Source organism: Streptomyces sp. NBC_01618 (assembly GCF_045209435.1).
Lineage (GTDB): Bacteria > Actinomycetota > Actinomycetes > Streptomycetales > Streptomycetaceae > Streptomyces.
Genome location: NZ_CP109297.1, coordinates 4,294,866 through 4,349,715, shown reverse-complemented (window position 1 = coordinate 4,349,715; position 54,850 = coordinate 4,294,866). Strand labels below are relative to the sequence as shown.

Here is a 54,850-nt window from a genome sequence, read left to right as displayed (position 1 = left end):
GCCTAGGATCCCGCCCATGGATATCGACCCCGGCTACACCTGCTCCTGCTGCGGCGAACACCACGGGGAACTACCGATGGGGTATTCGACCACGGCACCCGACGTCTGGGACGCGAGCCTGGAGAACGATCCCGACAGCATGCTCTCCTCGGACCAGTGCATCGTCAGACACGAGCACTACTTCATCAAGGGCCTGATCGAGATACCCGTCCTCGGCAGCGAGGAGCCGTTCTCCTGGGGTGTCTGGGTCTCGCTCAGCCGGGAGAACTTCGGGCGGGCCCTCGACGTGTGGGAGACGCCCGGCCGGGAGTCCGAGCAGCCGTACTTCGACTGGCTGAGCACCGAGTTGGGGCTGTACTCGCCCCGCACGACCAACCTCAAGACGAACGCCCACACCCGCCCGATCGGCCTGCGTCCCCGGATCGAGCTGGAGCCCACCGACCATCCCCTCGCCGTGGAACAGCGCACCGGCATCACGCTCGACCGGGTGCGCGAGATCGCCGAAGCGGTGGTGCACGCCGACGACGTCCCCGCCTGAGCGGCCCCGCGCCCGGCGGGCGGTCGAGGCCGCGCACCGCTCCGGCCGCTACTGCGCGCCGAGTCCCGACCGCAGTTGCACGAAGGCGAGTTCGGCCGCCTCGACGGCGCCGTCGTACACCTGGTCCGCGCTCTCCCCCGCTTCGATCCGCCGCCAGTTCTCCAGGGCCAGGATGCGCAGTACGGCGATGATCTGGCCCGCGGCCAGCCTGTCCCGCACCCTGTCGCCCAGCGCGCGGGCGAGCGCCGCCTCCGAGCGGCCCTGGTAGGTGTACATGCGGGCGACCAGGGACGGCGTCCCGTACAGCATCCGCTGATACGCCAGCACCTCCGGCACGTCGCAGAGCCCGGTCACCGGGTCGCGTCGCTCCAGGCCGTCCAGGTAGTTGCGGCGCAGGGCGTCCAGGGGGGACTCGTCGGCCGCGCGGGCGGTGACCACGCGGGCGGACTCGTCCTCGTGGTCGGCGAACCGGTGCAGGGCCAGGTCCTCCTTGGCCGGGAAGTACCGGAACAGCGTCGGCTTGGAAATGTCCGCGGCGGCCGCCACCTCCGCCACCGAGACCTTGTCGAAGCCCCGCTCCACGAACATCGCGATCGCGGCATCGGAGATCGCCTGGTACGTCAGCTGCTTCTTCCGCTCACGCAGGCTCATCGGCGCATGCGGCGCGGGGGCCGCGGGGGCCGCGGGCTCAGCCGTCGCGGGCGGCTCGGGTGTCTCTCCGCTCATGACCATGAAGCGTACGCCTTGACCTCAACCGGACTTGACGTCCGACAGCGGTCGCACGGGCGCCGGGCAGGCCGGACGCCGACAGCCGGACGCGCCGGGTGGACGAGCCGCCGGGTCATCGCCTCGCCGCCCCTTCCCCTCAGTCCCGCGCCCGGGCCTCCACCAGGGACTCGATCCCAAGGCGGGAAGCCCAACTGCGCCTGCGCGGGAGCCCTGATCCTGGCCCTGCCCGTCGTCCCCACCGACGACTGGCGTCCGGTGGTGTGACCCGCTGTCGGCGGCAGGCCGGGGCAGCTCTCAGAACACGTCCGGGCACCAAGCCCGCCGCGCCGCCCGGAACATTCCCTCCGCCAGCGCCACCGCGCCCGGCGTGCGTTCCTCGATGCGGCCCAGGTCCGCCAGCCGGACCGGCGATTCGTCGCCCAGGTAGAGCGTCCCCAACTCCCTTACGTCCAGGGCGAGATCGGCTTCCGCCGAGGTGGGGGTGCAGCTCGCGCCGGACGGGGAGGCGTCCAGGCGGTAGCGGCCGGTGGTCAGGCCCGTGGTGTCGTGGACGTCCAGGGTCAGGGCGCCGGGTACCGCGTACGTACGGGCCTCCAGGGCGCGTACGACGTCCAGGACGCGCACCCACAGCCAGTCCGCGTGGGTCACGGTGCGGGCCGCGCGCGGGTCCGGGAGCAGGAGGGGCAGCAGGTCGTCGGGGGCGCGGTAGCCGGTGCGGACCGTGGTGATCCAGTCGATCGAGCAGACGAAATGCCACAGCGCGCGTTCCGCGGCCGGGGTGACGGCGATCTGCCCGAGCACCGTGGCCCGGTTCAGCGGCTGCTTGGCATCGCCCCAGTTGTCGTCGGCGCGGTAGACGATCAGACCGTCCGTCTCACCGGCCGCGTTGCTGTAGACCGCGTAGAACGGTTCCTTCCAGGCCTCGGGACCGGACGGGACCTCGCCGGTGTTCACTTCCCACCAGCGGGCGTCGCGGTCGATCACACCGTGCTGCCGGGCACGCAGCCGGTCGTGGAGGGCCGGGCCCAGCTTGCGTACGTCGGCGCCGCTCACCAGGTCGATCCGGCCGCCGTCCTGCGCGGAGGGGCCCGACCAGCGCGGGTCGAGGCCCGCCCTCGGTACGTCGATCTCCCACTCGGTGGTCCACGTCGCCGGACCGAAGCCGTACCGCCCGTAGATCGGGTACTCGGCGGCGATCAGGGTGGCGACCACGTCGCCGCGCTCCTTCGCCGCCGCCAGGTCCGTGGCCATCATCCGGCTGAGCAGTCCGCGACGGCGGTGCGTGGGCGACACCGTGACGTTGGAGATCGCGTCGGCCGGCACCACGGCGCCGCCGACGGCCGTGAGCTCCTGCGCGAACGAACGGAACGTGGCCACGCACCGCCCGCCGTCGAACGCGCCCTGCGTGCGGGCGAGGTCCGTGTGCGGGAGCCGCCGTTCGGCCTCTTGTTCCGTTCCGGTCGGCGCGTGCAGAAAGCCGGTGTGCTTGGCGCGCAGCCAGTCGGGGAACTCGGAAGCGGTGATCGTACGGACGTCAGGAGCCATGTGAGCCACGCTAGGCACCCAACTCACCGATTGTCGCCCGGTTTTCCGGGACCGCGGAACCCGGTCAGAACGCCGCCCTGATCTCGCCGACCTCACCGCCGCCGCCCAGCAGCGGCGTGCGGCCGATCCGGGAGACCACCGGCGCGTCGATGCCGAGCAGGCTCAGCGACCGGGCCAGTACCGGGCCGAGCGCCCGCGTCGCACCGTCGTCGATCTTGAAGGCCAGGGCCCGGCCGTCCGCCAGCGCCACCGCCTGCACCGCCTCCGCGCCCATCTTGGAGAGCGTGCCCGGCACCTCCCGCATCAGCCAGGTGTCGGGGCGGCGCGTTCCCGCCACGTACTCGGGGTGGGCCCGCATCGCGTCGCCGACCCGGCGCTCCGCCGTCCCCGGCTCGGCCAGCACGAACGTGCGGAAGGCCCGCGCCAGACCCACCAGGCTGACCGCCATCAGCGGCGCCCCGCACCCGTCCGTGCCGACCGCCGCGACCGGCTCGCCGGCCGCCTCCTCGACCACCTGGTGGACCAGCCGCTGGAGCGGGTGCGACGGGTCGAGGTAGGACGCCCGGTCCCAGCCGTTCAGCGCGCACGCCGCGAGCATCGCCGCGTGCTTGCCGGAGCAGTTCATGGTGATCCGCTCCCGGGCGTGGCCGGCGGCGAGATACGTCTCCGCCTCCGCCGGGTCCAGCGGCAGATCGGGCGGAGTCTGCAGATCGTCGGGGGTCAGTCCGTGCTCGGCGAGCATCCGGCGTACGAGTTCGAGATGGAAGTCCTCGCCGGAGTGGCTCGCGGCGGCCAGTGCCAGCCGCTCTCCGGACAGGTCGAGCCCGGCCCGCAGCACGGCCGCGGCCTGCATGGGCTTGTTGGACGAACGGGGGAAGACCGGCGCCGTCGGGTCACCCAGGACCCGTTCCACGCTGCCGTCGGCGGCCAGGAGGACCAGCGAGCCCCGGTGCCGGCCCTCCACGAAGCCGGACCGTACGACCTCCGCCAGGACGGGGTGGGCGGGGGATATGGCGGAGGGGGCGGCGGATGCGGCGCTGGAGGTCATGGTGGCCTTCCGGGGACGGGCGGAACCCGCCCCCGGAAGGATCGCTTCAGGTGAGCAGGTCGTCTACTTGTGCTTCACCGTCACGGTACCTGCGGGCGATCTCCGCACTGCAATCGTCAGCGGTGCGTTGCAGCTGGTGACGGCGGCGGGAGACCTGCTGCTCGTAGCCGACCAGGCGCCCCATCGCGATGTGCAGCTCGTCGTCCGTACGGGCATCGAGGTCGGAGAGTTCGACCTCGGCGAGCGTCTCGGCCGCCAGCCGGCGGTACTCGTCGCTGCGCGGTGTGGTGAGCGTGACATGCCGGGCGGAGGAGCGGTGCTGGGACGGGGTGTCGGCGAGGATCTCCGAGAGCCGGTCCACCACCGGTGTCTCCGGATCCCGTCTGCGGGCCAGCTCGGCCCGCAGGATGTCGATCCGGCCCTGGATCAGCCGCCGCACATAGCTGAGGTCGGCCTCGTCGCGCTGCGAGTCGCGGCGCAGGGTGCGCAGCTCCGGCAGGCGCAGCCCGCCCAGCTCCGGCGGCGGTCCCGCGGACGCGCCGTCCAGGTATCCGTGACCGGTTCGCTGGACGGGTGGGCGCAAGGTGCTGGTGCTGGTGCTGGTACCGGCACTCGTACTGATGCTGGTACTGGTGCTGGTGCCGGTACTGGTGCTGGTGCCGGTACTGGTGCTGGTGCCGGTACTCGTACTCGTACTGGTGCCGGAACGCGTGACCGGCACGGCGCCGGGGGACTGCCCGGTTCCATGGGTACTCATGCTGGTGTCCATCCCCTCGACCGGTGTGTCGGCACACCGCCTTCCCAGCATGGTGCCACTCCAGTAGGGCATATGTGGATGCTCTGTACCCGTTCAGCCCAAGACAGGTTGGCCAGGATAGGTTGGTCCATATGCGTGCAGTGGTACAGAGGGTGGACGGTGCGAGCGTCACGGTGACCGACGGCACGGGCGCGTCGGGCGGGCCCGAGGTCGTCGGCGAAATCGTCGGTGAAGGGCTGTGTGTGCTGGTCGGGGTCACCCACGGGGACACCCCGGAGAAGGCGGCGCAGCTCGCCCGCAAGCTCTGGTCGGTTCGCATTCTGGAGGGCGAGAAGTCCTGCTCCGACGTGAATGCGCCGCTTCTGGTGATTTCCCAGTTCACCCTCTACGGGGATGCCCGGAAGGGGCGCAGGCCCACCTGGAACGCCGCGGCGCCCGGCGAGGTCGCCGAACCGCTGGTCGACGAGGTGGTGGCGCAGCTGAGGGCGCTGGGCGCGCAGGTGGAGACCGGTCGGTTCGGGGCGGACATGCGGGTCTCACTCACGAACCACGGCCCGTTCACCGTCATCGTCGAGGTCTGAACCGGCTGCACGGCCCGACCGCGGACAATGGTCGGGCCGGTGCAGTCGGTGCGTCGGTGCGTCGGTGCGTCGGTACGGACGCCTCGGACGCCTCGGGCGCCGCAGACGGTCGCGCGTAGAGAATCTGCGTACGGTTACGGCTCCACGACCGTCTCCTGGGCGGCGGCCGTGTCCCCCGCGAGCAGCTCCGCGTCCACCGCCACGTTCCGCTTGACCAGGGCCAGCGCGATCGGTCCCAGCTCGTGGTGGCGGGCGGACGTCGTGATGAAGCCCAGCTGCCGGCCCTCGGCGCCGTCCGCGGCGAGCCGTACGGGGGTGCCGTGTCCGGGCAGCACGACCTCGCTGCCGTCGAGGTGCAGGAAGACCAGCCGCCGCGGCGGCTTGCCCAGGTTCTGCACCCGGGCCACGGTCTCCTGGCCCCGGTAGCAGCCCTTCTGGAGATGGACGGCGGTGCCGATCCAGCCCAGCTCGTGCGGGATGGTGCGGTGGTCGGTCTCGAAACCGAGGCGCGGGCGGTGCGCCTCGACGCGCAGCGCCTCGTACGCGAGGATGCCGGCCACCGGTCCGTGTGCGGCCGCGTACGCCTCCAGGTCGGCGCGGGGCAGGAACAGGTCCCGGCCGTACGCCGTCTCCCGTACCGTCACCCCGTCGGGGACCTCCGCGATGGAGCCGGCCGGCAGATACACGACGGCGAAGTCCTCGGTGCGGTCGGCGACTTCGACCCGGTAGAAGAACTTCATGGACTCCAGGTAGGCGACGAGGTCGCCCTGCGTGCCCGGTTCGGCGTGCATCCACACGGTCTCGCCGTCGTCGACGAGATAGAGGGCGTGCTCGATGTGTCCGTGCGAGGTGAGGATCAGGGCCTCGGTGGCCTGCCCCGGGGCGAGTTCGCTGACGTGTTGGGTGAGCAGCAGATGCAGCCAGGCCAACCGGTCGCTGCCGGTGACGGTGACGACGGCGCGGTGCGAGAGGTCGACGAGGCCGGAGCCGTCGGCGAGGGCGCGCTGCTCGCGGAACAGGTCACCGTAGTGCGCGGCGACGCCTTCGTCGCGGCCTTCGGCGGGAACCGCGCCGGGCAGGGACAGCAGAGGGCTCTTCATGCGACCAGCGTACGACGCGATTTACGGAGCGGGCCGGGCCGGTCGGACCGACTGGCTCTTGCGGCGCCGCCCCCGGTTGCCGGTCTGTCCGGCCCTGACCCCGGACAGGCCCTACGCCTTGGGTCCGGCCGCGTCGGCCGTGCGTGCCGCGTCGGCCGTGCGTGCCGCGTCGGCCGTGCGTGCCGCGTCGGCCGTCCGTACCACGTCGCCGGACGCCGCCTTCGCCGTGCAGTCGGCGCAGCGACCGAAGATCGCGAAGTGCTTCATGTCCGTCTCGAACCCGAAGCTGTCCCGCAGCTTCGCGGTGAACTCGGCGACGACCCCGACATCGGCCTCGATGACGTTCGTGCAGTCGCGGCAGACCAGGTGGATGTGGTGGTGGCGGTCGGCCAGGTGGTACGTCGGCGCCCCGTGCCCCAGATGGGCGTGGCTGACCAGCTCCAGCTCCTCCAGGAGTTCGAGCGTCCGGTAGACGGTGGAGATGTTCACGCCGGACGCGGTCCTGCGCACCTCCGCGAGGATGTCGTCGGGCGTCGCGTGTTCCAGCGTGTCGACGGCTTCCAGGACAAGCTGCCGCTGCGGCGTCAGCCGATAGCCGCGCTGCCGGAGATCGGTCTTCCAGTCGGTGCTCACCACAGGCCCAGTGTAGGACCGGGTGAACACCTGGCTACAGCTTTGCCCGGGAGGAATCCGTGAACTGCTCCGGCGTGGACCCGGGCCCGGAGGGCTTCTTGACCGGCTTCTTGACCGGCTTCTTGAACTACTTGAAGAAGGCGATGCCGTCGTCCGGGAGGTCGCCGAGGCTCTTCGCCATCGCCTCGACCTCTTCCGGGGTGACGACCTTCTTCAGGTGCGCCGACATGTACGGGCGCAGCTCCACCTCGGGGGTGGCCTTCTCGCCGACCCACATCAGGTCGCTCTTCACATAGCCGTAGAGCCGCTTGCCACCGCTGTACGGGCCGGAGGCCGCGGTGCGCGCCACCGCGTCGGTGACCAGGTCGATCTGCGGCTTCTGGTCGGCCAGCTCCCCGTACCAGATCTCGATGACGCCCTGGTCGCGGACCATGACGACCTCGACCTTGCGGTCCTTGTCGATGCGCCAGAAGCCCGACTCGGACTCCAGCGGCTTGACCTTCTTGCCCTCGGAGTCGAGCACCCAGGTGTGCGAGGTGTACTCCAGGAAGTCCCGGCCGTCGTGACTGAAGGAGACTTCCTGGCCGAAGTTGCACTGCTCGGCGCCCGGGAAGTCCGAGACACCCGCGCCCGCCCAGTTGCCGAGGAGGAAGGCCAGCGGGACGAGGTCCGGGTGGAGGTCGGACGGGATCTCGATCATGAGTGGCTCAGACGATCTGTGAGGGGGGTGGGGGCGGGGAAGGTCAGCGCTGACCCTGGTAGAGCTTCTTCACGGTCAGACCGGCGAAGGCGAGAACACCGACGCAGACCAGCACCAGCAGGGCGGAGAAAAATGCCTCAAGCACGGGAACTCCTTGGAACGAGCGGTAGGCCAGCAGTACGGGGCCGGGCCCCAGCCTAATGGGTTGGGGCCCGGCCCGTCGGTTCGGGGCTTGCGTGGGGGCCGCCGGGGGACGGGTCAGCCCAGCAGCTGGTTCTGCAGGATCAGCGTCTGGTGGAACGGAACGCTCTCCGTCCCCTCCTTGCCCTTGCCGGCGCCGTTCCGGCCTTCGTCGAAGTCCGGAACGATGCGGTTGCCCACCTGACGATTACAGTTCGGCATATGTCGAAGAAGCTCGTGATCAAGGTGACTGCCGGTGCCGACTCAGCCGAGCGCTGTTCGCAGGCGTTCACGGTGGCCGCGGTCGCCGTCGCCAGTGGCGTGGAGGTCTCCCTCTGGCTGACCGGGGAATCCTCCTGGTTCGCTCTGCCGGGCCGCGCCGCGGAGTTCGAACTGCCACATGCCGCGCCGCTGCCGGATCTGATCGAGTCGATCCAGGCGGGCGGGCAGATCACCCTCTGCACGCAGTGCGCGGCCCGGCGCGACATCACCGAGCAGGACGTCCTGGAGGGCGTACGGATCGCGGGCGCCCAGGTCTTCGTCAGCGAGATCATGGCCGAGGGCGTCCAGGCCCTCGTCTACTGACGCGCCACGCGCATCACGGGCACGCGCCCCCGCCCCGCCCCCATTAGTGCCGTTTCTTGCCGTCGAGTTCGTCCCACCACTCGTCGGACTTCGGGTCGCCGGACGGATCGTCCCACCAGCGGTCCTCCGGGCCCCGGCGGTTCGCGATCATGGCCGCGACGGGCGGGATGACCATGGCGACGAGACACATCGCTATCGCGGCGGGCATCGACCACAGCCGGACGAATGCCCAGGCCGATACGAAGAGGACGATGCAGCCGCCCATCATCAGGAAATAGCCGCGACGGCGTCGGGCGTACATGACTCAAGCGTAGGCCCGTTACGCGCCCACGCGAATGGCACGAAGGGCCGTACCCCGCTTCAGAGCGTCCAACCCCTGGGGTACGGCCCTTCGGCCGGTGAGGTGTCGGGGGCCCGCCGGGCCGGTCGGCCGGGCGGGCTCCCGCGTACGTACTAGACGGCGATGGCGACCTCGGAGAGGCCACCGGTCTGCGCCACGACCGTGCGGTCGGCGCTGCCGCCCGGGACGAGGGCGCGGACCGTCCACGTGCCCTCGGCCGCGTAGAAGCGGAACTGTCCGGTCGCCGAGGTCGGGACCTCCGCGGTGAACTCGCCGGTCGAGTCCAGCAGGCGCACGTAGCCGGTGACGGGCTCGCCGTCGCGGGTCACGCTGCCCTGGATGGTGGTCTCACCGGGCTTGATGGTCGAAGCGTCGGGGCCGCCGGCCTTTGCTCCACACATGGTGTTCTGTCCTTCTCGGTCGGGGGGCGTCCTGGTCCGGGTGGCACCCGGTCCGGGTCGTGCGGAGTTGCTTGGTGGTTACTTGTTGGCGCCGAGCTCGATCGGCACACCCACGAGGGAGCCGTACTCGGTCCACGAACCGTCGTAGTTCTTGACGTTCTCCTGGCCGAGCAGCTCGTGCAGCACGAACCAGGTGAGCGCGGAGCGCTCGCCGATGCGGCAGTACGCGATGGTGTCCTTCGCGAGGTCGACCTGCTCGTCCTCGTAGAGGGCCTTGAGCTCGTCGTCCGACTTGAAGGTGCCGTCGTCGTTGGCGTTCTTCGACCACGGGATGTTGCGGGCGGTCGGCACGTGGCCGGGGCGCTGGGACTGCTCCTGCGGGAGGTGCGCCGGGGCGAGCAGCTTGCCGCTGAACTCGTCGGGCGACCGCACGTCGACCAGGTTCAGGCTGCCGATCGCCTTCACGACTTCGTCGCGGTAGGCACGGATCGACTCGTCCTGCGGCTGGGCCTTGTACGCGGTGGCCGGGCGGGACGGGACCTGGTCGCCGTCGACCAGGTCGCGGGAATCGAGCTCCCACTTCTTGCGGCCACCGTCGAGCAGGCGGACGTCCTGGTGACCGTAGAGCTTGAAGTACCAGAACGCGTAGGACGCGAACCAGTTGTTGTTGCCGCCGTACAGGACGACCGTGGTGTCGTTGCCGATGCCCTTCTCGGACAGCAGCTTCTCGAAGCCCGCCTGGTCGATGAAGTCCCGGCGGACCGGGTCCTGGAGGTCCTTGGTCCAGTCGATCCGGATCGCGTTCTTGATGTGGTTCTTCTCGTACGCGGAAGTGTCCTCGTCGACCTCGACGATGGCGACCTTGGGGTCCTCGATGTGGGCCTCGACCCAGTCGGCGTCTACCAGGACGTCACTGCGGCTCATTCTGTTCTCCTCCGGGGCAGTCTGCGGCGAGATGGTGCGAGACGGCGCGTGATGCGGATGCGTGATGCGGATGTACGGCGGCGCAGGGTGCGGCGCACGTGCGACATGCGATCGGGATGGGCCCTGAATCGGATCGAAGGGCCGGGGGAATGCGGGTGCCGAAGGCTCCCGCTCAGACAGTGCGACAGAGCATGGCGGCGACGCGGCACAGGTCCACTGCCCGCCGCTTCGTGAGATCCGCCCGTCCCCACTGCGGGAGACCGCCTATAGAGCACTGCATGGGACCGATCGTAGGGAGGTACGGGCGGACATGTCACCGTCGTGTCGCATCCTGAGACTCGATCGTCCGCAATACGAGACATTGACTGGGCGGCGTCGCCTCCCGCGCGGCTTCCCTGCCGTCCGCACCCGTCAGCCATCTGCGGATCGGACACGGCCGTCTCAATATGTGGCCCGAAGTGCCCTACGAGGTCGAGGTCGAGGTCGAGGTCGAGGGCACTGCCCGGGCCCGGTGGAACCTAGTAATCGAGCTGTACGTCCGTGCCCGTCACCGAGATCTCCAGGCCGTCGGCGGTCGGCTGGATCTTCTGCAGCTTCAGGCCGCTGGGCAGGCCGCCGACCTCCCGCTCGAAGTCGGTCTTCCCGCGCACCAGGCCCTCCAGCCCGGGGATGCCCTCGCCCGGCACCTTGTCGGCGTGCACCTTGAGGATGTGGCCGTCGACGAGGCTGACGGTGGAGAGCACACTGCGCGACAGGGGGCGGCCGAGGATGTCGACCGTGCCGGTCACCTTCACCTTGCCGTTGCCGCCGTACTCGACGACGATGCCGTCGCCGGCGGCCTTGGTCAGGTCCTCGTACGAGATGACGGCGGTGCCGGTGGCGCGGGCGGCGGTGGCGCCGGAGTAGCCGTCGGCCAGCTTCACCTCGTGCAGCGCGGCGTTCATCCTGCTGATCCGGATCCGGCGGCCGTTGGCGTCGGTCTCGATGCCGGTGATCTCGACGTCGACCTCGTCGAACCGCGAACCGGCGAGCTGGGTCAGGAACGGAAATCCCTTGATGGAGACGTCCGTGGAACCGATCGTGGCGCCGGTGACGTGGACCCGGCCCTCGGCCTCCGACTCGGCGAAATACACCGCCACCCGGTCGACGACGACGAAGATCCCGCCCAGAACCACCACTATGACCAGCAGTATTCGCAGTGCACGCATGCCTGCTCTTTCCCCCACCCTGCATCCGGCCGAACCCCGGTACCCGTGCGTCCGGTACGGCTGCACGGCGCACCCGGGGTGATCGACGAGCGGACGCCTCCCTTCGGTTCCCGTCCGGTTCCGAAGGGCGCGGCGGCGGTGCGTGCTACGAGATCGCGCGGCCGAGCAGATAGACGGCGGGGGCGGCGGCGGTGAGCGGCAGTGCCACACCGGCCGTCATGTGGACGAACCGCGACGGGTAGTCGTAACTCGCCACCCGCAGCCCGATCAGCGCGCAACCGCCCGCCGCGAGGCCGAGCAGCGCACCCTTCGTACCGAAATCGGTGAACGCCCCCGCCGCGGCACCGGCGCCCACGGCGGCGAGCAGCGCCACCACGACCGAGGCCGGTCCGGGCAGCGGCAGCGCGCGGACGAGGACGGCGACCGCGACGGCCACCCCGCCCACCGTCACGGCGTCCGGGACCGCCGCGAGGTGTCCGGCGGCCAGGACCGAGAGCGCGGCCGAGGCGACGGTGGCCATCAGCCCCTGCATCCGCTCGTCGGCGCTCGCGTGGCTGCGTAGTTGGAGGACCACGGTGAGCAGCACCCAGATGCCGAGGGTGCCGATGATGGCGGCCGGTCCGTTCTCGCGGCCCGCGGCGAGCAGCGCGATGTCGGCGACGAGGCCACCGGCGAACGCGAGCGCGATGCCCTGCCGGGCCGGCCACATGCCGTTGAGCCGGAACCACCCGGCCGCGGTCACGGCCTGGAGCAGTACCAGCGGTACGACCAGGACGTACGGCCCGATCGCGGCTCCGAGGGCGAGGAGCAGCCCGAGTCCCGCGGTGATGGCGGCGGGCTGCATACCCGGCGCGATGATCGGCGAGCGGCCCTCGGCGCGGGCGCGCTGGGCATCGGTGATCCGGCTGTTGCCCAGGGTGGTGGGGGCGCTGTATCCGGCGGTGCCGAGCGCGGACGCGGTGGCGGCGGGCGGCCGGTCCGCGGGTGCGTCCGCCCGGACCGGCTCGGCCGGGACCTCGGGAGGAAGCGGGTAGGAGCCGGCGACGCGCTGCGGATGCACGGGCGGCAGATAGGCGGTCTCGGCGGCAGCCGGAACGGGCTGCTGCACAGGCTGTGCGGGCTGTGCGGGCTGTGCGGGCTGTGCGGGCTGTGCGTGCTGTGCGGGGCGAGCGTGCTGTGCGTGCTGTGCGTGCTGGATGGCCGGCTGGTACTGGGTGTCCCAGGTCTGGCCCTCCCAGGTCTGCGCGACACCGGGATCCTGCGGGGCCTGCGCCGCGGGTGCGCCCGACTCCGGCAGGTGGCCGGTCGGCCATGAGGACACGGGGCCGGTCGGCTGGGGGCCTCCGTACGACGCCTGCTGACCGTACGACTGGCCGCCGTGGGCCGGGCCGCCGTACGACTGGTCCCCGTGCGACTGCGTGGCATGGGTCCGGTCGCCGTACCCCTGCTGACCGTAGGGCTGCTGTCCGTGGGGCTGCTGCTGTCCGTGGGGCTGCTGCTGTCCGTGGGGCTGCTGCTGTCCGTGGGGCTGCTGCTGTCCGTGGGGCTGCTGACCGTGGGGCTGCTGACCGTACCCCTGCTCCCCGTACGGCTGCTCTCCGTACGGCTGCTGACCGTACGGCTGCGAGGGCTGCGGCTCCTGGCCGGGCTCGTACCCGTGGCCGTGGCCCGGGTCCTGTCCGTACGGATGCTGTTGATCGTTGCTGCTCATGTGCTGCGGTTCACCCTCCTGCGAACGGCGGGAGCACCTCGACCGTGCCGCCCTCGGCGAGACGTACGGTCTCATGACTGCGGGTCCCCACGGGGTCACCGTCGACGAGGAACGAGCACCGTTGCAGCACTCGGGTGAGCTCGCCGGGGTGCCGTTCGCGCACCGCGTCGAGCGCCTCGGCGAGCGTCGCAGCGGTGTACGGCTCCTCCGCGGTCCCGGCGGCGGCCTTCGCGGCGGCCCAGTAGCGGATCGTTCCGGCAGACATGGCGGAGCTCCTCTCGTCTCGCATCAGCTGTCCATCATGAATCACCGCATGAATCACCGCGCCGCCACCCAGTCGCCGATGCGGGTGAGCAGGCTCTCGTCCGCGGCGTTCTCGGCATGGCCCATGCCGTGCTCCAGCCACAGCTCGGCGCCGTCGCCCGCCGCTTCGGCCAGCATCCTGGGGTGGTCCAGCGGGAAGTACGGGTCCCGGTCGCCGTGCACGATCAGCAGCGGGGCCGGGGCGATCAGGCCGGCCGCCCCGACCGGGGAGAGCGGGACCGGGTCCCAGTCGTTGTGGTCGATCCGGGTGCGGAGACCGTAGCGGCCGACCAGCCGGCCGACGGGCCGGGTGACCACCCAGTGCAGGCGGCGCATCGGGGCCGTGCCCCGGTAGTACCAGCGGGCGGGGGCGCTCACGGCCACCACCGCATCGGCGCGCGCATCCGCGTGCACCCCCTCGTGCGCTTCGATGCGCCCCCCGCGCTCCGCGCTCACACCGGCTCGCCCTTTGCACAGCGCCCCGTGCCGCAGCACCACGGAGCCGCCCATCGAGAACCCGACGGTCACGACCCGCCGGTGTCCGAGCGCCCGCGCCCACCGCACCGCCGCCGCCAGATCCAGCACCTCGCGATCGCCCACCGTCGACCGCCCGCCGGATCCGCCGTGCCCCCGGAACGAGAACGTGACCACGGCCGCGCGCCGGCCGAGAACCTCCGCGGCACGCCGTACCGCGGGCCGGCCCGCCGATCCGGTGAACCCGTGCGCGACCACGATCGCAGTACCGTCGAAGGATGTTTCCGCAGCGGCCCCGGCAGCCGCCGTACCCGGCTCGTACACCGCCTCGATACGGACCCCGTCATCGGTCCGCAACGTGGTCCGCAACGTGGTCCGCAACGGGGTGCGCGGATGTCCGGGCGTGATCAAGGGAACAGAGGAACTCCGAAATCGCCCCTCGGACACAGAACTCATGTGGGCTATTCTGCTGGGAAGAGGATCCGGGCAAAGCAGCCCCCGGGTCCTTTAGTGCTTTCCAGGCGTTGTTACGGCGACGTTTCCACAAGCTCAGCGGTCCCAGGGTGCGGGACCGTACCCGTAGGAAACGTATGACGGACGATGACGAACGTCGTACGGCAAGCAGTGATAAAGCCAGCACGAAACCGTACGAAGAAGTGCCGCACAACTCCCCCGGGCCGAGCCCGGGAGTGCCCCTCTCGCAGGGAACGAGGAGGACCGACGTAATGGGCGAGCGAACCGCGCACGATCATCGACCGACGACCCAGGCAGGTGGGCGACGATGAGTTCACTGCTGCTTCTGACAAATGCCCTTCAACCGTCGACGGAGGTACTTCCGGCCCTCGGTCTCCTGCTGCACAGCGTGCGGGTGGCGCCGGCCGAAGGCCCCGCCCTCGTCGACACCCCCGGTGCCGACGTCATCCTGGTCGACGGCCGCCGCGACCTGCCGCAGGTGCGGTCGCTGTGCCAGCTGCTGCGGTCCACCGGACCGGGCTGTCCGCTGATCCTCGTCGTGACGGAGGGCGGTCTCGCGGCCGTCACCGCCGACTGGGGCATCGACGACGTGCTGCTGGACACGGCGGGCCCGGCCGAGGTCGAGGCCCGGCTGCGGCTGGCCACCGGCCGGCAGCAGATCGGCTCCGGCGACTCCCCGATGGAGATCCGCAGCGGCGATCTGTCGGTCGACGAGGCGACGTACAGCGCGAAGCTGAAGGGCCGGGTCCTGGACCTGACCTTCAAGGAGTTCGAGCTGCTCAAATATCTGGCGCAGCACCCGGGCCGGGTCTTCACCCGCGCCCAGCTGCTCCAGGAGGTCTGGGGTTACGACTATTTCGGCGGTACGCGGACGGTCGACGTCCATGTGCGGCGGCTGCGCGCCAAGCTCGGCCCGGAGCACGAGTCGCTGATCGGCACGGTCCGTAACGTCGGCTACCGATTCGTCGCACCGGAGAAGGTGGAGCGCGCGGCCGAGGAGGCCAAGGCCCGGGCCGTGACGGAGCGGGCCGCCGGACCCGTAACCCGTTCGGAGCAGCCGCGCGCGGCCGAGGCCCCGGAAGGAGCCCCGGTCCGGCCTGCCAACAGGTAGGTATATCCGCGTAGACTGCCGCGCGTGGCCAAGGTGACGCGGGACGATGTGGCAAGACTGGCGGGTACGTCGACCGCGGTCGTCAGCTACGTCATCAACAACGGACCCAGGCCGGTCGCCCCGGCCACGCGCGAGCGGGTGCTCGCCGCGATCAAGGAGCTGGGCTACCGGCCCGACCGGGTTGCGCAGGCCATGGCCTCGCGGCGGACCGACCTCATAGGGATGATCGTGCCGGACGCCCGGCAGCCGTTCTTCGCGGAGATGGCGCACGCGGTCGAACAGGCCGCCGCCGAGCGCGGAAAGATGGTGCTCGTCGGCAACTCCGACTACCGCGACGAGCGCGAGGTCCACTATCTGCGGGCCTTCCTCGGCATGCGGGTCTCCGGGCTGATCCTGGTCAGCCAGGGCCCCAGCGAGCGGGCGGCGGCGGAGATCGAGGCGTGGGACGCGCGGGTCGTACTGCTGCACGAGCGGCCCGAGGCGATCGACGACGTCGCGGTCGTCACGGACGACGTCGGCGGTGCCCAGCTCGCCACCCGGCACCTGCTGGAGCACGGCAACGAGTACGTGGCCTGCGTCGGCGGCGTGGAGTCGACCCCGTCGGTCGGTGACCCGGTCGCCGACCACGTCGAGGGCTGGCGCCGCGCGATGCACGAGGCGGGGCGCTCGACGGAGGGCCGGCTCTTCCAGGCCCCGTACAACCGTTACGACGCCTATCAGGTGGCGCTGAAGCTGCTCGCGGGGCCGGACAGGCCGCCGGCGATCTTCTGCTCGACGGACGACCAGGCCATCGGTGTGCTGCGGGCCGCGCGCGAGCTGCGGATCGATGTGCCCGGGGAGCTGGCGGTGGCGGGCTTCGACGACGTGAAGGAAGCCGGTCTGACCGATCCGCCGCTGACGACGGTCTTCTCGGACCGCCCGGCGATGGCGCGCGCGGCCGTGGACCTGGTGCTCGACGACTCGTTGCGGGTGTCGGGGTCGCGGCGGGAGCGGCTGAAGCAGTTCCCGTCGGCGCTGGTGGTACGCCGGTCGTGCGGCTGCGGGGAGCCCGCGGGCGGGGTGAGTCGGGCGGGGTGAGTCAGGCGGGGCGGGCGGCACCGGCCGAAGGCCCCGCCTCGTTCGTACTCCCCCACGACCCAACGGAAGCCGTACTCCCTTATATCGGGCATACGAGGTTCTGCCGGGCTTCTCAGCGCGTGCTCAGGCTTCTCTCATCTTCGGCCGTCACGCTCTTTTACATGACAGAGAGCCAGCGCCCGAGCGGCGAGTACCCGATGTACCCCTCGTACGGCAACGGTGACGCGTCCTACCCGCCGCCGCCGTCCTACCCGCCCGCCCCCGAGTCGGCCGCGCACCGGCGCCGGGCCAAGCGGCCGGTGGCACTCCTGGCGGCCGTGGCCATCGCGGCGGGCGTCGTCGGCGGCGGCACCGCCGCCTTCGTCCAGCAGTTCACCGGCAACGACACGAACAGCACGGGCGGCGGCATCGTCCCCGGCACCACCGTCTCGCAGAGCAGCAAGGGGACCGTCGCCGGTGTCGCGGCGGCCGTCTCGCCGATGATCGTCGAGATCAACGCGACCTCGACCGCGGGCGAGTCCACCGGCTCCGGCGTGGTCATCACGTCCGACGGCGAGGTCGTCACCAACAACCACGTCCTCTCCGGCGCCTCGTCGATCAAGGTAACGCTCAGCACGGGCAAGACGTACACCGCGGATGTCGTCGGCACCGACCCCGACAAGGACCTCGCGCTCATCAAGCTCCGGGGTGCGAGCGGGCTGAAGACGGCCACGTTGGGCGACTCCTCGGCGGTCTCGGTCGGCGACCAGGTCGTCGCGATCGGCTCGCCGGAGGGCCTCACCGGCACCGTCACCAGCGGCATCGTCTCCGCCCTGAACCGCGATGTCACGGTCGCCAAGGACAACGGCGGCAGCCAGGGGCAGGGCGGAATGGGCGGCGGCGGACAGTGGCCGTTCGAGTTCGGCGGTCGGCAGTTCAACGGCGACACCGGCGACTCCACCACCACGTACAAGGCCATCCAGACCGACGCCTCGCTCAACCCGGGCAACTCCGGTGGTGCGCTCATCAATATGAACGGCGAGATCATCGGCATCAACTCCGCGATGTACTCGGCGAGTTCGTCCGACGGATCCAGCAGTTCCGGTGCGGGAAGCGTGGGTCTGGGCTTCGCGATCCCGGTGAACACACTGAAGGCCGACCTCCCCACCCTGCGGTCCGGCAACGGTTCCTGAGGAGACGAGACAGACATGCACAATCCCACCCGGATCCCCGCCGGACCGGCCGACCTGGCCCTGCCGCTCGCCCTCGTCGCGGAACTGGCCGGCCGCAGGACCTCCGAGCCGCCCCGCGTCCCGGAGGTCCGTACCACCACGGCCCGCAAACGCCGGGCCGCGCGACGACGTGCCGCGGCCGTGCGAGGCTGAAAGCAGCCCGGTCCGCACGGAACGAGAAGAGGAAAACGAGCGATGAGCCCCGCCGAAGACGATCCGCACCGCATCCTGATCGTCGACGACGAGCCCGCCGTGCGTGAGGCCCTGCAACGCAGCCTCGCGTTCGAGGGATACGGCACCGAGGTCGCCGTCGACGGCCTCGACGCCCTCGCCAGAGCCGACGCGTACGCGCCCGACCTCATCGTCCTCGACATCCAGATGCCCCGGATGGACGGCCTGACGGCGGCCCGCCGGCTCCGCTCCGCGGGCACCACCACCCCCATCCTGATGCTCACCGCCCGCGACACCGTCGGCGACCGGGTCACCGGACTCGACGCCGGGGCCGACGACTACCTGGTCAAGCCCTTCGAGCTGGACGAGCTCTTCGCCCGCATCCGGGCCCTGCTGCGCCGCAGCTCGTACGCGGCCACGGCGGGCGGCTCCGTCCCCGACGACAATGTGCTGGCCTTCGCCGACCTCCGGATGGACCTGGCCACCCGCGAGGTCACCCGGGGCACCCGCCGGGTCGAGCTGACCCGTACCGAATTCACCCTGCTGGAGATGTTCCTGGCACACCCGCGGCAGGTACTGACCCGCGAGCAGATCCTCAAGGCGGTGTGGGGCTTCGACTTCGAGCCGAGCTCCAACTCCCTGGACGTGTACGTGATGTACCTGCGCCGCAAGACGGAAGCGGGCGGCGAACCGCGGCTCGTGCACACGGTGCGGGGGGTCGGTTACGCGCTCCGCTCCGGCGGCGGTGACGGATGACCGGCACTCTGCACCGGCTCCGCGCCCTGCCCCTGCGGACCCGGCTCGCGCTGCTGGTGGCGACGGCGGTGGCGGTCGCGGTGGCGGCGGTCGCGGCGGCCTGCTGGTTCGTGACGAAGGCCCAGCTGGAGCAGCAGATGGACAACTCGCTGCGCAATGTCCAGGTCAGCGACGACTACGTGCGGGCCCTGTTCGTCGCCTGTACGCGCCCCGATCAGGCGGCCGTACCGCAACTCCAGGGAACGTACACCGTGCAGCTCGTCACCGTGTCCGGGAGCACGTGCAGCGCCGCCAAGACGTCACCGATCGGAGTGACCGCCGCCGACATCGCCGTGGCCGCCCAGCTGCGCGACAGCACCCTGCACTCGGCCAGGGCCAAGAACGGCAAGGAAATGCGCGTCTACACCTACGCGTACGAGCCCCGCAGCCAGGTTCCGGGCCTGCTGCAGGGAAACTTCGCCGTCTCCATCGCCCGCCCGATGAGCGAGGTCGACGACCCGCTCTCCACCCTCGCCTGGGTCCTCCTGGTCGTCTCCGGCGTCGGCGTGATCGGCGCCGGCGCGGCCGGTCTCTGGGTCGCGCGCACCGGGCTGCGTCCCGTCGACGAACTCACCGAGGCGGTCGAGCACGTCGCCCGTACCGAGGACCTCACCGTACGCATCCCCGTCGAGGGCGAGGACGAGATCGCCCGGCTGTCCCGGTCGTTCAACTCGATGACCGCCTCCCTCGCCAGTTCCCGCGACCGTCAGGCCCAGCTGATCACGGACGCCGGCCACGAACTGCGGACGCCGCTGACCTCGCTCCGCACCAACATCGAACTCCTCGCCCGCAGCGACGACACCGGCCGGGCCATCCCGCCGGACGACCGCAGGGCCCTGATGAAGTCGGTCAAGGCTCAGATGACCGAGCTGGCCTCGCTCATCGGCGACCTCCAGGAACTGGCCCGCCCCGACGCGGCAAACCCCGGCCCGCTCCAGGTCGTCGCCCTCCACGACATCGCGGACACGGCCCTGGAACGCGCCCGTCTGCGCGGCCCCGAGCTGACGATCAGGGCCGATCTGGCCCCCTGGTACGTACGGGCCGAACCGGCGGCGCTGGAGCGGGCGGTGGTCAACGTCCTGGACAACGCGGTCAAGTTCAGCCCGCCCCGCGGCACGATCGAGATCGCGCTGCGGAACGGCGAACTGACCGTACGGGACCACGGGCCCGGCATCCCCGCCGAGGAACTCCCCCACGTCTTCGAACGCTTCTGGCGCTCCCCGTCCGCCCGTCAGCTCCCCGGCTCGGGCCTCGGCCTGTCGATCGTCGCCCGCACGGTCCAGCAGTCGGGCGGCGAAGTGACCCTGCGCCCGGCGGCGGAGGGGGACGGCACCGAGGCGTCGATCAGGCTGCCGGGGGCACCGCAGCCGCCGCCGGGGCTGTGAGTCGCATCGCCCGCGAAGGCGTCATGCGAGGCGTGCCACCCGGCTCGCCCGGGACTCCAGGTAACGCTGCTCGGCGATGCTGGCGGTGGACTTCGCGGCGCGCCGGTAGTACTCGTACGCCCCGGCCGGGTCGCCGGTCTTCTCCAGCAGATGCGCCCGTACGGACAGCAGCCGGTGGTGCCCGGCCAGCCGCCCGTCACTGTCCAGGGTGGACAGCAGGGCCAGCCCGGCCGCCGGGCCCTCGGTCTCGGCGAGCGCGATCGCCCGGTTGAGGGTGACCATCGGGTTGGGCGCGATCCGTTCCAGGACCAGGTAAAGGGCGTGCACCTGCGGCCAGTTGGTCGCCTCGGCCGTGGCCGCGTCGGCGTGCGTGGCGGCGATGGCGGCCTGCAGCTGGTAAGGCCCCAGCATCGGTCCGGCCAGCGATTCCTTGACCAGCTCCAGCCCCTTGTCGATCAGCTCGCGGTCCCACTTCGTACGGTCCTGCTCGTCCAGCGGCACCAGGTCGCCGGCCGCCGTCGTACGTGCCTGACGGCGGGCGTGGGTCAGCAGCATCAGCGCGAGCAGCCCGGTCACCTCGCTGTCCTCGGGCAGCTGGGCGTGCACCATCCGGGCCAGCCGGATCGCCTCGTGCGCGAGGTCGGCGCGGTACAGCTCGCTGCCCGAGGAGGCGGTGTAGCCCTCGTTGAAGATCAGGTAGAGCACGTGCAGGACGACCCGCAGCCGCTCCTCGCGCTCCGCGCCGTCCGGCAGGGTGAACGCGCTGCCCGCGGCCTTGATGCGCTGCTTGGCCCGGCTGATCCTGGCCGCCATCGTGGCCTTGGGCACCAGGAACGCGCGGGCGATCTCGGCAGTGGTCAGGCCGCCGACCGCCCGCAGCGTCAGGGCGGTCTGGGAGGCCGCGGTCAACGTCGGATGGCAGCACAGGAACAGCAGGACGAGCGTGTCGTCGGTGTCCGGTACGTCCTCGGGCACCACCTCGGCGGCCGTCGCCGACTCCCGCTCGCGGCGCGCGTGGTCGCTGCGCATCTGGTCGATGAGCCGCCGGGACGCGACAGTCACCAGCCAGCCGCGCGGGTTGTCCGGCACTCCCTCGGCCGGCCACTGCACGGTGGCGGCGAGGACGGCCTCCTGCACGGCGTCCTCACACCCTTCGAACCGGCCGTTGCGGCGTACCAACGTACCGAGGACCTGCGGCGTGAGCTCACGCAGCAGGTCCTCGACAACTGGTTCGGTCATGCCTCCAATTGTCCGTCGGCGAACATCACCTGCCGCACCTCGACACCCAGGCCCTCGATCGCGGTGTCCGGGATCTGCGCTGCCAGCTCGATCGCCCGCTCCTTGTTCTCGCAGTCGATCAGGTAGAAACCGCCCAGGTACTCCTTGGCCTCCAGGAAGGGGCCGTCGGTCACCACCGGCTGGCCGCCTCGTACGGACACCACGGCGGCCTGTGACGGGTCGACCAGCGCCTGCGTGGTGATCAGCTCGCCGGACGTCTTCAGCGCCTCGATGAACCTGCCGTGGCCGTCGCCGATCGCCGCCTTCTCCTCGTCGGTCAGCGCGTCCAGCACGGCCGGGTTGATATGCAGGCTGATCAGGAACTGCATCTCGTACTCCTCGTGGTTCGCGAGCCCCGGGGCGGGCCCTTCGACCGGTTGGTCGGAGCCGCCACCGCCGTCTTGACATCCCCCGCCAGAAACTTTCGCACGAGTCCTTCGGCGTCGCGCCGCCCTGGACCGCAGGCCGTCCTTTCCGGTGACACCCCGCCGTGGCAGGCGCGGCAGATGTCCGTCCGTACCGATGTCAAGAAACGGTTCGCCGCTCCGACCAACCGGCGAACCGTCGAGAGAACAGGGAGTTTTCGGATATGCGAGTCAACCGGGCATGGCTGGGACTGGTCGTCCTCATGCTGCCGACCTTGCTCGTCGCGATCGACGTGACGGCGTTGCTTCTCGCGCTCCCACGGCTGAGCGCCGACCTGGGTGCCACCAACGTCCAGCAGCTGTGGATCAGTGACAGCTACGGATTCATGGTGGCCGGCCTGGTCATCACGATGGGTACGCTCGGCGACCGGATCGGCCGCCGACGGCTGCTGATGATCGGCGCAGCGGCGTTCGCGGTGTTCTCTGTCGTGGCCGCCTTCGCGGTCGGCCCGCTGATGCTGATCGTCGCGCGTGCGCTGCTGGGCGTCGCCGGCGCGACCATGGCGCCGTCCACCCTTGCCCTGATCACCAACATGTTCCGCGACGAACGACAGCGCGGGAAGGCCATCGCGATCTGGGCGACCTGCCAGTTCACCGGCGGCGCGCTCGGGCCCGTACTCGCCGGATTCCTGCTCCAGTACTTCTGGTGGGGATCGGTGTTCCTGGTCGCCGTGCCGGCGATGGTGTTGCTGCTGCTGGCCGGGCCGGTCCTGCTGCCGGAGTTCCGCAGCGACCGGGCCGGCCGGCTGGACCCGGCCAGTGTCGGGCTGTCGCTCGTGGCGGTGCTTCTGGTGGTCTACGGCATCAAGCAGCTGACCGTCGAGAGCGTGCGGACCGTGCCGGCGGTGGCCCTCGTCGTCGGCGCGGCCATCGGATTCCTCTTCGTACGCCGGCAACTGCGGCTTCGGACGCCGCTGCTGGACCTGCGGCTGTTGCGCAACCGTCCGTTCACGGCCGTACTCGTCGCGCTGGTCTTCGCCGGCATCGCCATGGCCGGTACGGGCCTGCTGGTGACCCAGTACCTGCAGGGCGTGCTGGGCTTCTCGCCGGTCGCGTCGGCGGTGCTGTTCGCACCGATGGGCCTGGGCGTGGCGGTCGGCACCATGACGGCGCCGGCGCTGGCCCGGCGGATGAAGCAGACCACCGCGATCGCCGGCGGACTGGTGGGGTCGGCACTGGGCAGCCTGCTGCTGGTCGGCGTCGACGGTCCGGGCTCCCTGCCGCTGGTGATGACCGGCATCGCCGTACTGGCGCTGGGCACCGGTCCACTATTCGCGCTGGGCACCGGGCTGGTCGTCGGGTCCGTACCGCCCGAGCGCGCCGGTTCGGCGGCGTCGATGTCGGAGACCGGCAACTACTTCGGCGGTTCGCTCGGCCTCGCGCTGCTCGGCGTGGTGGCCGCAGTGGTCTACCGCAACCGGATGGACGGGACGTCCGACTCGCTGGCCGGCGCGATCGCCGCCGGCCGGCACCTGCCCGCCGGCCAGGGTACGGAGCTGCTGCACACCGCGCGGGAGGCGTTCACCGCCGGTCTGCACGTCACCGGCGTCATCGCCGCGGTCATTTTCGCCGGGCTGGCCGTACTGGTCCTGTCCATGCGCCCGGCAACCCGGACCAGCCCGGCCGCTCTCCCCGACTACGAGGCGACGCGCTCATAGAGGCCTGGGGCGACGCCGACGCCGTGGTTGTCCGGCCCGAAAGCCCCCGAGCCCCGTCACACGCAGTGGGGCGGTGGGCCCGCCGGCCCACCGCCCCACTTCACCCGCGTACGGGAGTCACGCAACTACGGGAGTCACTGGATGACCGTGATCCGGTCCGTCGCCGGCGGGGCCAGCGGCGCGGCGGCCGTCGAGTGGGCCGCCAGGTAGGCGTTGAAGAGGTCCAGGTCGGACGCGCCGACCAGCTTGTTGGTGCCCGCGCCGAGCGCCGCGAAGCCGTCGCCGCCGCCCGCCAGGAACTCGTTCATCGCGACGCGGTAGGTCTTCGCCGGGTCGATCGCCGCACCGTTCAGCTTGATGGTGTCGGTGACCACGCGGGCAGCGCCCGTCTTCGTCATGTCGAGGGTGTAGGTGAGGCCCTTGGAGATCTGGAGGATCTTCGGACTGGCCTCGTTGGAGCCGCTGACCTGCTGCTGGAGTGCGGTGATCAGCTGGGCGCCGGTCAGGTCGACGACGTTCATCATGTTGGTGAAGGGCTGCACGGTGAAGGACTCCCCGTACGTCACCACCCCGTCGCCCTCGCTGCCGGTCGCCTTGTAGACCAGGTCCGCCCGGATGCCGCCCGGGTTCATGAAGGCGACGACCGCCCCGCCCTTGTCCGCCGGGGCCAGGCCCTCCAGCTGGGCGTCCGCGATCAGGTTGCCGAGCGGCTTCTCGGGGGCCTTGGAGCTGCGGCCTTCGATGTCGGCGGTGATGTAGCCCTGCGGCCTGTTCGCGATGGGCGCCGCGAGGGTGTTCCAGCGCGCGATCAGGTCCGTCATGTCCCTGGCCCTGTCCTGGTCCCGGCTGACGATGTGGTTCGCTGCCTTCGGGTTCGAGGCCGCGGCCGACTTCACCGACGTACGCACGATGTCCTGGGTGCGGCGGTCGTAGGTGAGGGTCGTGTCGGTGTAGACCTTGCCGAACGACGACGCCGAGGTGACCAAGCGCGGGTTGCCCGCCGGGTCCGGGATCGTGCAGACGTACGCCTGGTGGGTGTGGCCCGTGACCAGCGCGTCGACCTTGGGCGAGATCCCCTCGGCGATGTCGACGATCGGCCCGGAGATGCCGTCACCGGCGCCGGAGGTGTCGCAGTCGTAGTTGTACGAGTTGGAGGCCGGTGCCCCGCCCTCGTGGATGAGCGCGACGATGGACTTCACGCCCTGCTGGTCGAGCTCCTTGGCGTACTTGTTGACCGTCTCGATCTCGTCGTGGAACTTCAGGCCCTTGACACCGTTGGCCGTGACGATGTTCGGCGTGCCCTCCAGGGTCACCCCGATGAAGCCGATCTTGACGCCGTTCTTCTTCCAGACCGTGTACGGCTTGAGGATCGGCTTGCCGGTCTTCTCGTCCGTCACGTTGGCGGCGAGGTACGGGAAGTCGGCGCCCTGGAACGTCTTGCCCGTCTCGTAGCACCCCTCGACCGGGTGGCAGCCGCCGTTCTGCAGACGGGCCAGCTCGGTGGCGCCCTCGTCGAACTCGTGGTTGCCGACGGTCGTCACATCGAGGTCGATCTTGTTGAGCGCCTCGATGGTCGGCTCGTCGTGGAAGAGACCGGACAGCAGCGGGCTCGCGCCCACCATGTCGCCACCGGCCGCGGTGATCGAGTACGGGTGCCCCTTGCGCGCGGTGCGCAGCGAGGACGCAAGGTACTCGACGCCACCGGCCGGGATCGTGCCCGCGGAGCTGGCCGGCGGCTCCAGGTTCCCGTGCAGGTCGTTGAAGGACAGCAGCTGGACGTCGACGGTGTTGGCCGGCTTGTGCTGCTCGTTGCCCTGGGCGTCCTGGGCGCCGGCCGGCATCGCGGCGACGAGCGCGCCGACGGTGGCGAGCCCGGCCGCGGCGGCGAGCACCCGCCGGGATGCGCGGTTCTTCTGCGGTGTCGCTGACATCGGTCCCCTTGTGATTTCTGCGGTTTGAGGGTGAGGGCGAGTCTGGAGACTTCGTGCCGCAGCCTAGGGTCAACGCGCGTAGCGCGACAGGTGTCCGGGGTTACGAACTGGTTGCCATGCGGTCGGAATCGGGGCCAACTGCCGCCAATCGCTCGTACGGCTCACATATGCGGGCAGAAAGATCACGGCACGCACGGCTGCCGGAAGCGTGTGCGGCCCGAACAATTTGCGCAGCGGCCCGCTGCGCAATAGCCCAGCGGGCCGTTCGACAATCAGCCACCCCCACAACGCCCCCACCCCCCGCCCCACCCCCGTACGCTCGTACACATGACGACTGACGTACCTCTCCCCGCCCCCGGACGTGAGATCCAGACGCTCGACGTCCTCTCCCCCGAGCAGGCCGAGGCCGTGTCCGGGCTGCTGGCCGAGGCGGCCCGGTCCGACGGCAGGCAGGCCGTGTCCGAGCAGGGGCGGTTGCAGTTGCGGGGCGGGCGGCGCGAGGGGGTGCGGCATCTGCTGCTCACCAGTGGGCCCACCCTTGTGGGATACGCGCAGCTGGAGGACACCGACCCCGTCGAGGCGCCGGCCGCCGAGCTGGTCGTGCATCCGGCGTACCGCGGGCAGGGGCACGGGCGGGCGCTGGGGGCGGCGCTGCTCGCCCTGACCGGGAAGCGACTGCGGGTGTGGGCGCACGGCGGGAAGGCCGCGGCCCGGCACCTCTCGCAGGTCCTCGGCCTCTCCCTCTTCCGCGAACTGCGCCAGCTGCGCCGCCCGTTGACCCCGCCGGACATCGCGGAGCCGGTCCTGCCGCCCGGCGTCACCGTCCGCACTTTCGTGCCCGGCGAGGACGACGCCGCCTGGCTCGCCGTGAACCGGGCCGCCTTCGCCCACCACCCCGAGCAGGGCTCGCTGACCCAGCGCGACCTGGACGACCGCAAGGCGGAGCCGTGGTTCGACCCGAAGGGGTTCTTCCTGGCCGAGCGCGACGGCGAGCTGATCGGCTTCCACTGGACGAAGGTGCACGCCGAGGAACAGCTCGGCGAGGTGTACGTCGTCGGCATCCGGCCCGACGCGCAGGGCGGCGGCCTCGGCAAGGCGCTCACCGCGATCGGGCTGCGCCACCTGGCCGCCGAGGGGCTGCCGACCGCGATGCTCTACGTCGACGCGGACAACAAGGCCGCGCTGGCCGTCTACGAGCGGATGGGCTTCGCGACGCACGAGGTGGACCTTATGTACCGCACGGAGTCCTGAGCGGCCACGACTCCCACCAGGGGCGGCGTCTCTTGACGCCGCCCCTGCTTTGGGACAGTCTTTCACTACTTAATTAGTGAAAGAGGGGTGAGCATGGCAGAGTCAGCCGCGGTCGAGTACCGCATCGACCGGCGCAGCGGCGTCGCCACGTACCTCCAGATCGTCCAGCAGACCAAACAGGCCCTCCGCCTGGGCCTGCTGGAGCCCGGCGACCGGCTGCCCACCGCACGCGAGGTCGTCGAGGCCACCGCCATCAACCCGAACACCGTGCTCAAGGCCTACCGCGAGCTGGAGCGCGAGGGCCTCGTCGAGGCCCGGCGCGGGCTCGGCACCTTCGTCACGCGGACCCTCGGCGGCGCGGCGGCCGTCGACGACGCGCCGCTGCGCGCCGAGCTCGCCGACTGGGCCCGCCGGGCCCGCGCGGCCGGGCTGGAGAAGGACGACGTGGGCGCGCTCTTCACCGCCGTACTGGACAAGACCTTCGAGGGGAATCAGGCCGGATGACAGGCGCTGCGATCGAGGCCGTCGGCCTCGGCATGAAGTACCGGAACAGAGGCGGGAGCTGGGCGCTGCGCGACTGTTCGTTCCGGCTGCCCGCCGGGCGCGTGTGCGCTCTCGTCGGCCCCAACGGTGCCGGCAAGTCCACCCTGCTCGCCCTCGCGGCGGGCTTCCTGCGGCCGGCGGAGGGAACGGTACGGGTGCTGGGCGCGGCGCCCGGCGGGGCGCGGGCCCGGATGGCCTTCGTGGCCCAGGACAAACCGCTGTACCCGCAGTTGACGGTCGCCGCGACCCTCTGGGCGGGCGCCGAACTGAACCCGGGCGTCTGGGACCAGGACACGGCCGAACGCATCGCCGGGGAGCTCCCGCGCGACGCCTCGGTCCGCACCCTCTCGGGCGGCCAGCGCACCCGGCTCGCGCTGGCCCTCGCCCTCGGCAAGCGGCCCGAACTGCTCCTGCTTGACGAGCCGATGGCCGATCTCGACCCGCTCGCCCGCCACCAGCTGATGGGCGCGCTGATGGCCGAGGCCGCCGAGCACTCCACGACGATCGTGATGTCCTCGCACATCCTCACCGAGCTGGAGGGCGCCTGCGACTACCTCCTGCTCGTCGACGGCGGCCTGGTCCGCCTGGGCGGCGAGACGGACGCCCTGCTCGCCGCGCACGCCCTGCTCACCGGTCCCGTACGGGACACCGCGCCGCACACCGTCGTCGAGTCCCGCACGGCGGGGCGTCTGCAGACTGCGCTGGTACGGCGGGAGGGCCCGGTGGACACCGCCGTCTGGGAGGCCGCGGAACCTTCGCTGGAGGAGCTGCTGCTGGCACATCTGCGCTCGCCGCAGGCGCCCGCCCTGCTGACGCCGAGCGCCGAGGCCGGCCTGGAGGTGGCGGCCGTATGAGCACGATCGCCTTGCGCGGCCCGGAACGGGTCGTCATTCGTCAGCACCGTTGGACGCTGTGGACCGTCGGCGTCCTCACGCTCGCGGGGATCGCCGCCGTGGTCGCCGCCTACCTGTGGATGGCGTCCGCCTCCGACACGTTCGCGGGCAGCGGCTGCTCGGCGGAGAACACGGTCCGGGGGTGCGGTGACACCGTCCGGCACTTCCTCGACACCGAACTCCTCTTCAGCCGCGCCGTCGATTACGCGAACCTGGTGATGATGATCCTGCCGGCCTTCATCGGCATGTTCGTCGCGGGTCCGCTGATCGGCCGGGAGCTGGAGAGCGGTACGTACAAGCTGTCCTGGTCCCAGTCGGTGTCGCCCGCGCGCTGGCTCGCCGCCAAGCTCGCCGTGCCCGGCGTACTGGCCCTGGCAGGGGTCTTTGTGCTGTCCGCCGTCTCCGCCTGGGCCAGGTCGCGAACAGCCGGGACGCACTACCCGACAGGCGACTGGTACGAACGGCAGGTCTACGGCTCGATGGGCACCGTCCCCGTCGGCTACGCCCTGTGCATGCTGGCCATCGGCGCACTCGCCGGGCTGCTGCTGCGACGCACGGTCACAGCGATGGTCGTGACGGTGGCCGGTTACGGCGCCCTGGTGGCGGCCTTCAACTCCGTGCGCAACAACCTGTGGCCGACCCTGACAGACACGTTCAAGCAGGGGAGCGACTACCGGTTCCCCGACGGGGCGATCAACGCCGGGACGGGCTGGCTGACCCAGTCCGGCCGACGGCTGCCCCACAGCGCGTGCCTGGAGTGGTCCCCCGGCTTCAAGCAGTGCCTGACCGAAAAGAACATCGACCTCCGCTACTTCGACTACCACCCCGCCTCGCACTTCTGGCCCCTCCAGCTCGTCGAGACCGGCATCCTGCTCGTCCTGGCCGCCCTCGCCGTCGCCGTCGCCTTCCGGGTACTGCGCCGCCGGCACGGCTGAACCAGCAGGCCGGGTCCGGGCCCCCGCCGGGGGCCCGGACCCGGCCCCTACGACCCGTCCGCGCACCCGCACACCGCTTCCTGCACGTCATGTCGCCGTTACCGGCCATTCAGAAGGGCTTGCGACCCTCTCAGGATGCAGCCAGCCGTGCCGGCCCCCCGCAACGGGAGAGATCCCGGTGGAGACGACAAGCACCGTGGCAACCGTGCCGACCCCACGGGCCGCGCGTTTCCCGCGATCTCCGTACGCTTCGGCGCGCCCTCGGAGCCCCTGACGCGGAAGAATGGGGCCATGAGCCAGCAGCCCAGCTCCGAGGTCCCGGCCCAGCCCCCCGTGCAGCCGTCCGTCGGCTCGCTCGCGGCGCACCGGCCGCACGCCGTCGCCGCCGCCGCGGCGGCGTCCAACGGCGCCGCGCTGTCGACCCGGGCCGACCTCGATCCCGACATCGACGCCGACGTCGACGCGTACGAACCCGACGTCAACGGCGACGAACTGCCGCACGGCCGCTTCCTGGACCGGGAACGCAGTTGGCTCGCATTCAACGAACGAGTGCTCGAACTGGCCGAGGACCCGGCGACCCCCCTCCTCGAACGGGCTAATTTCCTCGCCATCTTCGCCTCCAACCTGGACGAGTTCTTCATGGTCCGGGTGGCCGGGCTGAAGCGCCGTATCGCCACCGGGGTCGCCACCCGCTCCGCCTCCGGGCTCCAGCCCCGCGAAGTCCTCGACCTGATCTGGACCCGCTCGCGCGAGCTCATGGCCCGGCACGCCGCCTGCTACCAGCAGGACGTCGCCGCCGCCCTGTCCGACGAGGGCATCCAGCTGATCCGCTGGCCCGAACTGACCGAGAAGGAGCAGGCCCGCCTGTTCACCTTCTTCCGGCAGCGCGTCTTCCCCGTGCTGACCCCCCTCGCCGTCGACCCGGCGCACCCCTTCCCGTACATCTCGGGCCTCTCGCTCAACCTCGCCGTCGTCGTACGCAACCCGGTCAGCGGCCACCGCCACTTCGCCCGGGTCAAGGTGCCGCCGCTGCTGACCCGCTTCCTGGAGGCGTCGCCGCAGCGGTACGTGCCCATAGAGGACGTCATCGCCGCCCACCTCGAAGAGCTCTTCCCGGGCATGGAGGTCCTCGCCCACCACACGTTCCGGGTCACCAGGAACGAGGACCTGGAGGTCGAGGAGGACGACGCCGAGAACCTCCTCCAGGCCCTGGAGAAGGAACTCATGCGGCGCCGCTTCGGCCCGCCGGTCCGCCTGGAGGTCGAGGAGTCCATCGACCCGTACGTGCTGGACCTGCTGGTGCGCGAGCTCAAGGTGTCCGACGCCGAGGTCTACCCGCTGCCCGGACCGCTCGACCTCACCGGGCTCTTCGGCATAGCGTCCCTGGACCGGCCCGAGCTGAAGTACCCCAAGTTCATCGCGGGCACCCACCGCGATCTCGCCGAGGTCGAATCCGCCGCCGCGCCCGACATCTTCGCCGCGCTGCGCGAACGCGACGTACTCCTGCACCACCCGTACGACTCGTTCTCCACCTCCGTGCAGGCGTTCCTGGAGCAGGCCGCCGCCGACCCCGACGTTCTCGCCATCAAGCAGACCCTGTACCGGACTTCGGGCGAATCCCCGATAGTGGAAGCGCTGGTCGACGCCGCCGAATCCGGCAAGCAGGTCCTCGTACTCGTCGAGATCAAGGCGCGCTTCGACGAGCAGGCCAACATCAAGTGGGCGCGCAAGCTGGAGGAGTCCGGCTGCCATGTGGTCTACGGCCTCGTCGGCCTCAAGACCCACTGCAAGCTCTCGCTCGTCGTCCGCCAGGAGGGCGACACGCTGCGCCGCTACTCGCACGTCGGCACCGGCAACTACCACCCCAAGACGGCCCGGCTGTACGAGGACCTCGGCCTGCTGACCGCCGACCCGCAGGTCGGCGCGGACCTCTCCGACCTCTTCAACCGGCTCTCCGGCTACTCCCGCCGCGAGACCTACCGCCGCCTCCTGGTCGCCCCGAAGTCCCTGCGCGACGGGCTGATCGCCCGGATCGACAAGGAGGTCACGCACCAGCGGGCCGGGCGGGCCGCCTACGTCCGCATCAAGGTCAACTCGATGGTCGACGAGGCGATCATCGACGCCTGCTACCGGGCCGCGATGGCGGGCGTGCCGGTGGACATCTGGGTACGCGGCATCTGCGCGATCCGCCCCGGCGTCGCGGGCCTCTCCGAGAACGTCCGGGTCCGCTCGATACTGGGCCGCTTCCTCGAACACTCGCGGGTCTTCGTGTTCGGCAACGGCGGCGAGCCCGAAGTGTGGTTCGGCAGCGCCGACATGATGCACCGCAACCTCGACCGCCGGATCGAAGCACTGGTCCGGGTCACCGACCCCGCCCATCGCGCCGCGCTCAGCCGTCTCCTGGAGACCGGCATGGCCGACACCACCTCCTCCTGGCACCTGGGCCCCGACGGGAACTGGACCCGGCACGCCACGGACGCGGACGGCCAACCGCTGCGGAACGTACAGGAAATGCTCATTGACGCCCGGAGGCGCCGGCGTGCGACGCCATGACCACCAGACGACGCAGGCGGACCTTACGGCAGGGGCGGTGCTCGCGCCCTACCTTCAGGAACAGGCCGCCGAATTCCTGCGCAGCCTGCGCCTGCACCGCGAGAACAGCGCCCCCACGGATGCCGGGAGCCACGCCGCCGAGGAGGCCGCCGGTGCGCTGCGCCGCTCGTCCCGCCGGATCAGCGGCACGCTGCACACCTTCCGGACGGCCCTGGACACGGCCTGGGCCGAGCAGCTCCGCACCGAACTGGCCTGGCTCTCGGGCACCCTGGCCCGCGAGCACGCCTACGCGACCCGGCTGAACCGGCTCCTCGAAGCGCTGCACAACCTGTCCGGCACCTCACTGCCCGCCGCCCGCCCGGCATCGAGGTCCGGCGCCGACTCCGCCGGTGACAAGGAGCGCGCCGTCCTCGGCGTCGGCGCGGCCCGGGCCGGCGCGCTGCTGGAGCGGCAGCTGACCCTCGCCCGGACCCGCGCCCACTCGGCGGCGCTCCAGGCGCTCGGCTCCTCCCGCTTCCACGCGGTGGCCGACGCGGTCGCGCTGCTCGCCTCCGAGGTCCCGCTCGCGGCGGCGGCCACGGCTCCGGCCGAGGAGATGCTGCGCGGCCCCGCCGACCGGGCCGAACAACAGCTGCTCGGCGCGGTGGCCGCGCTTGCGTCGGACGAGGCGGTCGAGCCGTACAACGAGGCGCACGACGCGCCCTGGCACCGGACCCGGCTGCTCCTGCGCCTGCACCGGTACGCCCACGAGGTGGTGCGGGGCGCCCCCGATCCGGTCCTGGCCGCGCCGGGGCACGCCCTCGATCTGCACCGGGACGCGTCGGAGGCGGCCGCGGCGGCGGCGTCGGCGGCCCGCACGCCCCGGATCGCGCCCGCGACCGCGTACGCCCTGGGGGTGCTCCACGCCGATCAGCGGCACGCGGTGGAGGCGGCGCGCAACGGGTTCCGGGAGAGCTGGCCGTACGCGAACGCGGTGGTGGCCGCGCCATGAACGGCGACCCTGTCCCGGGTCCCGGGCCCGCCCCGGGTCCCAGGCCCGCCCCGGGTCCCGTGCTCGCCGCGGGGTGCGTGCTGTGGCGCCGGGCCGCGCACTCCGGCGAGCCGGAGGTCTGCCTGGTCCACCGGCCCCGTTACGACGACTGGTCGCATCCGAAGGGCAAGCTGAAGCGCGGCGAGTCCGCGCTGGACTGCGCCCGGCGCGAGGTGCTGGAGGAGACCGGCCACCACTGCGCGCCCGGCGCCGCGCTCCCCACGATCCGGTACATGGTGAACGGGCGCCCCAAGGAGGTCGCCTACTGGGCGGCCGAGGCGACCGGCGGCGCCTTCGTACCGAACGCGGAGGTCGACCGGGTGAGCTGGCTCTCCCCGGCGGCGGCCCGGACCCTCCTCACCCGGCCCCACGACCGGGACGTGCTGGACGCCTGGCTCACCACTCTGCCGACCACCCCGTCGAGCCCGTCCGGCGCCTGAGGACAAAACCCTCGCCCCGAACCGTCGCCCCGGACCCGGGCCCCGAACCCGCGCGGCAGAACCACACCGCCCAGCACGGTTCACCTTCCGTTCACCCACCCCCGTAAACCGCTTCACCTGTTCTGTCTAACTTCGCCAGTGCACGGTGCGCGGCGCCAATGCCGAAGCACCCATCCCAACGCACGCCGTCGTAGAACGAAGACACCTCGGCGGCTCCTGGAAGGAACACCCGAAAGTGAAGCTTCAGCGCAAGAACCGGCTTCGTGCCACCGCGCTCGGTGCCCTCGCCGTCTCCGGCGCCCTGGTCCTCACGGCGTGCGGTTCGGACAACAACAGCGGCAACGGGACCACCGGCGGCAACGGCGGCAAGACGAGCGCCGCGTCGGACATCAAGTGCGACGACGCCAAGGGCCAGCTGCTCGCCTCCGGCTCCAGCGCGCAGAAGAACGCCATGGACCTCTGGGCCAAGAACTACATGGCCGGCTGCTCGGGCGTCGAGATCAACTACAAGTCGTCCTCCTCCGGTGAGGGCATCATCGCCTTCAACCAGGGCACGGTCGGCTTCGCCGGTTCCGACTCGGCGCTGAAGCCCGAAGAGGTCGCCGACTCGAAGAAGATCTGCAAGGGCGGCCAGGGCATCGACCTCCCGATGGTCGGCGGCCCGATCGCCATCGGCTTCCACCTGGAAGGCGTCGACAGCCTCACGCTGGACGCCCCCACCCTCGCCAAGATCTTCGACACCAAGATCAAGAAGTGGAACGACCCGGCGATCGCCAAGCTCAACAGCGGCGTGAAGCTTCCGGACAAGGCCATCCAGCCCTTCCACCGTTCCGAGGACTCCGGCACCACCCAGAACCTCGGCAAGTACCTGGGCGCCGCCGCCCCGAAGGACTGGAAGTACGAGGCCGAGAAGAAGTGGCCGGCCCCCGGTGGCCAGGCCGCGTCCGGCTCCTCCGGTGTCGCCGCCCAGGTGAAGCAGGTCGACGGCGCGATCGGCTACTTCGAGCTCAGCTACGCCACCTCGCAGTCGATCCCCACCGTCGACATCAACACCGGTGGCTCCACCCCGGTGAAGGCCACCCCGGAGAACGCCTCCAAGGCCATCGCCGCCGCCAAGATCAAGGGCACCGGCAAGGACCTGGCGCTCGACCTCGACTACACCACCAAGGCCGAGGGCGCCTACCCGATCGTCCTGGTGACCTACGAGGTCGTCTGCGACACGGGCAACAAGGCCGAGACCCTGCCCACGGTCAAGTCCTTCCTGAACTACACCGCCAGTGACGAGGGCCAGAAGCTCCTCACCGAGGCCGGTTACGCGCCGATCCCGACCGAGATCAACAGCAAGGTCCGCGAGACCATCGCCTCCCTCTCCTGACCGGGTCGCCCGACCGGGTCGCGTGGCCGGGGGGCACGCAGCCCGAAGCACGTAAGCACGTAAGCACCACCGTCACCACCACAAGCAACACCAGCAACATCCGCGTCACCCAGCGGGCCGGTCCGGCGCACCCCTCCGGGCCGGCCCGCAACCACCCATCCGGTGCACCGCCGCCAGGGGAGCCACGCCGCTCCTCCACACAGACCGGAAAGACCATGGCTTCCACCACACCGATAGACACGCCACCGGCGCCGCCGATGGCGCGCAAGCGCGCCAGGCCCAGGACCGGGCGCGCAGGCGACAAGGTCTTCCTGGGCCTCTCCAGGGGCTCGGGCATTCTGCTGCTCGTGATCATGGCGTCGATCGCCGTGTTCCTCACCTACCGCGCCGCGCTCGCCATCTCCAAGGACCAGGGCAACTTCTTCACCACGTTCGACTGGAACCCGGCCGGTGACCCGCCGGTCTTCGGCATCGCGGTCCTCCTCTTCGGCACGGTCGTCAGCTCGATCATCGCGATGGCCATCGCCGTCCCGGTCGCTGTCGGCATCGCGCTGTTCATCTCGCACTACGCGCCGCGCAAGCTGGCCGCGCCCCTCGCGTACGTCGTCGATCTGCTCGCCGCAGTGCCGAGCATCGTGTACGGCATCTGGGGCGCCCTCTTCCTCGTCCCGTACCTGGAGGGCCTGAACCTCTGGCTCGACCAGTTCTTCGGCTGGACGTACCTCTTCGAGAAGACCGAGGTCGGCGTCGCCCGCTCGCTCTTCACCGTCGGCATCCTGCTCGCGATCATGATCCTGCCGATCGTGACCAGCGTCAGCCGCGAAGTCTTCCTCCAGGTCCCGAAGACGAACGAGGAGGCCGCCCTCGCCCTCGGTGCCACCCGCTGGGAGGTCATCCGCCTCTCGGTGCTCCCCTTCGGCCGCTCCGGCGTGATCTCCGCGTCGATGCTGGGCCTGGGCCGGGCGCTCGGCGAGACGATGGCCGTCGCCACGGTTCTGTCGCCGAGCTTCGTCATCTCCGGGCATCTGCTCAATCCGGGCGGCGGAACGTTCGCCCAGAACATCGCCGCGAAGTTCGACGAGGCCGACCAGTTCGGGCGGGACGCCCTGATCGCCTCCGGCCTCGTCCTCTTCGTCCTCACCCTGCTGGTCAACGGCGCGGCCCGGCTCATCATCGCCCGCCGCAAGGAGTACTCGGGGGCCAACGCATGAGCCAGGCAGCCAACACCGGCATCCAGGAACGCCCCACCCCGACGGCGCCCGCACGCGGGACGAGCCTCAGCAGCCGCACCCTTCCCCGCTGGGCCCCGTTCGGCTTCGCGGCCGTCGCGCTCGCGCTGGGCGTGGGCATCGGCGCGGCGGCGGGCTGGCGCAGCCACACCCAGTGGGGGCTGATCTCCGCCCTGCTCTTCGTCGTCATCTCGTACGTCACGACGACGGTCGTCGAGAACCAGCGCCAGGCCAAGGACCGGCTCGCCACCAGCATCGTGTGGGTGTGCTTCCTGCTGGCCGTCGTGCCGCTCGCCTCGCTCCTGTGGACGACGATCAGCCGGGGCGCGGCGCGCCTGGACGGGTACTTCCTGACCCACTCGATGGCCGGCGTGCTCGGCTCCGAGCCGACCGGCGGTGTCTATCACGCACTGATCGGCACGCTGGAGCAGGTCGGCATCGCCACCCTGATCTCCGCCCCCATCGGCATGCTGACCGCCGTCTACCTGGTGGAGTACGGCAAGGGTGCCCTGGCGAAGACCGTGACCTTCTTCGTCGACGTCATGACGGGCATCCCGTCCATCGTCGCCGGTCTCTTCATCCTCTCGATCATGCTGATGACGAAGACCGACCCGTCGGGTCTGATGGGCGCGCTGGCGCTCACGATCCTGATGCTCCCGGTCGTGGTCCGCTCCACCGAGGAGATGCTCAAGCTCGTCCCGAACGAGCTCCGCGAGGCATCGCTCGCGCTCGGCATCCCGAAGTGGCGCACCATCCTGAAGGTGGTCCTGCCGACCGCGATCGGCGGCATCACCACCGGTGTGATGCTCGCGATCGCCCGCATCGCCGGTGAGACGGCGCCGATCATGCTGCTGGTCTTCGGCAGCCAGTTGATCAACGCCAACCCCTTCGAAGGCGCACAGTCCTCGCTCCCCTTCTACATCTGGGAGCAGTACAAGGTCGGCACCGATCAGTCGTACGACCGTGCCTGGGCCGCCGCTCTGGTCCTGATCACCTTCGTCATGATCCTCAATCTGGTGGCCCGCGGCATCGCCCGCTGGAAGGCCCCGAAGACCGGCCGCTGACCGCGGCACGAAAGAAGCAGTGATTCAGATGGCCAAGCGCATCGACGTCAGCGGCCTGTCCGCCTACTACGGCTCCCACCTCGCCATCGAGGACATCTCGATGACCGTGGAGCCCCGCTCCGTGACCGCCTTCATCGGCCCGTCCGGCTGCGGCAAGTCCACCTTCCTGCGCACCCTGAACCGCATGCACGAGGTCACCCCCGGCGGCCGCGTCGAGGGCAAGGTGCTGCTGGACGACGAGAACCTGTACGGGCCGAACGTCGACCCCGTCACCGTGCGCCGCACGGTCGGCATGGTCTTCCAGCGCCCGAACCCGTTCCCGACCATGTCGATCTTCGACAACGTCGCGGCGGGCCTCAAGCTGAACGGCTCGTACAAGAAGAACCAGCTGTCGGACATCGTCGAGAAGTCCCTGCGCGGCGCCAACCTCTGGAACGAGGTCAAGGACCGGCTGAACAAGCCCGGCTCCGGTCTCTCCGGCGGCCAGCAGCAGCGCCTGTGCATCGCCCGCGCGATCGCCGTCGAGCCCGACGTGCTGCTGATGGACGAGCCGTGCTCCGCCCTGGACCCGATCTCCACCCTCGCCATCGAGGACCTGATCGGCGAGCTGAAGGAGCGCTTCACGATCGTCATCGTGACGCACAACATGCAGCAGGCGGCCCGCGTCTCGGACCGCACGGCGTTCTTCAACCTCGCGGCGGTCGGCAGGCCCGGCAAGCTCGTGGAGATCGACGATACGGAACGTATCTTCTCCAACCCGTCCGTCCAGGCCACCGAGGACTACATCTCGGGCCGCTTCGGATAAACCCCCAGGATGGCCTTGGGGTGCTGCATGGCGGTGCCACCGCAAGGCGAAGGGGCCGCCCCCACTCCCGCAGAGGGAGTGGGGGCGGCCCCGTTTCGTACCACTGGATCAAGCTCGCTCATGGACAGAGCGACCACCGGGTGCCCCCGGTGACCCCACCGCCCCGTCACCCGAAGAGCAGCACCACGACCCCGTAACTCGCGGCGGCGACCAGCGCCGCGGCCGGCATCGTGATGAACCACCCCAGGATGATGTTCTTGGCAACGCCCCACCGCACGGCGTTCACCCGCTTCGTGGCGCCCGCGCCCATGATCGCCGAGGTGATCACATGCGTCGTGGAGATCGGCGCGTGGAACATGAACGCCGAGCCGAACATGATCGACGCCCCCGTCGTCTCCGCGGCGAACCCCTGCGGCGGGTCCAGCTCGATGATCTTCCGGCCGAGCGTCCGCATGATGCGCCAGCCGCCCGCGTACGTACCCAGCGAGAGCATCAGCGCGCAGACGAGCTTCACCCAGACCGGAATCGGGTCGCTCGGGCTTTCGATATCGGCGATGACCAGGGCCATCACGACGACGCCCATCGTCTTCTGCGCGTCCTGCAGACCATGGCCGAGCGCCATGCCCGCGGCCGAGACCGTCTGGGCGATCCGGAAGCCGCGCTTGGCCTTGTGCGGATTGGCCTTCCGGAATATCCACATGATCGCGACCATCACGAGATAGCCGACGACGAGGCCGACGACCGGCGAGACGAACATCGGGATGACGACCTTGTCGAGCACCCCGTCCCAGTGCACCATCGTCCCGCCGGCCAGCGCCGCACCGACCATGCCGCCGAACAGGGCGTGCGAGGACGAGGAGGGCAGCCCGAAGTACCAGGTGACAAGGTTCCAGATGATCGCGCCGACGAGCGCGGCGAAGAGGATCCCCATCCCCTTGTGGCCCTCGGGGGTCGCGATCAGACCCTCGCTCACGGTCTTGGCGACACCGCTGCCGAGGAACGCACCGGCCAGGTTCATCACCGCGGCCATCGCCAGCGCCGCACGCGGTGTGAGCGCACGGGTGGAGACGGACGTGGCGATGGCGTTCGCCGAGTCGTGGAAGCCGTTCGTATAGGTGAAGCCGAGCGCGACACCGATGGTCACGATCAGCGCAAAGGTGTCCACGTGGTTCAGGACTCCTTGACCGCGATGGTCTCCACCGTGTTGGCGACGTGCTCGAAAGCGTCGGCCGCCTCTTCCAGTACGTCCACGATCTGCTTGAGCTTCAGCACCTCTATGGCGTCGTACTTGCCGTTGAAGAGGTGGGCGAGCAGTTTGCGGTGGATCTGGTCGGCCTGGTTCTCCAGCCGGTTGACCTCGATCCAGTACTCGGTGAGATTGTCCATCGTGCGCAGACCGGGCATCGCCTCGGCGGTCAGCTCGGCCGCCCGGGCCAGCACCTCGACCTGCTGCGCGACGCCCCTGGGGAGTTCCTCGACCTGATACAGCACGACCAGGTCGACGGCCTCCTCCATGAAGTCCATGATGTCGTCGAGCGAAGAAGCGAGGTTGTAAATGTCCTCGCGGTCGAAGGGCGTAATGAAAGAGGAGTTCAGCTGGTGGAAGATCGCGTGGGTGGCATCGTCCCCCGCGTGCTCCGCTGCCCGCATGCGCTCCGCGATCTCGACTCGGGAGGCAGAATCCGCCCCGAGCAGTTCCATCAGGAGTTTCGAGCCCGTGACGATGTTGTCCGCGGACGCGGAGAACATGTCGTAGAAGCTCGTCTCCCTGGGGGTCAGACGAAAGCGCACGTGGGGTCCTCGGGGTGCTTTGGATTCGGTCAGGCTGATGCTAGGTGCATCATCCGGCCACGGCTAACCGGCGTTCTTCAGTGTCGCGCATCGGGCACAGTGATCAGCACGGGCCCCCGGTCACGGTTCGGCAGAATTCGTTAGGATATACCCACCAGGGGTATATAAACGCCAGGGTAAAGGGACAACGGGAGGCAGAAATGACCACCACCGAGGCCGCCGGGACCACCGCCGCCACCGCGGCGACGGATTCCGCCGCGGAACCGATCGTCACCGACCACGACCGGGGTGTCCACGGCTATCACCACCAGAAGGCCGAGCACCTCAAGCGGCTGCGCCGGATCGAGGGCCAGATCCGCGGTCTGCAGCGCATGGTCGACGAGGACGTCTACTGCATCGACATACTCACGCAGGTCTCGGCGTCCACGAAGGCGCTCCAGTCCTTCGCCCTCCAGCTGCTGGAGGAGCACCTGCGGCACTGCGTCGCCGACGCGGCGGTCAAGGGCGGCGCTGAGATCGACGCGAAGGTCGAGGAAGCCACGAAGGCCATCGCCCGCCTGCTCCGCACCTGATGCGGGGGTCGCGCCCACCCCGTCCTCACCCCCGGTGGTCGGCCTGCCGGGGGACGGTGGCCCGTTCCGCGATCACCCGGACGTTCAGCACCTCGTCGATACGGTCCGCGCTGAGCCGTTCCCCGTGCGCGGCCGAAGCGGCGATCATCAGCTCACCGCAGAGCTCGATCTCGGCAAGGGCCACATGGTCGGATACGGTCCGCGTGCCGAGCATCACCGCGTCACTCACCTCTCGCTGATGTCTCCGGCTTCCTAGCGTAGGGAGCGGACCACACACCGCGCATGGCACGGACGGACCATTTCCCGCCCGCCGCCCTGCCTACACCGCCCTGCCTACGCCGCTCCGCCCACGCCCCACGCCCCACTCCCCGCGCCCCGTCCTCCTGTCTCCCGAGCTTCTATCTCTGCTGGATCTTCCCGGTGTAGATGTCGCTGTCGTCCGGCAGCCGTACGGTGACCGGCACTCCGAATCCGTACAGCAGCGTCGTCGACACGACCTCCACCGCCGGCCCCTCGTTGGCGAAGCTGAAGCGGAGGCGCACCTTGCGCAGTCGCCCCTGTTCGTCGAGATACGCGTCGAACGGCACGGTGTGCGTACGGAAACCCTTCGCCGCTGCGGCCAGCGCCCCGCGCGATTCCGGCGAGACCTCACGCGCCGCCCGCCCGATGTCCGAAACGCCCCGGTAGTGCCGCACGGTCACCCCGGCGAGCTCGGTCCTCTCCACATACGTCACCTGCCGCGCCCCCAGCAGCAGTTCGGCGGCGGCCATCGGATCGGTCACACCGCCGGTGACAAGGTTGCCGTCCTCCAGGGTCGTCGTGTCGACCCTGACCCACTTGTCCGCCGGCACTCCGGCGCCGCGGTTCATCATGTAGAGCGCGCCGGGGGCCAGCAGCTCGATGATGGGGCGGTGCTCGTCCTCACCCGTGGCGTCCTTGGGCAGCACGACCGTGAGCCGGCCCGTCCGGTGCCGGAAGTCGTACGTCCCCCGGCCCCTGATCGTCACCCGAGTCCCGCCCGCCGCGGTCTCCATCGACGTACGCACCTCGGCGCTTCCGGCGACGACCCGGTCCCCGGCACCGGCGCCGGCACCGTGGGCGGAGCCGGTCACCGTCGCCGTTCCGGTACCGGTCACCGTCCCCGCGAGCACCGCGGCAGCACGGTGGACCGCGTCGAGCGAGTCGGCCCCGCCCCGCTCGTCGGCCATGGCACGGTCGCCGCCGCCACCGCCGCCACCGCATCCGGCGGTCGCCGCCATCACGCCCACCACGGCAAGGGCGCAGACAGCGCGCGCCCCACCTCCGGACCTGTGCTGCTGCACCACCATCGCCTGCCAACCCCCAACGACGTACCGCTTGCCCGGGCCCCCATCCGTTCCGCATAACGACAGCCCGTGTCCCCCGTCACGCCGCTCCCGTACGCCACACCGCCGGGTGGCCGTGCCCAGTACCGTGGACGGGTGTACGTCCAACACATCGAAGAGGCCCCGCAGGCTCCCCCCACCACCGCGCCCGCCGGGCACGATCCGACGACCGTGGAACGCGGCTCGTTCTGCACCGCCCGCTGCAGTTGCGGCTGGTCCGGGCCGGCCCGCCGCTCCCGGGACCGGGCCCGCACGGACGCCGCAGAACACCGCGCCGCGCCCTGACGCCTTTCCGTGATCGCTTCCCCCCCGGCGCCGCCCGTACCTCTCCCACTCCGATCCGTCTTCTCCAGGTGTCCCCCACCGACCGCCCATGAGCGCCCGACCCGGAGGTCCGATGGACCCGCTTCCCCTGCCCGACCGGCGCACCCTGCTCCTCGCGGGGGCCGCGGGAGCCCTCACCGGCGCCACCGCGACCGCTTGCAGCGGCACGTCCGGCTCGGGTTCCGACTCCGGCAGCAACCCCCCGGGCGCCACGGGCACCGCGGACCCGACTCCCGCAGCACCGCCCTCGCCGGTTCCCCCGCAGCCCGCGCCGTCCGACCCTGCGAACTGGTCCGCGCTGGCCAGGAGTCTCGACGGCACCCTCTTACGCCCCCAGGACGCGGCCCATCCGACCGCCCGTCACGGCGTCGCGTCCCGCGCGTACGGCCTGACCTGCGACAGCCTCACCGCGGCCACCGTCGTCACGGCCGACGGCAAGACCCTCACCGTGGACGCCCTGCCCGCGCGTCTCCCGAACGCTTCCGACGCCTACGCGGCCAGGTCCTTCTCGCCGTCCCCGCCGCCCGTGCCCGGCCGCGGCTCCGGAATCCCGACGGCGCCGGTCCGTCCGTCGAGCGCCGCCGACGGCGCCGACCGACGCGACCGTACGAGCCACCCGAACCGGTCCGAACGGGAGACGGCACCCATCAGCGGGGTCAGCAGCATCATCGCCAACGGGGCGAGCAGCAGGGCGGCCGCGGTGCCGAGCGCGAATCCGCCGATGACGTCGGTCGGGTAATGAACGCCCATGTAGATCCGGCAGAACCCTTCCAGCAGAGCGAGGGCGATCGCCGCGATGCCGAACTTCCGGTTGGCCACGAAGAGCCCGACGGCCAGGGCCATCGCCATCGTGGCGTGGTCGCTCACGAAGGAGAAGTCGTTCTTCCCCGCCACCAGGACGTCCAGCCCCTGGTGATCCCGGAACGGGCGCGGTCGCTGTACGAAGCCACGGATCGGGATGTTGATGAGCAGCGCGATCCCGGCGGCGAGTGGTGCCCAGACGATCCCGGAAACCGCCGTCACCGAATCTTCGGCCGTGCCGCGCCGGCGCACGCTCCACCAGCACCACAAGACCACCAGGACCATCCCGAGCATGATCCCGTACTCACCGACGAACTCCATGACCCGGTCGAACCAAGTGGGAGCGGACTTCGCGAGCCCGTTGATGTCGTAGAGCAGGCTGACATCGGGGTTCGACCCATCCAGTGCGAGTCCAGCCATCTGCTGCGGCCCCTTGCCTTGTCTGCTGCCGCGGGGCACGCCCATGTGCACCGCTTTGACGAACCCCCGTGTCGGTTCGATCACTACGTAGATCTGTACTGCGTGGACCTGTACTGCGTGGACCTGTACTGCGTGGATCGGTACTGCGCGGGCGCTCCGCCCTTGAGGGCTTCCCGGTCGGCGCCGCGTGGTCAGAGCACCGCTTTCCCGGTCGATCCCGTCCACCCAGGGAACGACGCGCTCCGTGTGTGCGTTCCACCCTCCGCCGAATGATCACCATGACGTTATCGAAGAGTGACTCATCGTCGCAGCTCAGGGCCCAGGCTTCACAGAGAGTTCCGGCCACCGCCGCCCCTGCGTCATGCCGCCGGTCGGGCGGTGGGAAGGGCCGCGGCCCCGTCCTTGGTCACCCGCGTGGCGCCGAAATAGTCGGGCGTGTCGATCTTGTCGAACCGGATCACGGCCCCGGTGTACGGCGCGTTGATCATGTACCCGCCACCGACGTACAGCCCCACGTGGCGGATGGCCCGCGAGTTGTTCAGATCGTCCGAAAAGAACACCAGGTCGCCGGGGAGCAGTTCGTCGCGCGAGGGGTGCGGCCCGGCGTTGTACTGGTCGTTCGCCACCCGGGGCAGTTCGATGTCCACGGTGCGGTACGCGGCCTGGGTCAGCCCCGAGCAGTCGAACCGTCCGCCCTGCTCGGCCGTGCCGTTGCCGCCCCACAGGTACTTCGTACCGAGCTTCTTCTGCGCGAAGTAGATCGCCCCCGCCGCCTGCTCCGAGGGCTGCACCCGTCCGACGGGCCGGGCGAAACTCTTCTCCAGGGACCGGATGATGGTGACGTAGTTCTGCGTCTCCGCGATGTCCGGCACCCCGCCCGCCCGGATCACCCTGTACGCACCGGCGTTGTACGCGGCCAGCATGTTGTCCGTCTGATCCCCCGGCACCTTCTTCACGTACCCGGCCAGTTCGCAGTCGTACGAGGCGGCGGACGGAATCGCGTCGGCCGGGTCCCATACGTCCCGGTCCCCGTCTCCGTCCCCGTCGATCCCGTGTCCGGCCCAGGTGCCCGGGATGAACTGCGCGATGCCCTGAGCGGCGGCGGGACTCTCGGCGCGGGGGTTCCACCCGCTCTCCTGGTACAGCTGGGCGGCCAGGAGGGCCGGGTTGATGGCGGGGCAGAGGTTGCCCCACTTCTCCACCAGGGGCTGGAACTTCGCGGGCACGGCCCCCTTCGCCAGCCCGACGGCCCCGCTCCTGCCGGAACTGACGAGTCCGGCAGCGGCGGAGTACGTACCGACGACGAGCAGAGCCACGAAGCACATGGCCATGCCGACGCCGATGCCACCGATCACCCAGAATTTACGCACCCCTCAACCTTCCCCCATCGGGGCCGTGTTCATGGGTGGTTTCGCGGGTGTGTACGAATCACCGGGGTCACCGGGGTCGCGGACCGGCCAGATCTGTGCGCCGACCGGCCAGTTCTGTGCGCTGACTGTCCCTCACGATGCCCCGGTGGACCAGTAGTCGGAGTGCACGTTGGGACGTGGCAGGGGGTAGACCCCCTCGTACGCCGGGCCGTTCGGCTTGGAGGCAGGGGCGGCGACCTTGGACTCCTTCACGCAGGGGCTGTCCGCTTCGAAGAACGCCTGGCCCTTGCCGCGGAAGCTCACGCTGATACCGAAGCCGGCCTTCGTCTGCGCGTAGACCGCCGGGAACTCCTTGTCGTTGTTCTTCGCCTTGATGCGGTAGTCGCTCTCGCGCCAGAACTTCTCGACCTGGTCCAGGAAGTTCTGCCGGCGCTGCGCCGACACGATGGTCATCACGGTGCGCCTGCGTGTCACGTCGCAACTGCCCGTCGTGGTCGGACCGTGCGCCCACTGAACATCGGGGACGATCTCCTTCAGTACGGCGTCGAGCATGGCGTCGGACCGTTCGGCGGCCTCCTGCATGTTCATACCGCGCTCCTTGCCGCTCTTGCTGCTCTTGGTGCTCCCGGCGCTCGCGCTGCCGTTGGATTGTCCGCCGTCGTTGCCGCAGCCGGACAGTGCGAAGCCGAAAGCCAGGGCCACCGCAACGATCTGGAACCTTCGCTTCATCGCTGTTCCTCCATCTTGAGCCTGTCGGAGTGTCCCGACACGATCAGAGCGATGCTGTCCGCCGACATAGCGTCTCGTACCGGATCGAAGTAGTTGGAGTGCGCGTCGAAGCTCACACCGCTCGTGCTGATCAGCGGCTGGCCGGGGGCCACCGGGAACCGCTTGGCCCCGAAGGCCTTGCTCGCCGGGTCCTTGCCGAACCAGAGGTCGTCGTCGCCCGGGTCGGCCAGGTCCCCCGCGAGGTACGCGCCGGCGGGGCCGCCCAGAATCATCCCTATCACGCCCACGGCGGCCTGTGTCTTGGACGGGAGCTTGGTCACCGGGTCGTTGGCCGCGGCACCGACGAAGACGTGCCCGCTACCGACGCCGAGATCCACGGCACGGTCCACCCCCACCCCCGGACTGCCGACCAGGATGATGTCGTCCACCCCCGGAATACCGCCGTCGCGCTGCGTCGCGGCGCCCACGGTACGTGAACCGTAGGAGTGCCCGATGGCCGTGATGTGCGGGTCCGCGTTCTGGTTGGTGGCCGCGATACCGCCCATGAAGTCGCTGTAGGCCACGCCGCCCTTCTCCGCCCGGCCGGTGCCCGCGACGGCCAGGCTGTGCAGCCCGTCCGGTGTCTGCGGTGCGTCGTAGCCGAGCCAGACGATCGACGCGGTGGACTGGTCGTACCCCTGGGCGCCGATCGCCGTGTCACGGGCCCGCTTGAGGTCGTTCTTCGCGAATTCCTCGTCGAGAGAGGTGTTGAGCCCCGGTACGTACGCCGACACGTTCTTCGAGGTGTCGGGGTTCCCGTAGGAGACGATGGCCCGGCCGTTGCCCTCGTCGCTGATGCCGATCAGGTACATCGGCGGCTGGCTCCCCTCCTTCAGCTGCCGGTCGATCTCCCGCAACCCCGCCAGCTGGTCCTTCGACTTGGAGTCGGTCTTCCCCTCCAGCTTCGAGATCAGGCCAGGGAGATTCTTCCGGTTGGCCGCGTCCCTGTCCGCTACCGGGATGCCGTCCAGATTGCCGATCCGGTCCGGGGAGAGGTCGAGGTACTGGTCGCGCTGCTGCTGCGTCAGCCCGTTCCACCAGTCCTTGCGTTGGGCCGCGGTGGCATTGCTCGGGATGCGGTCGTTGAGGTACTCGCGTTCCTTGTCCCGTACCGCCGCCTCGACGCGCGAACCGGATCCGGGCAGTCCGGCGACCGCGCCACCGCCCCCGCCGGACGCCTTGGTCATGTCCCAGACGGCGCCCACGTGGTCGCCCTTGCCCCACTTGTCACCGGCACCGCGTGCGGCCTGGGCGTACTGGTCGACGATGCCCTTGGCGCTGTCCACGGGGTGGATGACGGTGTCGACGGCACCGCTGACGTCGCCCCACAGGCCGTCGTCACCGATGACGCCGGAGATGAAGTTGCCGTCCGAGGGGCGGGAGGAGTTCGGTTCCGGCTTTTGTCTACCCGCGTCGACCTGCGTAGAAGAATCACCGCCGGTCGAGCCGCCGGAACCACCGGAGGTGTCTGCGCCGCCGGATCCGCCGGAGGTGTCCGTACCCCCGGATCCACCGGATCCGTTACCCCCGGATCCACCGGAACCGGAACCGTAGCCGCCGGACCCACCGGAGGCATCGGTCCCTCCGGACGCGTCGGACCCTCCGGAAGCGTCGGACCCTCCGGAAGCGTCGGACCCTCCGGAAGCGTCGGACCCTCCGGAAGCCGCCGAGCCGCCCGAGCCGCTTGAGCCGCCCGAGCCGCCGGAGTCCGTACCTCCGCCGGATGTCTCCGACCCGCCGGAGCCCGTGCCGCCAATCACGGTGGAGCCCTCGGAACCGGCACCACCACCGGCATCCGCGCCCTTACCGGCGACCGCTTCGACGTCGGGTGCCGGGCAGGCGCTACCGGTGAGTTGGCAGATGGCGTTCCGGATCTCCCCGGTCAGCTGCCCGCCGATCCCCGTCGCCGCGAGCCCGCCGATCAGGGCCACGACCACGAGGATCATGCCCAGGTACTCCATCGCGGTCTGCCCGGCGTCCCGACGCCACTTGATCATCCGCGCGATGCTGAACGGCCGGTGCTCGACGCGCTGTTCAAGGCTGAGCCCGAACCATTCACGGGAGCCGGACCGCAACAGCAGGACGACGACGGCGACCGGCACCACCAGCTGCGCCACCCCCTGCCCGCCAGTGCCCTCACCCAGCGTCGCCAGGGCACCGACGGTGAGCCAGGCATGTACGGCAAGGAGCCCGCGCCAGATCCAGACGCCGCCGCTCCGCACGTACAGCGACAGCACGAACCCGGTGACACCCGGCAGCGCGGCGTACAGCAGCATGCCCAACAGCCGCCCGTCCACCGCGTCGACGGACGAGGCCACGACGAGCGCGTCGAGCACGCCGACGACGGTGACGACGAAGAGCAGCCGGACGAGAATCAGCACCGCCTGCAGAGGACGCGACAACGACCGCCTGCCCGAACGGGCCTCGGCAGCACTCATGTCAGCGCCACCCGGAATCGCTAATTCTCGTATGCCAGACACGACGGGTCTCCCAGCTTGGTGAGTGGGCGCAGTGACAGTTCAACCGGTCTCTGTATGCGACCACACCAACACCGGGCGCGGCATGGGCCCCAGGGCCCAATGCAAGACTCAAGGCCCCAGGGGGTCGGCCTGTCCCTTACCGCCACCGACTGGCCTGATATGAGCCATTGGTGACGCTGACGCGGCGTCAGGGGGCCCCAGCGGACCAGAAGTCCGAGCGGACGTTGGGAGCCGGCACTGGCTCCCCCATATGCCCCGTCTCGCCAGGGGCGTCCAGGGTCGGCGGTGCAACCCTGGACTGTTCGACGCACGGCGTCGCCACTTCGAAGAACGCCTGCCCACCCCCTCCGATGAGTAGGCGCACCCGGAATCCATCCGGCGTCTCGAAATAGGTCGCAGGAGTCACCGAGTTGGCATTCACCCCGACTTGGCGATATCCAAACTCCTTCCACGCCCGCTCCACGATTCCAAAGAAACCTCCTCTCCGCGCTGCAGAAATTACAGTTACTACCGCACGACGTCGAGACACATCACAAGCCCCTTCCGTGCTTTCCCCATGAACCCAATGAACTGTCGGATAAATTTTCGCAAACGTATCGTCCAGGATCCCGTCCGCCCTGTCAGCCGCTTCTTGCATATTCATATCGCCTCCGCCACCACTCGAAACCGATGAGTCATCCAAATATTCGCACCCCGGAAGAAATATCAGCGCCACGACGAGAAGGGTGATGCGCATTTTCACCTAGGACGCTCCAATTGAATCTCTCCCGACTTCCCCGAAACAATTTTTGCAATATTGTCCGCCGACATCTGATCCTTGGACGGGTTGAAATAATTGGAGTGCGCCTCAACCAGATCGTGACCTCGCTCCAATGGGCGCGGACCATCACTCACCGCGAACCTGCGGGCCCCGAATTCTCGATGCGCCGGGTCGGTTCCAAACCAGGCATCGCTTTCATCGGACTGCGCATCCTGTGCCGAGTAGCCGGCGAATCCACCGGCGACACCCCCTGCCACACCACCGATGACAGCACCTGCCGGGCCGGCGCTCGCACCCAGCACAAAGCCTGTCGACGCCCCGCCAACAACACCAGTCCCGATGCCACTCGCTTCCTTATGGTTGGGCAATTTGGTAATGGGGTCATTTTCGGCCGCCCCTACAAAAACGTGATCATTCCCGACGCCCAACTCTTCAGCAGACCGCGCACCCGTCCCCGGACTGCCTACCAGAATGATGTCGTCGGCACCTGGAATTCCACTTCGTTCCTGTGCAGCCAAACCGACAGTCAGGGATCCGTACGAGTGACCAATGGCCGTGACATGCGGTTCCGCATGCTGGTTGGTGGCAGAAATACCAGCCATGAACTTGTTATATGAGTGTGCACCAACTTTGGCATTTCCCTCCCCCATCACGTCCAAGTTCCCCAGAGGATCACCGACTGAGGCCTGCGGCGCATCATATCCAAGCCAAACGATCGAAGCAGTCGGGGACCCAGGATTCATTTCCTTAGCCCCGATAGCAGTATCCCTGGCTCGCTTTAAATCGCCCTTTGCGAATTCCTCATCAAGGGATGTTCCCAGCCCCGGCACATACGCCGAAACATTCCTGGCCATATCTGGATTCCCGAACGAGACGATCGCCCGACCATTGCCCTCGTCCCCGATTCCGAGGAGGAACATCGGAGGCTGTCGGCCCTCCCGCAGCTGCCGGTCGATCTCCCGCAACCCCGCCAGCTGCGTCTCCGACTTCGTGTCGTCCCGCCCCTCCAGCTTCCCCATCAGCAGCTGCAGGTTGTCCCGGTTCGCCGCGTCCCTCACCAGGGCTGGAATGCCGTCCAAGTTGCCGATCTGGTCCGGGTACACCGCGAGGTACTCCTCGCGCTGTTCGTCCGTCAGGCCGGCCCACCATGCCTTCCGCTCGGCCGGGGACGCGTCGTGGGGGATGCCGTCTTTCAGGTAGCCGCGGGCCGCCTCCCGTACCGCGGCCGCGTCGCCCGCCGCGTCGGTCCATGTGGCGTCGGGGACCTTCAGGCCCTCCTCGGCCTTCAACTTGCGCAGGATCCGGGCGTACCGCCAGTCGATCTCGGCCGCCGTCCGCACCGCGTTGGCCACCCGGTCCGCGATGTCCTGCGCCTTCGCCACGTTCGGGTTGGGCGCGACCAGGCCCGAGGGCGGCAGGAGGCCCGGCGCCGCCCCCACCGACGCCGTCCCGCCCGGCAGCGGCTTGCCGTCGATCAGGCCCTCGCCCGCCGCCGGGTACGTCACCGAACCGTCCCCGTGCACGGTGAACTTCAGGGACTCCGCGTCGTCCAGCGCATCCCGCAACGCCCTTTGCTGGGCGCGCAGTTCATGGGCCAGGCTGTTCAGCGTCGTACGGAGCAGACCGCACTCCGTGTAGAGGTACTGCAAGTTACGGCTCATCTGCTGCAGCCGCCTCACCGCCGCACCCGCCGCCGCACCCCGCTGCGTATTACGCAAGCCGCTCAGCAGTTGCGTCTCGATCCGGTCCCGGCCCGCGTCGGCACGGTTGCTCGCCTTACCCCAGCCGTCGGCCGCGCCTTCCAGTTCGCCGCACTTCAGGTCCCGTAACTGCGCCCAGGTGAGAGTCATCGCGCCCCACCCGCCACCTTTGCGAACGACGTCTTCACGGTCTCGTCCGTATCGCCCTGGTCCCGGACTACGGCGCGCATCTGCCCGGCCAGGGCCCCGCACTCCCCCCGTGCGGCCTCGAACCGCCGCTCCCACGAATCCCGTACGGCTCCCAGCTCCGCCAGCGCGGTCAGACCGGTGGTCCCCGCGAGCAGGCCCTCGTGCGCGGTCTCCAGTTCCGACTTCACCGGGGTGAGGTGCGTGCGCATCCCTTCCGCCCCACTGGCGGCTCGTAGCCAGGCTCCGTCGCTGTGCTTCAGTACGTCCCCGTCAGCGCCGCCCTCCCCCGTCAGGCCGCTCAGCCGCTGCCGGCCCCCCGGCTGTCCCACCACTGCCACTCCGGTCACTCCGTTCCGTCCCTTGATCGTGGAGCGGCACTGTGCCAAATCCAGTGCGGGCGACACGCCGCGCCCGCACGCGCCTCAAGGCGTCAGGCCCCCGCAGGCCCGGCATGCCGGACCGGGCAGTTCACCCGAACGGGGTGGTCGCCATGTCATTGGGGAGGTTGCGGTTCACCACCACCGCGCTGTGACCGCCGCCGAACGGGATGCGAAAGACCGGCCGCCTTTCCTGGTCGCCGTCCGATCTCGCGTGGATTACTGCGAGCCCCCGCTCGCCTGCCCGGTCGCCGGGTTGCCTCAGGCCGTCGGGCCGACCGCGACGTCGGCCGGTTCCGGGTCGGCGGCCAGGCGGGCGTGCAGGTGCTCGTCGTGGTACTCCCCGTCGCCGTAGCGGTGGGAGTCGCGCAGTGTGCCCTCGGGAAGGTAGCCGCAGCGGTGGGCCACCCGGCAGGAAGCCTCGTTGCCGGTGGCGTGGGCGATCTCGATCCGGCGGGCATCGGCCGTCCCGAAGGCCCAACTGGTCACCGCTCTGGTCGCTCTGGTGGCCACGCTCCGTCCACGGGCGGCCGGGAGTGTCCAGTAGCCGATCATCGCGAGGCCGTCCGCACGGTCGACCCAGCGAAGGCCGACGGCGCCCAGTACGGCGCCGTCGGCCAGGTCAAGTACGGCGAAGGAGGCGGCGTCACCGCGGTCCCAGCCGACCTCGCGCAGCTCCAGCCACGCCAGGGCCTCGGTGCGATCAGCTGCCGGAAAGGGGTTCCAACGGGAGATCAGCGGGTCCGCGGCTGCGGCTATCAGGCCGACGAGCATCGCGTCCAGCTCGTCGGCCTCCCGTGACCACGGGCGCAACAGCACGTCCCCCAGGTCGAGCGTGGCGCGGACGAAGGTTCGCCGGTCGGCGGGGTTCTGGGCAGCCGCCGAAGGTACGGAGGTGGAGGTATTCATGGCACCTTCCTACGTTGTCACGCGACGCACCACCACGGAGTTTCCGTCAGTCAAGGAAAAGGAAAAGGAAGGGGCGTGATGGCGTACCCGCTCAGCAGACCGCGCCCGGCCCCGCCGCCGTCGCCCGGAGCAGATCCCTCACCAGGTCGTAGTCGATCGCCTCCGTCTTACGGAAGCGCAGGCAACCCTTCCCCATGTCCTGCCCGACCAGCCGCTCCGCGAACGCCTCACGCACGTCGCTGCGCATCAGGTAGAAGGAGATGTACTGCTTCTGCGAGGCGAACGCGATCTCCGCGGTGCCGTCCCGCTCGTACGCGGGCATCCCGTACGCCATGACCTCGTCGAACCCGGCCAGCTCCGCCCGGCACAACTCCCGCAGCCTCGTCAGGGCGTCCCTGCGCTCCTCGGGCACCTCGGCCAGATACCCGGCCACGTCCTTCGCCTCGCTCCGCACCATGTAACGAGGCTATGCCCGGCCCGTACATCTGTCGCCCGGCCCGCACTGCCCCTCGCCCTCCCCCTTTGCCGCGCACTCCACCCAGAGCAGCTTTCCGCCCTGCCCCGGCAGCCCGCCACGCATGGGGTACGCGCCCCAGCTCTCCGCGTAGAGGGTGACGAGGTACAGTCCGCGCCCCCGCTGGGCCAGCTCCGCCGGGGCCTCGGCGCTCCACCGGAACGGGGCGGGGATGTGCGGGTTGGTGTCCCAGACGCTCAGCCGGATACGACTGCGCCCGGCGTCGCGCAGGCGCAGCGAGTACTCCCCCGAGGAGTACAGGTAGGCGTTGGTGACCAGCTCGCTCGCCAGCAGCTCGGCGGTCTCGGTGAGTTCACGCATGCCGTGTACGCGCAGGATGGTACGGAGGGTTGCACGGGCCACGCCGGGGGCGCGGGGATCCTGCGGGAGTTGGAGGGTGTACGTCCAGGGCGGGGATACCGTGGCACTGACCATGGAAGTCTCCGTTCACGGAGGGAAGTCGAATCATGGGTTTCCGGTTGCCCGGTGACGAGGCCGCTCCGTCGAGCGGGGTACTTCCGGGCGGGTGGCCTGAGTCACACACTAAAGCGCAACATGGAATGCATTCCATGAGATTCATGAATTACATGACACATACCCTCGTGTGGGTGACCGAGCCGGGGAGCGAGTGATGTCATCCAGCGCCACACCAACAGCCCGCCGCCAACGGCTGGGGGCAGAACTCCGCAAGTTGCGCGAGCGTGCTGGGATCACCGCAACTGAGGCCGCCAAGCTCCTCGGCGGCAACCAGGCTCGCATCAGCAATATCGAAGCCGGCCGTTATGGCGTCAGCGCCGAGCGGGTGCGCACACTGTCCTGCTATTACGACTGCTCAGACCACGAGTTGGTCAACGCTCTGGCTGCCATGACCGGCGACCGGAAGCGCGGCTGGTGGGAGGAGTATCGGGAGCTGCTCTCCACCGGCCTGCTGGACCTGGCGGAACTGGAGCATCACGGGACCGCGCTGCACACCTCGCATACAGCCGGACTGCCCGGCCTGCTCCAGACCACGGACCACGCACGCGAGGTTTTCCGCCAGGTTGTTCCCGCCCTTCCGCCTCCGGAGATCGAGCACCGTCTGTCATTCCGCATCAAGCGTCAGAGCGTCATCTTCCGGGAAAGCCCGGCCCCTTACCGAGCGGTCATCCACGAGGCCGCCCTGCACATGGGATTCGGCGGTCCAGACGTGTCCAAACATCAGTTGGTGCACCTGCTGACCATGAGCGAGCGTGAGCACATCACGATTCAAGTGATCCCGTTCAAGGCGGGTGGGTACCCGGGGGCGGGCCAGCCCATCTACTACGTCCACGGCTCCGTACCGCAGCTGGACACCGTTCAGCTGGATCAGGCACACGGCATCGTCCTCCTGGACACCGAAGCCCAACTCCGTAAATACCGCCAAGTCTTGGCCCGCCTTGAGTTCCTCGCCTTGGGCGTTGCCGAGTCGCGCGACCTGATACACGCCATCGCCCAGAACCTATGAAAGGATCCGAATTGTCGAATCACATGTGGCAGAAGTCCTCGTACTGCGGCGAGGGCGAGTCCTGCGTACACATATCCGCACTCGCCCCCGGCACGGTCTGCCTCACCGAGAGCGGCGACCCGACCGGAGCGATACTCCGCACCACCCCCACCGTCTGGGCAGCTCTCGTACGCGCCGTCAAGGTGGGCCTCCCCCAGGGCTGACAGCCCCACCCCCTCGCGAAAACGTGACACATCACGGGTCGACTGTCACGTTCAAACACAGGGGGGGTGTCTCTGGGCCGACCATCCCGCTCTCCGGGTAAGGGACCGTCAGTCCACCCTGAGCAGGTCGCGGAGGTTGCCGACGAGTGCGCGGATGTCGCGCTCGGCGGGCGGTTCGCCGAGGGCGGTGTCCGAGCCGGTGTCCGGGGCGGTGTCCGGGGCGGGTGTGCGGCAGGGCAGGCAGAGGCCGTCGGGAAGTGCTTCGGGTCGGCCGGGTGCGCCGCATTCGGTGCATTCCACCATGAGGCGGCGGACGGGGGTGCCGGGTGCGGACGGGGTCGGGGAGGCGGGCAGGTGGGGCGGGATCTTGTCGAGGAGTCGGCGCCTGATGAATCCGACGGGCGAGTCGACCCGGTCGGGGAGGCCGGAAGTGAGGGCGTGGGTGAGGTAGTCGGTGTTCACGCCACGCGCGAGCCATGCACCGGCCAGCTCTTCGAGCACGGTGCAGTCGGCGGCGGAGAGGGTCAATCGTGGCTCATTGCGGCCGAGTCGAGCCAGGGCGAGGTACGCGGGTGAGCGCTGCTCCTGCGCCGATTCCGGGGTTCGCTGCTGCGGTACGGCGGGAGCGGCGGGGGCGGATTCGCGCGGGCCCGTGGACGGGGACGGGCCCGTGGACGTGGAGGGGGAGGGGGAGGGAGACGGGGACAGCGGGGACGGGGTCTCCGCCTCCGGCGACGTCGTAGCGGCGACCGCCTCCGGTGCGACGGCCACCGCCTCCGGTGTGGAGCCGCTGTCCTCGGCGGTGAGGAAGGCGTCCCACCACTCGTTGTCGTGGGCGGTGCGGGACCAGAACGTACGGGTGACCCAGCGGACTTGGTCGCCGCCACCCACCAGGCACCGTACGTGGCGCAGGTGACCGGCCACTCCCAAGGCCTTCAGCGCACCGGCGACGGCCATCTGCCCGTACAGGGGAAGGTTCTTGGCCAGCGACTTGATGTCCATGGCCGCGCCGTTGGGCAGCCGGTCCACGTACCCGGCGATATACCGCTCCCGCTCCGGCAGCAACGCGAAGTCGTCGTTGCGGGGCGGGCGCTGGTCCGGTGCGCATCGTTTCCCGTAACCGGGCTTGGCCTTCGCGTACGGGCGCGAGGATGCGGGCGCATGCAGGGCAGGGCTAAGGTTCTCGGTAGCCACGAGATCGTCCTGTCGATCTTGGGGTGAGACCCCGGCCCGGTGCGCTAACACCGCGTCGGGGTCGTTTCGTTGGGGGCAACGTAAGCAGCCGCGACAGCGCGCCGCAAGTCGGTCACGAATAGTCACACTTGCTGGCCGTGACGGGGTAGGCAGGGCGGGAAGGTTTTCCCAACCACCCCGTTTTCCCTACCGGTTACCGAAAGCGCTCGACTCCCGGAGCTCGACTCCCGGCACCCGAAT

General features: G+C 70.0%; 59 protein-coding genes and 1 pseudogene. 27 read left to right on the top strand and 33 right to left on the bottom strand.

The window, feature by feature from the left end; all coding sequences use genetic code 11:
• Positions 1-16: 16 nt before the first annotated feature.
• Complete coding sequence (locus OH735_RS20340) at positions 17-538, top strand: DUF2199 domain-containing protein (RefSeq protein ID WP_406382931.1); 522 nt, start codon at positions 17-19, stop codon at positions 536-538.
• Between the two features lie 48 nt (positions 539-586).
• Here the strand turns inward: OH735_RS20340 and OH735_RS20335 are convergent, their stop codons facing one another.
• The 4 genes from OH735_RS20335 to OH735_RS20320 form a co-directional block, all read right to left on the bottom strand.
• Entirely contained in the window at positions 587-1,270 is a 684-nt protein-coding gene (locus OH735_RS20335) for a TetR family transcriptional regulator (RefSeq protein ID WP_406382930.1), read from the bottom strand.
• A 291-nt stretch (positions 1,271-1,561) separates the two neighbouring features.
• Complete coding sequence (locus OH735_RS20330; RefSeq protein WP_406382929.1) at positions 1,562-2,812, bottom strand: GNAT family N-acetyltransferase; 1,251 nt, start codon at positions 2,810-2,812, stop codon at positions 1,562-1,564.
• A 64-nt stretch (positions 2,813-2,876) separates the two neighbouring features.
• A complete protein-coding gene (locus OH735_RS20325; protein WP_406382928.1) occupies positions 2,877-3,860 on the bottom strand; it encodes an asparaginase in 984 nt (327 codons plus the stop codon).
• A 46-nt stretch (positions 3,861-3,906) separates the two neighbouring features.
• The gene (locus OH735_RS20320) at positions 3,907-4,443 is read right to left on the bottom strand and encodes an ABC transporter substrate-binding protein (protein WP_406382927.1); all 537 of its coding nucleotides are present in this window, start codon (positions 4,441-4,443) and stop codon (positions 3,907-3,909) included.
• 13 nt (positions 4,444-4,456) lie between these two features.
• Here OH735_RS20320 and OH735_RS20315 point away from each other — a divergent pair, with 13 nt between their 5' ends.
• Together OH735_RS20315 and dtd are read left to right on the top strand one after the other, a co-directional pair.
• Positions 4,457-4,684: a hypothetical protein gene (locus OH735_RS20315; RefSeq protein ID WP_406382926.1), complete on the top strand. Its 228-nt coding sequence runs from the start codon at positions 4,457-4,459 to the stop codon at positions 4,682-4,684.
• Positions 4,685-4,748: 64 nt separating this feature from the next.
• Positions 4,749-5,198 carry a D-aminoacyl-tRNA deacylase gene (gene dtd, locus OH735_RS20310; RefSeq protein WP_384447144.1) on the top strand — a complete coding sequence of 150 codons (450 nt, stop codon included), beginning with the start codon at positions 4,749-4,751 and terminating at the stop codon, positions 5,196-5,198.
• A 134-nt stretch (positions 5,199-5,332) separates the two neighbouring features.
• Here dtd and OH735_RS20305 read toward each other — a convergent pair whose 3' ends face one another.
• The 4 genes from OH735_RS20305 to OH735_RS20290 all read right to left on the bottom strand — a co-directional run bounded on the left by OH735_RS20305 (position 5,333) and on the right by OH735_RS20290 (position 8,012).
• Positions 5,333-6,298, bottom strand: a complete 966-nt coding sequence (locus tag OH735_RS20305; protein ID WP_406382925.1) for a YgfZ/GcvT domain-containing protein — start codon at positions 6,296-6,298, stop codon at positions 5,333-5,335.
• Positions 6,299-6,409: 111 nt separating this feature from the next.
• On the bottom strand, positions 6,410-6,934 hold the full coding sequence (locus tag OH735_RS20300) for a Fur family transcriptional regulator (RefSeq protein WP_406382924.1): 525 nt from the start codon (positions 6,932-6,934) through the stop codon (positions 6,410-6,412).
• Between the two features lie 124 nt (positions 6,935-7,058).
• Positions 7,059-7,631, bottom strand: a complete 573-nt coding sequence (locus tag OH735_RS20295) for an FABP family protein (RefSeq protein ID WP_406382923.1) — start codon at positions 7,629-7,631, stop codon at positions 7,059-7,061.
• A 258-nt stretch (positions 7,632-7,889) separates the two neighbouring features.
• A complete protein-coding gene (locus OH735_RS20290; RefSeq protein WP_406382922.1) occupies positions 7,890-8,012 on the bottom strand; it encodes a hypothetical protein in 123 nt (40 codons plus the stop codon).
• A gap of 21 nt (positions 8,013-8,033) precedes the next feature.
• Here OH735_RS20290 and OH735_RS20285 point away from each other — a divergent pair, with 21 nt between their 5' ends.
• Positions 8,034-8,396, top strand: coding sequence for a DsrE family protein (locus tag OH735_RS20285; protein ID WP_406382921.1), 363 nt, complete (start codon positions 8,034-8,036; stop codon positions 8,394-8,396).
• Positions 8,397-8,439: 43 nt separating this feature from the next.
• Here OH735_RS20285 and OH735_RS20280 read toward each other — a convergent pair whose 3' ends face one another.
• The 8 genes from OH735_RS20280 to OH735_RS20245 form a co-directional block, all read right to left on the bottom strand.
• Positions 8,440-8,697 carry a DUF3099 domain-containing protein gene (locus tag OH735_RS20280; RefSeq protein WP_383760227.1) on the bottom strand — a complete coding sequence of 86 codons (258 nt, stop codon included), beginning with the start codon at positions 8,695-8,697 and terminating at the stop codon, positions 8,440-8,442.
• Between the two features lie 152 nt (positions 8,698-8,849).
• Positions 8,850-9,137: a DUF1416 domain-containing protein gene (locus tag OH735_RS20275; protein ID WP_030925040.1), complete on the bottom strand. Its 288-nt coding sequence runs from the start codon at positions 9,135-9,137 to the stop codon at positions 8,850-8,852.
• Between the two features lie 78 nt (positions 9,138-9,215).
• On the bottom strand, positions 9,216-10,061 hold the full coding sequence (locus OH735_RS20270) for a sulfurtransferase (protein ID WP_406382920.1): 846 nt from the start codon (positions 10,059-10,061) through the stop codon (positions 9,216-9,218).
• A 172-nt stretch (positions 10,062-10,233) separates the two neighbouring features.
• Positions 10,234-10,341: a putative leader peptide gene (locus tag OH735_RS20265; RefSeq protein ID WP_353962445.1), complete on the bottom strand. Its 108-nt coding sequence runs from the start codon at positions 10,339-10,341 to the stop codon at positions 10,234-10,236.
• A gap of 238 nt (positions 10,342-10,579) precedes the next feature.
• Positions 10,580-11,269 (bottom strand): DUF2993 domain-containing protein, encoded by a 690-nt coding sequence (locus OH735_RS20260; RefSeq protein WP_406382919.1) that lies wholly within the window; start codon positions 11,267-11,269, stop codon positions 10,580-10,582.
• 145 nt (positions 11,270-11,414) lie between these two features.
• Positions 11,415-12,980, bottom strand: a complete 1,566-nt coding sequence (locus tag OH735_RS20255) for a hypothetical protein (protein WP_406382918.1) — start codon at positions 12,978-12,980, stop codon at positions 11,415-11,417.
• A gap of 10 nt (positions 12,981-12,990) precedes the next feature.
• Positions 12,991-13,245 carry a MoaD/ThiS family protein gene (locus tag OH735_RS20250; RefSeq protein ID WP_406382917.1) on the bottom strand — a complete coding sequence of 85 codons (255 nt, stop codon included), beginning with the start codon at positions 13,243-13,245 and terminating at the stop codon, positions 12,991-12,993.
• A gap of 53 nt (positions 13,246-13,298) precedes the next feature.
• Positions 13,299-14,213, bottom strand: a complete 915-nt coding sequence (locus OH735_RS20245; protein WP_406382916.1) for an alpha/beta hydrolase family protein — start codon at positions 14,211-14,213, stop codon at positions 13,299-13,301.
• Positions 14,214-14,538: 325 nt separating this feature from the next.
• Between OH735_RS20245 and OH735_RS20240 the strand changes: the two genes are divergently transcribed.
• The 6 genes from OH735_RS20240 (at position 14,539) to OH735_RS20215 (ending at position 19,981) form a co-directional block, all read left to right on the top strand.
• Positions 14,539-15,342, top strand: a complete 804-nt coding sequence (locus OH735_RS20240) for a response regulator transcription factor (protein ID WP_406382915.1) — start codon at positions 14,539-14,541, stop codon at positions 15,340-15,342.
• A gap of 24 nt (positions 15,343-15,366) precedes the next feature.
• On the top strand, positions 15,367-16,419 hold the full coding sequence (locus OH735_RS20235; protein ID WP_406382914.1) for a LacI family DNA-binding transcriptional regulator: 1,053 nt from the start codon (positions 15,367-15,369) through the stop codon (positions 16,417-16,419).
• Positions 16,420-16,580: 161 nt separating this feature from the next.
• A complete protein-coding gene (locus OH735_RS20230; protein WP_406382912.1) occupies positions 16,581-17,591 on the top strand; it encodes a S1C family serine protease in 1,011 nt (336 codons plus the stop codon).
• 15 nt (positions 17,592-17,606) lie between these two features.
• Entirely contained in the window at positions 17,607-17,783 is a 177-nt protein-coding gene (locus OH735_RS20225; RefSeq protein ID WP_406382911.1) for a hypothetical protein, read from the top strand.
• Between the two features lie 42 nt (positions 17,784-17,825).
• Complete coding sequence (locus OH735_RS20220; RefSeq protein ID WP_406382910.1) at positions 17,826-18,557, top strand: response regulator transcription factor; 732 nt, start codon at positions 17,826-17,828, stop codon at positions 18,555-18,557.
• Positions 18,554-19,981: a sensor histidine kinase gene (locus OH735_RS20215; protein WP_406382909.1), complete on the top strand. Its 1,428-nt coding sequence runs from the start codon at positions 18,554-18,556 to the stop codon at positions 19,979-19,981. Before OH735_RS20220 ends, OH735_RS20215 begins: the two co-directional genes overlap by 4 nt.
• A 21-nt stretch (positions 19,982-20,002) precedes the next feature.
• Here the strand turns inward: OH735_RS20215 and OH735_RS20210 are convergent, their stop codons facing one another.
• Together OH735_RS20210 and OH735_RS20205 are read right to left on the bottom strand one after the other, a co-directional pair.
• Entirely contained in the window at positions 20,003-21,220 is a 1,218-nt protein-coding gene (locus OH735_RS20210) for an RNA polymerase sigma factor (protein WP_406382908.1), read from the bottom strand.
• On the bottom strand, positions 21,217-21,588 hold the full coding sequence (locus OH735_RS20205) for a YciI family protein (protein ID WP_406382907.1): 372 nt from the start codon (positions 21,586-21,588) through the stop codon (positions 21,217-21,219). Before OH735_RS20205 ends, OH735_RS20210 begins: the two co-directional genes overlap by 4 nt.
• A gap of 260 nt (positions 21,589-21,848) precedes the next feature.
• Here OH735_RS20205 and OH735_RS20200 point away from each other — a divergent pair, with 260 nt between their 5' ends.
• Positions 21,849-23,342, top strand: a complete 1,494-nt coding sequence (locus OH735_RS20200) for an MFS transporter (protein WP_406382906.1) — start codon at positions 21,849-21,851, stop codon at positions 23,340-23,342.
• 134 nt (positions 23,343-23,476) lie between these two features.
• Here OH735_RS20200 and OH735_RS20195 read toward each other — a convergent pair whose 3' ends face one another.
• Entirely contained in the window at positions 23,477-25,273 is a 1,797-nt protein-coding gene (locus OH735_RS20195) for a bifunctional metallophosphatase/5'-nucleotidase (protein ID WP_406382905.1), read from the bottom strand.
• Positions 25,274-25,600: 327 nt separating this feature from the next.
• Here OH735_RS20195 and mshD point away from each other — a divergent pair, with 327 nt between their 5' ends.
• From mshD to pstB, 11 genes are all read left to right on the top strand, one after another.
• Positions 25,601-26,524 carry a mycothiol synthase gene (gene mshD / locus OH735_RS20190; protein ID WP_406382904.1) on the top strand — a complete coding sequence of 308 codons (924 nt, stop codon included), beginning with the start codon at positions 25,601-25,603 and terminating at the stop codon, positions 26,522-26,524.
• 93 nt (positions 26,525-26,617) lie between these two features.
• Positions 26,618-27,028: a GntR family transcriptional regulator gene (locus OH735_RS20185; RefSeq protein WP_406382903.1), complete on the top strand. Its 411-nt coding sequence runs from the start codon at positions 26,618-26,620 to the stop codon at positions 27,026-27,028.
• The gene (locus tag OH735_RS20180) at positions 27,025-27,921 is read left to right on the top strand and encodes an ABC transporter ATP-binding protein (protein ID WP_406382902.1); all 897 of its coding nucleotides are present in this window, start codon (positions 27,025-27,027) and stop codon (positions 27,919-27,921) included. Before OH735_RS20185 ends, OH735_RS20180 begins: the two co-directional genes overlap by 4 nt.
• Complete coding sequence (locus OH735_RS20175) at positions 27,918-28,895, top strand: ABC transporter permease subunit (RefSeq protein ID WP_406382901.1); 978 nt, start codon at positions 27,918-27,920, stop codon at positions 28,893-28,895. The genes OH735_RS20180 and OH735_RS20175 overlap by 4 nt, the downstream gene beginning before the upstream one ends.
• A 291-nt stretch (positions 28,896-29,186) precedes the next feature.
• Positions 29,187-31,448, top strand: a complete 2,262-nt coding sequence (locus tag OH735_RS20170) for an RNA degradosome polyphosphate kinase (RefSeq protein WP_406382899.1) — start codon at positions 29,187-29,189, stop codon at positions 31,446-31,448.
• Complete coding sequence (locus OH735_RS20165) at positions 31,435-32,439, top strand: CHAD domain-containing protein (RefSeq protein WP_406382898.1); 1,005 nt, start codon at positions 31,435-31,437, stop codon at positions 32,437-32,439. The genes OH735_RS20170 and OH735_RS20165 overlap by 14 nt, the downstream gene beginning before the upstream one ends.
• Entirely contained in the window at positions 32,436-32,918 is a 483-nt protein-coding gene (locus OH735_RS20160; protein ID WP_406382897.1) for an NUDIX hydrolase, read from the top strand. Before OH735_RS20165 ends, OH735_RS20160 begins: the two co-directional genes overlap by 4 nt.
• A gap of 235 nt (positions 32,919-33,153) precedes the next feature.
• The gene (gene pstS, locus OH735_RS20155; RefSeq protein WP_406382896.1) at positions 33,154-34,293 is read left to right on the top strand and encodes a phosphate ABC transporter substrate-binding protein PstS; all 1,140 of its coding nucleotides are present in this window, start codon (positions 33,154-33,156) and stop codon (positions 34,291-34,293) included.
• Between the two features lie 215 nt (positions 34,294-34,508).
• Complete coding sequence (gene pstC / locus OH735_RS20150) at positions 34,509-35,504, top strand: phosphate ABC transporter permease subunit PstC (protein WP_406382895.1); 996 nt, start codon at positions 34,509-34,511, stop codon at positions 35,502-35,504.
• Complete coding sequence (pstA, locus tag OH735_RS20145) at positions 35,501-36,586, top strand: phosphate ABC transporter permease PstA (RefSeq protein ID WP_406382894.1); 1,086 nt, start codon at positions 35,501-35,503, stop codon at positions 36,584-36,586. The genes pstC and pstA overlap by 4 nt, the downstream gene beginning before the upstream one ends.
• A gap of 28 nt (positions 36,587-36,614) precedes the next feature.
• Entirely contained in the window at positions 36,615-37,391 is a 777-nt protein-coding gene (gene pstB / locus OH735_RS20140; RefSeq protein ID WP_406382893.1) for a phosphate ABC transporter ATP-binding protein PstB, read from the top strand.
• A gap of 166 nt (positions 37,392-37,557) precedes the next feature.
• On the opposite strand, the gene OH735_RS20135 is transcribed toward pstB, so the two are convergent.
• Both OH735_RS20135 and OH735_RS20130 read right to left on the bottom strand, forming a co-directional pair.
• A complete protein-coding gene (locus OH735_RS20135) occupies positions 37,558-38,556 on the bottom strand; it encodes an anion permease (protein WP_406382892.1) in 999 nt (332 codons plus the stop codon).
• Between the two features lie 5 nt (positions 38,557-38,561).
• Positions 38,562-39,182, bottom strand: coding sequence for a DUF47 domain-containing protein (locus OH735_RS20130; protein ID WP_406382891.1), 621 nt, complete (start codon positions 39,180-39,182; stop codon positions 38,562-38,564).
• Between the two features lie 200 nt (positions 39,183-39,382).
• On the opposite strand from OH735_RS20130, the gene OH735_RS20125 reads away from it, so the two are divergent.
• Positions 39,383-39,754, top strand: a complete 372-nt coding sequence (locus tag OH735_RS20125; RefSeq protein ID WP_406382890.1) for a metal-sensitive transcriptional regulator — start codon at positions 39,383-39,385, stop codon at positions 39,752-39,754.
• Positions 39,755-39,779: 25 nt separating this feature from the next.
• Here OH735_RS20125 and OH735_RS20120 read toward each other — a convergent pair whose 3' ends face one another.
• Both OH735_RS20120 and OH735_RS20115 read right to left on the bottom strand, forming a co-directional pair.
• Positions 39,780-39,968, bottom strand: a complete 189-nt coding sequence (locus tag OH735_RS20120; RefSeq protein ID WP_266752334.1) for a hypothetical protein — start codon at positions 39,966-39,968, stop codon at positions 39,780-39,782.
• Between the two features lie 184 nt (positions 39,969-40,152).
• The gene (locus OH735_RS20115) at positions 40,153-41,082 is read right to left on the bottom strand and encodes a hypothetical protein (protein WP_406382889.1); all 930 of its coding nucleotides are present in this window, start codon (positions 41,080-41,082) and stop codon (positions 40,153-40,155) included.
• Positions 41,083-41,214: 132 nt separating this feature from the next.
• On the opposite strand from OH735_RS20115, the gene OH735_RS20110 reads away from it, so the two are divergent.
• Both OH735_RS20110 and OH735_RS20105 read left to right on the top strand, forming a co-directional pair.
• On the top strand, positions 41,215-41,403 hold the full coding sequence (locus tag OH735_RS20110) for a hypothetical protein (RefSeq protein WP_406382888.1): 189 nt from the start codon (positions 41,215-41,217) through the stop codon (positions 41,401-41,403).
• Between the two features lie 112 nt (positions 41,404-41,515).
• A pseudogene (locus OH735_RS20105) lies at positions 41,516-41,899 on the top strand (hypothetical protein); the annotation flags it as partial.
• Positions 41,900-41,931: 32 nt separating this feature from the next.
• On the opposite strand, the gene OH735_RS20100 reads toward OH735_RS20105, so the two are convergent.
• From OH735_RS20100 to OH735_RS20060, 9 genes are all read right to left on the bottom strand, one after another.
• A complete protein-coding gene (locus tag OH735_RS20100) occupies positions 41,932-42,663 on the bottom strand; it encodes a phosphatase PAP2 family protein (protein WP_406382887.1) in 732 nt (243 codons plus the stop codon).
• A gap of 359 nt (positions 42,664-43,022) precedes the next feature.
• Positions 43,023-43,988 carry an NlpC/P60 family protein gene (locus tag OH735_RS20095; RefSeq protein ID WP_406386651.1) on the bottom strand — a complete coding sequence of 322 codons (966 nt, stop codon included), beginning with the start codon at positions 43,986-43,988 and terminating at the stop codon, positions 43,023-43,025.
• Between the two features lie 177 nt (positions 43,989-44,165).
• A complete protein-coding gene (locus OH735_RS20090; RefSeq protein WP_406382886.1) occupies positions 44,166-44,762 on the bottom strand; it encodes a hypothetical protein in 597 nt (198 codons plus the stop codon).
• Positions 44,759-47,239, bottom strand: a complete 2,481-nt coding sequence (locus tag OH735_RS20085; protein ID WP_406382885.1) for an alpha/beta hydrolase — start codon at positions 47,237-47,239, stop codon at positions 44,759-44,761. Before OH735_RS20085 ends, OH735_RS20090 begins: the two co-directional genes overlap by 4 nt.
• Before the next feature lie 780 nt (positions 47,240-48,019).
• Entirely contained in the window at positions 48,020-49,891 is a 1,872-nt protein-coding gene (locus tag OH735_RS20080; RefSeq protein ID WP_406382884.1) for an alpha/beta hydrolase, read from the bottom strand.
• Positions 49,888-50,277, bottom strand: a complete 390-nt coding sequence (locus OH735_RS20075; protein ID WP_406382883.1) for a hypothetical protein — start codon at positions 50,275-50,277, stop codon at positions 49,888-49,890. The genes OH735_RS20080 and OH735_RS20075 overlap by 4 nt, the downstream gene beginning before the upstream one ends.
• 291 nt (positions 50,278-50,568) lie before the next feature.
• Positions 50,569-51,216: a GNAT family N-acetyltransferase gene (locus OH735_RS20070; RefSeq protein WP_406382882.1), complete on the bottom strand. Its 648-nt coding sequence runs from the start codon at positions 51,214-51,216 to the stop codon at positions 50,569-50,571.
• A 91-nt stretch (positions 51,217-51,307) separates the two neighbouring features.
• Entirely contained in the window at positions 51,308-51,673 is a 366-nt protein-coding gene (locus tag OH735_RS20065; RefSeq protein WP_406382881.1) for an iron chaperone, read from the bottom strand.
• Between the two features lie 9 nt (positions 51,674-51,682).
• Entirely contained in the window at positions 51,683-52,165 is a 483-nt protein-coding gene (locus OH735_RS20060) for an ATP-binding protein (protein ID WP_406382880.1), read from the bottom strand.
• 196 nt (positions 52,166-52,361) lie between these two features.
• On the opposite strand from OH735_RS20060, the gene OH735_RS20055 reads away from it, so the two are divergent.
• Both OH735_RS20055 and OH735_RS20050 read left to right on the top strand, forming a co-directional pair.
• Positions 52,362-53,213, top strand: coding sequence for a helix-turn-helix domain-containing protein (locus OH735_RS20055; RefSeq protein ID WP_406382879.1), 852 nt, complete (start codon positions 52,362-52,364; stop codon positions 53,211-53,213).
• Positions 53,214-53,224: 11 nt separating this feature from the next.
• Positions 53,225-53,416 (top strand): DUF397 domain-containing protein, encoded by a 192-nt coding sequence (locus OH735_RS20050; protein ID WP_406382878.1) that lies wholly within the window; start codon positions 53,225-53,227, stop codon positions 53,414-53,416.
• Positions 53,417-53,524: 108 nt separating this feature from the next.
• On the opposite strand, the gene OH735_RS20045 is transcribed toward OH735_RS20050, so the two are convergent.
• Positions 53,525-54,610 carry a MarR family transcriptional regulator gene (locus OH735_RS20045; protein WP_406382877.1) on the bottom strand — a complete coding sequence of 362 codons (1,086 nt, stop codon included), beginning with the start codon at positions 54,608-54,610 and terminating at the stop codon, positions 53,525-53,527.
• Between the last annotated feature and the right edge of the window lie 240 nt (positions 54,611-54,850).

Coding starts and splice junctions, on each gene's coding strand:
- OH735_RS20340 (WP_406382931.1), top strand. CDS start 17: ATGGATATCGACCCCGGCTACACCTGCTCCTGCTGCGGCGAACACCAC.
- OH735_RS20335 (WP_406382930.1), bottom strand. CDS start 1,270: ATGGTCATGAGCGGAGAGACACCCGAGCCGCCCGCGACGGCTGAGCCC.
- OH735_RS20330 (WP_406382929.1), bottom strand. CDS start 2,812: ATGGCTCCTGACGTCCGTACGATCACCGCTTCCGAGTTCCCCGACTGG.
- OH735_RS20325 (WP_406382928.1), bottom strand. CDS start 3,860: ATGACCTCCAGCGCCGCATCCGCCGCCCCCTCCGCCATATCCCCCGCC.
- dtd (WP_384447144.1), top strand. CDS start 4,749: ATGCGTGCAGTGGTACAGAGGGTGGACGGTGCGAGCGTCACGGTGACC.
- OH735_RS20305 (WP_406382925.1), bottom strand. CDS start 6,298: ATGAAGAGCCCTCTGCTGTCCCTGCCCGGCGCGGTTCCCGCCGAAGGC.
- OH735_RS20295 (WP_406382923.1), bottom strand. CDS start 7,631: ATGATCGAGATCCCGTCCGACCTCCACCCGGACCTCGTCCCGCTGGCC.
- OH735_RS20285 (WP_406382921.1), top strand. CDS start 8,034: ATGTCGAAGAAGCTCGTGATCAAGGTGACTGCCGGTGCCGACTCAGCC.
- OH735_RS20280 (WP_383760227.1), bottom strand. CDS start 8,697: ATGTACGCCCGACGCCGTCGCGGCTATTTCCTGATGATGGGCGGCTGC.
- OH735_RS20275 (WP_030925040.1), bottom strand. CDS start 9,137: ATGTGTGGAGCAAAGGCCGGCGGCCCCGACGCTTCGACCATCAAGCCC.
- OH735_RS20270 (WP_406382920.1), bottom strand. CDS start 10,061: ATGAGCCGCAGTGACGTCCTGGTAGACGCCGACTGGGTCGAGGCCCAC.
- OH735_RS20265 (WP_353962445.1), bottom strand. CDS start 10,341: ATGCAGTGCTCTATAGGCGGTCTCCCGCAGTGGGGACGGGCGGATCTC.
- OH735_RS20260 (WP_406382919.1), bottom strand. CDS start 11,269: ATGCGTGCACTGCGAATACTGCTGGTCATAGTGGTGGTTCTGGGCGGG.
- OH735_RS20255 (WP_406382918.1), bottom strand. CDS start 12,980: ATGAGCAGCAACGATCAACAGCATCCGTACGGACAGGACCCGGGCCAC.
- OH735_RS20250 (WP_406382917.1), bottom strand. CDS start 13,245: ATGTCTGCCGGAACGATCCGCTACTGGGCCGCCGCGAAGGCCGCCGCC.
- OH735_RS20245 (WP_406382916.1), bottom strand. CDS start 14,213: ATGAGTTCTGTGTCCGAGGGGCGATTTCGGAGTTCCTCTGTTCCCTTG.
- OH735_RS20240 (WP_406382915.1), top strand. CDS start 14,539: ATGAGTTCACTGCTGCTTCTGACAAATGCCCTTCAACCGTCGACGGAG.
- OH735_RS20230 (WP_406382912.1), top strand. CDS start 16,581: ATGACAGAGAGCCAGCGCCCGAGCGGCGAGTACCCGATGTACCCCTCG.
- OH735_RS20225 (WP_406382911.1), top strand. CDS start 17,607: ATGCACAATCCCACCCGGATCCCCGCCGGACCGGCCGACCTGGCCCTG.
- OH735_RS20220 (WP_406382910.1), top strand. CDS start 17,826: ATGAGCCCCGCCGAAGACGATCCGCACCGCATCCTGATCGTCGACGAC.
- OH735_RS20215 (WP_406382909.1), top strand. CDS start 18,554: ATGACCGGCACTCTGCACCGGCTCCGCGCCCTGCCCCTGCGGACCCGG.
- OH735_RS20210 (WP_406382908.1), bottom strand. CDS start 21,220: ATGACCGAACCAGTTGTCGAGGACCTGCTGCGTGAGCTCACGCCGCAG.
- OH735_RS20205 (WP_406382907.1), bottom strand. CDS start 21,588: ATGCAGTTCCTGATCAGCCTGCATATCAACCCGGCCGTGCTGGACGCG.
- OH735_RS20200 (WP_406382906.1), top strand. CDS start 21,849: ATGCGAGTCAACCGGGCATGGCTGGGACTGGTCGTCCTCATGCTGCCG.
- OH735_RS20195 (WP_406382905.1), bottom strand. CDS start 25,273: ATGTCAGCGACACCGCAGAAGAACCGCGCATCCCGGCGGGTGCTCGCC.
- mshD (WP_406382904.1), top strand. CDS start 25,601: ATGACGACTGACGTACCTCTCCCCGCCCCCGGACGTGAGATCCAGACG.
- OH735_RS20185 (WP_406382903.1), top strand. CDS start 26,618: ATGGCAGAGTCAGCCGCGGTCGAGTACCGCATCGACCGGCGCAGCGGC.
- OH735_RS20180 (WP_406382902.1), top strand. CDS start 27,025: ATGACAGGCGCTGCGATCGAGGCCGTCGGCCTCGGCATGAAGTACCGG.
- OH735_RS20175 (WP_406382901.1), top strand. CDS start 27,918: ATGAGCACGATCGCCTTGCGCGGCCCGGAACGGGTCGTCATTCGTCAG.
- OH735_RS20170 (WP_406382899.1), top strand. CDS start 29,187: ATGAGCCAGCAGCCCAGCTCCGAGGTCCCGGCCCAGCCCCCCGTGCAG.
- OH735_RS20160 (WP_406382897.1), top strand. CDS start 32,436: ATGAACGGCGACCCTGTCCCGGGTCCCGGGCCCGCCCCGGGTCCCAGG.
- pstC (WP_406382895.1), top strand. CDS start 34,509: ATGGCTTCCACCACACCGATAGACACGCCACCGGCGCCGCCGATGGCG.
- pstA (WP_406382894.1), top strand. CDS start 35,501: ATGAGCCAGGCAGCCAACACCGGCATCCAGGAACGCCCCACCCCGACG.
- pstB (WP_406382893.1), top strand. CDS start 36,615: ATGGCCAAGCGCATCGACGTCAGCGGCCTGTCCGCCTACTACGGCTCC.
- OH735_RS20125 (WP_406382890.1), top strand. CDS start 39,383: ATGACCACCACCGAGGCCGCCGGGACCACCGCCGCCACCGCGGCGACG.
- OH735_RS20120 (WP_266752334.1), bottom strand. CDS start 39,968: ATGCTCGGCACGCGGACCGTATCCGACCATGTGGCCCTTGCCGAGATC.
- OH735_RS20115 (WP_406382889.1), bottom strand. CDS start 41,082: ATGGTGGTGCAGCAGCACAGGTCCGGAGGTGGGGCGCGCGCTGTCTGC.
- OH735_RS20100 (WP_406382887.1), bottom strand. CDS start 42,663: ATGGCTGGACTCGCACTGGATGGGTCGAACCCCGATGTCAGCCTGCTC.
- OH735_RS20095 (WP_406386651.1), bottom strand. CDS start 43,988: ATGTGCTTCGTGGCTCTGCTCGTCGTCGGTACGTACTCCGCCGCTGCC.
- OH735_RS20090 (WP_406382886.1), bottom strand. CDS start 44,762: ATGAAGCGAAGGTTCCAGATCGTTGCGGTGGCCCTGGCTTTCGGCTTC.
- OH735_RS20085 (WP_406382885.1), bottom strand. CDS start 47,239: ATGAGTGCTGCCGAGGCCCGTTCGGGCAGGCGGTCGTTGTCGCGTCCT.
- OH735_RS20080 (WP_406382884.1), bottom strand. CDS start 49,891: ATGACTCTCACCTGGGCGCAGTTACGGGACCTGAAGTGCGGCGAACTG.
- OH735_RS20070 (WP_406382882.1), bottom strand. CDS start 51,216: ATGAATACCTCCACCTCCGTACCTTCGGCGGCTGCCCAGAACCCCGCC.
- OH735_RS20065 (WP_406382881.1), bottom strand. CDS start 51,673: ATGGTGCGGAGCGAGGCGAAGGACGTGGCCGGGTATCTGGCCGAGGTG.
- OH735_RS20060 (WP_406382880.1), bottom strand. CDS start 52,165: ATGGTCAGTGCCACGGTATCCCCGCCCTGGACGTACACCCTCCAACTC.
- OH735_RS20055 (WP_406382879.1), top strand. CDS start 52,362: ATGTCATCCAGCGCCACACCAACAGCCCGCCGCCAACGGCTGGGGGCA.